52 protein-coding genes and 1 tRNA gene (2 of these 53 cut by a window edge) are annotated in these 57,671 nt (G+C 38.5%); 11 read left to right on the top strand and 42 right to left on the bottom strand.

The window, feature by feature from the left end:
- The 3 genes in view from infB to rimP are tightly spaced (at most 60 nt apart) and all read right to left on the bottom strand, a layout consistent with a single transcriptional unit that may run on beyond the window.
- Positions 1 to 333: the 5' end (the start) of a translation initiation factor IF-2 gene (infB, locus tag AC58DT_RS06245; protein WP_497216001.1), read on the bottom strand. The gene continues 2,397 nt to the left of window position 1, outside the view; 333 of the gene's 2,730 nt are visible here — the first part of the coding sequence; the start codon lies at positions 331 to 333; the stop codon falls past the left edge of the window.
- A gap of 60 nt (positions 334 to 393) precedes the next feature.
- On the bottom strand, positions 394 to 1,626 hold the full coding sequence (gene nusA / locus AC58DT_RS06250; RefSeq protein ID WP_497216002.1) for a transcription termination factor NusA: 1,233 nt from the start codon (positions 1,624 to 1,626) through the stop codon (positions 394 to 396).
- Between the two features lie 5 nt (positions 1,627 to 1,631).
- Entirely contained in the window at positions 1,632 to 2,096 is a 465-nt protein-coding gene (gene rimP / locus AC58DT_RS06255) for a ribosome assembly cofactor RimP (RefSeq protein WP_497216003.1), read from the bottom strand.
- A gap of 157 nt (positions 2,097 to 2,253) precedes the next feature.
- On the opposite strand from rimP, the gene AC58DT_RS06260 reads away from it, so the two are divergent.
- On the top strand, positions 2,254 to 3,075 hold the full coding sequence (locus tag AC58DT_RS06260; protein WP_497216004.1) for a universal stress protein: 822 nt from the start codon (positions 2,254 to 2,256) through the stop codon (positions 3,073 to 3,075).
- Positions 3,076 to 3,657, top strand: a complete 582-nt coding sequence (locus AC58DT_RS06265; RefSeq protein WP_497216005.1) for a hypothetical protein — start codon at positions 3,076 to 3,078, stop codon at positions 3,655 to 3,657.
- Between the two features lie 2 nt (positions 3,658 to 3,659).
- Here the strand turns inward: AC58DT_RS06265 and flxY are convergent, their stop codons facing one another.
- The 32 genes from flxY to flxA form a co-directional block, all read right to left on the bottom strand.
- The gene (gene flxY / locus AC58DT_RS06270; protein WP_497216007.1) at positions 3,660 to 4,949 is read right to left on the bottom strand and encodes a flexirubin biosynthesis putative acyl-CoA ligase FlxY; all 1,290 of its coding nucleotides are present in this window, start codon (positions 4,947 to 4,949) and stop codon (positions 3,660 to 3,662) included.
- On the bottom strand, positions 4,946 to 6,607 hold the full coding sequence (locus tag AC58DT_RS06275) for a C45 family autoproteolytic acyltransferase/hydrolase (RefSeq protein ID WP_497216008.1): 1,662 nt from the start codon (positions 6,605 to 6,607) through the stop codon (positions 4,946 to 4,948). Before AC58DT_RS06275 ends, flxY begins: the two co-directional genes overlap by 4 nt.
- 1 nt (position 6,608) lies before the next feature.
- Positions 6,609 to 7,496 carry a cupin-like domain-containing protein gene (locus AC58DT_RS06280; protein WP_497216010.1) on the bottom strand — a complete coding sequence of 296 codons (888 nt, stop codon included), beginning with the start codon at positions 7,494 to 7,496 and terminating at the stop codon, positions 6,609 to 6,611.
- Between the two features lie 12 nt (positions 7,497 to 7,508).
- Positions 7,509 to 9,047: a phytoene desaturase family protein gene (locus AC58DT_RS06285; protein WP_497216011.1), complete on the bottom strand. Its 1,539-nt coding sequence runs from the start codon at positions 9,045 to 9,047 to the stop codon at positions 7,509 to 7,511.
- Entirely contained in the window at positions 9,044 to 12,709 is a 3,666-nt protein-coding gene (locus AC58DT_RS06290) for an MMPL family transporter (RefSeq protein WP_497216012.1), read from the bottom strand. The genes AC58DT_RS06285 and AC58DT_RS06290 overlap by 4 nt, the downstream gene beginning before the upstream one ends.
- Before the next feature lie 25 nt (positions 12,710 to 12,734).
- Positions 12,735 to 13,928 (bottom strand): DUF2062 domain-containing protein, encoded by a 1,194-nt coding sequence (locus AC58DT_RS06295; protein ID WP_497216013.1) that lies wholly within the window; start codon positions 13,926 to 13,928, stop codon positions 12,735 to 12,737.
- Positions 13,929 to 14,066: 138 nt separating this feature from the next.
- The gene (locus tag AC58DT_RS06300; RefSeq protein ID WP_497216014.1) at positions 14,067 to 14,552 is read right to left on the bottom strand and encodes a hypothetical protein; all 486 of its coding nucleotides are present in this window, start codon (positions 14,550 to 14,552) and stop codon (positions 14,067 to 14,069) included.
- Positions 14,552 to 14,920 (bottom strand): ApeI family dehydratase, encoded by a 369-nt coding sequence (locus tag AC58DT_RS06305; protein WP_497216016.1) that lies wholly within the window; start codon positions 14,918 to 14,920, stop codon positions 14,552 to 14,554. Before AC58DT_RS06305 ends, AC58DT_RS06300 begins: the two co-directional genes overlap by 1 nt.
- A 1-nt stretch (position 14,921) precedes the next feature.
- Complete coding sequence (lolB2, locus tag AC58DT_RS06310) at positions 14,922 to 15,548, bottom strand: flexirubin biosynthesis protein LolB2 (RefSeq protein ID WP_497216017.1); 627 nt, start codon at positions 15,546 to 15,548, stop codon at positions 14,922 to 14,924.
- Complete coding sequence (lolA2, locus tag AC58DT_RS06315) at positions 15,526 to 16,155, bottom strand: flexirubin biosynthesis/transport protein LolA2 (protein ID WP_497216018.1); 630 nt, start codon at positions 16,153 to 16,155, stop codon at positions 15,526 to 15,528. Before lolA2 ends, lolB2 begins: the two co-directional genes overlap by 23 nt.
- Positions 16,148 to 16,924, bottom strand: coding sequence for a polysaccharide deacetylase family protein (locus tag AC58DT_RS06320; RefSeq protein ID WP_497216019.1), 777 nt, complete (start codon positions 16,922 to 16,924; stop codon positions 16,148 to 16,150). Before AC58DT_RS06320 ends, lolA2 begins: the two co-directional genes overlap by 8 nt.
- The gene (locus tag AC58DT_RS06325) at positions 16,918 to 17,982 is read right to left on the bottom strand and encodes a beta-ketoacyl synthase N-terminal-like domain-containing protein (RefSeq protein WP_497216020.1); all 1,065 of its coding nucleotides are present in this window, start codon (positions 17,980 to 17,982) and stop codon (positions 16,918 to 16,920) included. Before AC58DT_RS06325 ends, AC58DT_RS06320 begins: the two co-directional genes overlap by 7 nt.
- Positions 17,982 to 19,184 carry a beta-ketoacyl-[acyl-carrier-protein] synthase family protein gene (locus AC58DT_RS06330; RefSeq protein WP_497216022.1) on the bottom strand — a complete coding sequence of 401 codons (1,203 nt, stop codon included), beginning with the start codon at positions 19,182 to 19,184 and terminating at the stop codon, positions 17,982 to 17,984. The genes AC58DT_RS06325 and AC58DT_RS06330 overlap by 1 nt, the downstream gene beginning before the upstream one ends.
- 88 nt (positions 19,185 to 19,272) lie before the next feature.
- Entirely contained in the window at positions 19,273 to 19,530 is a 258-nt protein-coding gene (locus AC58DT_RS06335) for a phosphopantetheine-binding protein (protein WP_497216023.1), read from the bottom strand.
- Positions 19,527 to 20,159: a 3-oxoacyl-ACP synthase gene (locus AC58DT_RS06340; protein WP_497216024.1), complete on the bottom strand. Its 633-nt coding sequence runs from the start codon at positions 20,157 to 20,159 to the stop codon at positions 19,527 to 19,529. Before AC58DT_RS06340 ends, AC58DT_RS06335 begins: the two co-directional genes overlap by 4 nt.
- 4 nt (positions 20,160 to 20,163) lie before the next feature.
- Positions 20,164 to 21,231, bottom strand: coding sequence for a methyltransferase (locus AC58DT_RS06345; RefSeq protein WP_497216025.1), 1,068 nt, complete (start codon positions 21,229 to 21,231; stop codon positions 20,164 to 20,166).
- A gap of 10 nt (positions 21,232 to 21,241) precedes the next feature.
- Complete coding sequence (locus AC58DT_RS06350; protein ID WP_497216026.1) at positions 21,242 to 22,390, bottom strand: beta-ketoacyl-[acyl-carrier-protein] synthase family protein; 1,149 nt, start codon at positions 22,388 to 22,390, stop codon at positions 21,242 to 21,244.
- A gap of 3 nt (positions 22,391 to 22,393) precedes the next feature.
- A complete protein-coding gene (locus AC58DT_RS06355; protein WP_045078960.1) occupies positions 22,394 to 22,822 on the bottom strand; it encodes an acyl-CoA thioesterase in 429 nt (142 codons plus the stop codon).
- The gene (locus tag AC58DT_RS06360) at positions 22,812 to 24,080 is read right to left on the bottom strand and encodes an ABC transporter permease (protein ID WP_497216453.1); all 1,269 of its coding nucleotides are present in this window, start codon (positions 24,078 to 24,080) and stop codon (positions 22,812 to 22,814) included. The genes AC58DT_RS06355 and AC58DT_RS06360 overlap by 11 nt, the downstream gene beginning before the upstream one ends.
- Positions 24,073 to 24,816 (bottom strand): ABC transporter ATP-binding protein, encoded by a 744-nt coding sequence (locus AC58DT_RS06365; protein ID WP_497216027.1) that lies wholly within the window; start codon positions 24,814 to 24,816, stop codon positions 24,073 to 24,075. Before AC58DT_RS06365 ends, AC58DT_RS06360 begins: the two co-directional genes overlap by 8 nt.
- Positions 24,817 to 24,910: 94 nt before the next feature.
- On the bottom strand, positions 24,911 to 25,918 hold the full coding sequence (gene darH, locus AC58DT_RS06370; RefSeq protein ID WP_497216029.1) for a BtrH-related acyltransferase DarH: 1,008 nt from the start codon (positions 25,916 to 25,918) through the stop codon (positions 24,911 to 24,913).
- Positions 25,919 to 26,010: 92 nt separating this feature from the next.
- Positions 26,011 to 26,412, bottom strand: coding sequence for a flexirubin biosynthesis protein DarG (gene DarG, locus AC58DT_RS06375; RefSeq protein WP_497216030.1), 402 nt, complete (start codon positions 26,410 to 26,412; stop codon positions 26,011 to 26,013).
- 2 nt (positions 26,413 to 26,414) lie between these two features.
- Positions 26,415 to 26,864 carry a hotdog family protein gene (locus tag AC58DT_RS06380; RefSeq protein ID WP_497216032.1) on the bottom strand — a complete coding sequence of 150 codons (450 nt, stop codon included), beginning with the start codon at positions 26,862 to 26,864 and terminating at the stop codon, positions 26,415 to 26,417.
- Between the two features lie 11 nt (positions 26,865 to 26,875).
- A complete protein-coding gene (locus AC58DT_RS06385; protein ID WP_497216033.1) occupies positions 26,876 to 27,313 on the bottom strand; it encodes a hotdog family protein in 438 nt (145 codons plus the stop codon).
- A complete protein-coding gene (gene darB, locus AC58DT_RS06390; RefSeq protein WP_497216034.1) occupies positions 27,314 to 28,447 on the bottom strand; it encodes a dialkylresorcinol biosynthesis protein DarB in 1,134 nt (377 codons plus the stop codon).
- Positions 28,447 to 29,364, bottom strand: a complete 918-nt coding sequence (locus AC58DT_RS06395; protein ID WP_497216035.1) for a dialkylresorcinol condensing enzyme DarA — start codon at positions 29,362 to 29,364, stop codon at positions 28,447 to 28,449. Before AC58DT_RS06395 ends, darB begins: the two co-directional genes overlap by 1 nt.
- Before the next feature lie 3 nt (positions 29,365 to 29,367).
- Positions 29,368 to 30,249: a lysophospholipid acyltransferase family protein gene (locus AC58DT_RS06400; RefSeq protein WP_497216036.1), complete on the bottom strand. Its 882-nt coding sequence runs from the start codon at positions 30,247 to 30,249 to the stop codon at positions 29,368 to 29,370.
- Between the two features lie 18 nt (positions 30,250 to 30,267).
- Positions 30,268 to 30,510: an acyl carrier protein gene (locus AC58DT_RS06405; RefSeq protein WP_045079317.1), complete on the bottom strand. Its 243-nt coding sequence runs from the start codon at positions 30,508 to 30,510 to the stop codon at positions 30,268 to 30,270.
- Positions 30,511 to 30,512: 2 nt separating this feature from the next.
- Positions 30,513 to 31,733 (bottom strand): beta-ketoacyl-[acyl-carrier-protein] synthase family protein, encoded by a 1,221-nt coding sequence (locus AC58DT_RS06410; RefSeq protein WP_497216037.1) that lies wholly within the window; start codon positions 31,731 to 31,733, stop codon positions 30,513 to 30,515.
- 12 nt (positions 31,734 to 31,745) lie between these two features.
- Positions 31,746 to 32,498, bottom strand: a complete 753-nt coding sequence (gene flxB, locus AC58DT_RS06415) for a flexirubin biosynthesis SDR family reductase FlxB (protein ID WP_497216038.1) — start codon at positions 32,496 to 32,498, stop codon at positions 31,746 to 31,748.
- 59 nt (positions 32,499 to 32,557) lie between these two features.
- Positions 32,558 to 33,691, bottom strand: coding sequence for a WG repeat-containing protein (locus AC58DT_RS06420; RefSeq protein WP_497216039.1), 1,134 nt, complete (start codon positions 33,689 to 33,691; stop codon positions 32,558 to 32,560).
- Positions 33,692 to 33,750: 59 nt separating this feature from the next.
- The gene (gene flxA, locus AC58DT_RS06425) at positions 33,751 to 35,277 is read right to left on the bottom strand and encodes a flexirubin biosynthesis tyrosine ammonia-lyase FlxA (protein ID WP_497216041.1); all 1,527 of its coding nucleotides are present in this window, start codon (positions 35,275 to 35,277) and stop codon (positions 33,751 to 33,753) included.
- Positions 35,278 to 35,378: 101 nt separating this feature from the next.
- On the opposite strand from flxA, the gene AC58DT_RS06430 reads away from it, so the two are divergent.
- Positions 35,379 to 36,623, top strand: a complete 1,245-nt coding sequence (locus tag AC58DT_RS06430) for an NAD(P)/FAD-dependent oxidoreductase (RefSeq protein WP_497216042.1) — start codon at positions 35,379 to 35,381, stop codon at positions 36,621 to 36,623.
- On the opposite strand, the gene AC58DT_RS06435 is transcribed toward AC58DT_RS06430, so the two are convergent.
- The 3 genes from AC58DT_RS06435 to AC58DT_RS06445 form a co-directional block, all read right to left on the bottom strand.
- Complete coding sequence (locus AC58DT_RS06435) at positions 36,620 to 37,246, bottom strand: hypothetical protein (RefSeq protein WP_497216043.1); 627 nt, start codon at positions 37,244 to 37,246, stop codon at positions 36,620 to 36,622. The genes AC58DT_RS06430 and AC58DT_RS06435 overlap by 4 nt on opposite strands.
- Positions 37,247 to 37,349: 103 nt before the next feature.
- Positions 37,350 to 39,020, bottom strand: coding sequence for a hypothetical protein (locus AC58DT_RS06440; protein WP_497216044.1), 1,671 nt, complete (start codon positions 39,018 to 39,020; stop codon positions 37,350 to 37,352).
- A gap of 297 nt (positions 39,021 to 39,317) precedes the next feature.
- Positions 39,318 to 39,390 (bottom strand) — tRNA-Gln (locus AC58DT_RS06445).
- 193 nt (positions 39,391 to 39,583) lie between these two features.
- Here AC58DT_RS06445 and AC58DT_RS06450 point away from each other — a divergent pair.
- Together AC58DT_RS06450 and AC58DT_RS06455 are read left to right on the top strand one after the other, a co-directional pair.
- Positions 39,584 to 42,907, top strand: a complete 3,324-nt coding sequence (locus AC58DT_RS06450; RefSeq protein WP_497216045.1) for a protein O-mannosyl-transferase family — start codon at positions 39,584 to 39,586, stop codon at positions 42,905 to 42,907.
- Positions 42,908 to 42,934: 27 nt separating this feature from the next.
- A complete protein-coding gene (locus AC58DT_RS06455; protein ID WP_497216047.1) occupies positions 42,935 to 43,543 on the top strand; it encodes a polysaccharide deacetylase family protein in 609 nt (202 codons plus the stop codon).
- 290 nt (positions 43,544 to 43,833) lie between these two features.
- Here the strand turns inward: AC58DT_RS06455 and AC58DT_RS06460 are convergent, their stop codons facing one another.
- The 3 genes from AC58DT_RS06460 to AC58DT_RS06470 all read right to left on the bottom strand — a co-directional run bounded on the left by AC58DT_RS06460 (position 43,834) and on the right by AC58DT_RS06470 (position 47,126).
- Positions 43,834 to 45,318, bottom strand: coding sequence for a phage tail-like protein (locus AC58DT_RS06460; RefSeq protein WP_497216048.1), 1,485 nt, complete (start codon positions 45,316 to 45,318; stop codon positions 43,834 to 43,836).
- Positions 45,319 to 45,547: 229 nt separating this feature from the next.
- Positions 45,548 to 45,844: a thioredoxin family protein gene (locus AC58DT_RS06465; RefSeq protein ID WP_497216050.1), complete on the bottom strand. Its 297-nt coding sequence runs from the start codon at positions 45,842 to 45,844 to the stop codon at positions 45,548 to 45,550.
- Positions 45,845 to 45,899: 55 nt separating this feature from the next.
- On the bottom strand, positions 45,900 to 47,126 hold the full coding sequence (locus AC58DT_RS06470; protein ID WP_497216051.1) for a metallophosphoesterase: 1,227 nt from the start codon (positions 47,124 to 47,126) through the stop codon (positions 45,900 to 45,902).
- 101 nt (positions 47,127 to 47,227) lie between these two features.
- Between AC58DT_RS06470 and AC58DT_RS06475 the strand changes: the two genes are divergently transcribed.
- The 6 genes from AC58DT_RS06475 (at position 47,228) to AC58DT_RS06500 (ending at position 55,762) form a co-directional block, all read left to right on the top strand.
- Positions 47,228 to 50,161, top strand: coding sequence for a GH92 family glycosyl hydrolase (locus AC58DT_RS06475; RefSeq protein WP_497216053.1), 2,934 nt, complete (start codon positions 47,228 to 47,230; stop codon positions 50,159 to 50,161).
- Between the two features lie 112 nt (positions 50,162 to 50,273).
- A complete protein-coding gene (locus AC58DT_RS06480; RefSeq protein ID WP_497216054.1) occupies positions 50,274 to 51,272 on the top strand; it encodes a glycosylasparaginase in 999 nt (332 codons plus the stop codon).
- Between the two features lie 18 nt (positions 51,273 to 51,290).
- The gene (locus AC58DT_RS06485; protein ID WP_497216055.1) at positions 51,291 to 52,604 is read left to right on the top strand and encodes a sugar MFS transporter; all 1,314 of its coding nucleotides are present in this window, start codon (positions 51,291 to 51,293) and stop codon (positions 52,602 to 52,604) included.
- 63 nt (positions 52,605 to 52,667) lie between these two features.
- Complete coding sequence (locus AC58DT_RS06490; protein ID WP_497216056.1) at positions 52,668 to 54,620, top strand: tetratricopeptide repeat-containing sensor histidine kinase; 1,953 nt, start codon at positions 52,668 to 52,670, stop codon at positions 54,618 to 54,620.
- A gap of 29 nt (positions 54,621 to 54,649) precedes the next feature.
- Positions 54,650 to 55,327, top strand: coding sequence for a LytR/AlgR family response regulator transcription factor (locus AC58DT_RS06495; RefSeq protein ID WP_497216057.1), 678 nt, complete (start codon positions 54,650 to 54,652; stop codon positions 55,325 to 55,327).
- A gap of 117 nt (positions 55,328 to 55,444) precedes the next feature.
- Positions 55,445 to 55,762 carry a hypothetical protein gene (locus tag AC58DT_RS06500; RefSeq protein WP_497216058.1) on the top strand — a complete coding sequence of 106 codons (318 nt, stop codon included), beginning with the start codon at positions 55,445 to 55,447 and terminating at the stop codon, positions 55,760 to 55,762.
- Between the two features lie 254 nt (positions 55,763 to 56,016).
- Here AC58DT_RS06500 and cphA read toward each other — a convergent pair whose 3' ends face one another.
- Positions 56,017 to 57,671, bottom strand: partial view of a cyanophycin synthetase gene (gene cphA / locus AC58DT_RS06505; RefSeq protein WP_497216059.1) — the 3' portion only. It continues 982 nt past the right edge of the window; only the last 1,655 of its 2,637 coding nucleotides appear in the window; its start codon lies beyond the right edge, outside the window; it ends in the stop codon at positions 56,017 to 56,019.

Consider the following 57,671-nt stretch of genomic DNA (forward strand, 5'->3'; position numbering starts at 1 on the left):
TACCTGTTTTGGACCATCAAGTTTTGCTTCCGCTTTTATTACGCGCGAAGATTCTTCTTTCTTCTGTTTCTCCTCCATTTCGCGCTCACGCTCTAAACGAAGCTCTTCTTTTTCCTTGCGTTTTTCTTCGCCTACTTCCTTAGAGGCTACTTTCTTGCTCTTGTCGGTTTCAAACTCTTCAAAAAGGACTTCGTATTCTTCACCCGTTATTTTGGTATTGGGACTTGCGTCCACATCGAACCCCTTGGAACTCAAAAATTCCACGGCACGATCCAACGAGATGTTGAACTCACGTAATACCTGACTTAGTCTTTTCGTTTTTACTTCAGCCATAAATGCTTTTTCCTGATTTGTCTTTTTAAAAAATTTGTATAAAAGTAGTTAAAGTTTCAACTACTCTTCAAATTCTTCTTTTAATATATTTATAACGTCGCGGATTGTTTCCTCCTCCAGATCGGTGCGTTTTACCAGATCATTGATGTCGTGCTCCAATACGCTTTTGGCGGTATCTAAACCTATTTTGTGGAATTCCTCGATGATCCAGCCTTCTATTTCATCGGAGAATTCGCTCAACTCTACGTCTTCTTCTGCCCCTTCGCGAAGTACATCTATTTCATACCCTGTTAACTGACCGGCAAGACGAATGTTGTGTCCGCCGCGGCCTATAGCCTTACTTACTTCTTCTGGGCGAAGAATAACTTCAGCACGTTTTTTCTCTTCGTCAATCTTGATGGAAGTTACTTTTGCGGGGCTCAAAGCACGCGTTATGTAAAGGTTCAGGTTGTTTGTGTAATTGATAACGTCTATATTTTCATTGCCTAACTCACGAACGATGCCGTGAATTCGGGAACCTTTCATACCCACACAAGCACCTACGGGATCAATACGGTCATCGTAAGAATCTACGGCTACTTTTGCTTTTTCGCCAGGGATACGCACTACCTTTTTTACGGTAATTAATCCATCAAAAACCTCTGGGATTTCCTGTTCGAAGAGTTTTTCAAGGAAAACCGGATTGGCGCGGCTCATAATAATGGTCGGCTTGTTTCCTTTCAAATCAACGCTTTCAATAATTCCACGCACGTTGTCTCCTTTTCTGAAAAAATCTGAAGGAATTTGTTTTTCCTTCGGAAGAATTATTTCATTGCCCTCATCATCCAAGAGAATAACGGCACGGTGACGGATGTGGTGAACTTCGGCAGTGTAAATTTCTCCTTCAAGATCCTTAAACTGCTTGTAAATGATAGTATTGTCGTGCTCGTGGATTTTTGAAATAAGGTTTTGGCGCAATGCCAAGATGGAACGGCGACCAAGGTCAATAAGTTTTACTTCTTCCGAAACATCCTCGCCGATCTCAAAATCGGGCTCAATTTTTCGGGCAGCGCTCAATGAAATTTCCTCGTTCGGGTCTTCCACTTCCCCATCGGCCACTACTATGCGGTTTCTCCATATTTCAAGATCGCCCTTGTCTGGGTTTACAATAATATCAAAGTTATCATCGCTCCCGTACTTTTTTTTCAGGGCATTTCTGAAAACTTCTTCAAGTATCGCCATAAGCGTTACCCTGTCTATTTGTTTATCGTCCTTAAATTCCGAAAAAGATTCGATTAGTGCTAAGTTTTCCATATCAATTAAAATGTTATCATCACTTTTGCTTCCATAATATCTTTGTAGGGCAAGGTTGCCTCTTTTTGAACGGTAACTTTTCCCTTTCCAATAGGCTTGGGCTCGCGCGCAGACCATTTTAGGGTAAAGCTGTCTTCTGTTACGGCGGTTAATTCGCCTTCAATTTTTTCTCCGTCTTTGGTTTTAATCTTTAAATTTCTGCCTATATTTTTTTTGTACTGTCTAGGCAATGTCAATGGTTCTGAAACACCTGCGGACATTACTTCCAAAGAAAAATCATACTCCTCGCGGTCCAGATTGTGCTCTATGGCACGGCTAACCGCTATGCAATCTTCTACCGTAACGCCTTTATCGCCGTCCAGGATGACCCGTATTTGGTTGTCTTCAGAAATATTTAGGTCGATCAAAAACAGTGATTTGTTTTCTTCCAGCGCATTTTCCAGCAGTTCTGCTACTTTTTCACGCATCATTTTAAGCTATAAAAAGAGGGGACTTTAGTCCCCTCAGATAGTTTCGTATCAAATTCGGTGCAAATATACTACATTTTTTAATATTATAAAAACCAAGCGCAAACGATTTATTTTTGTACTTTAATGCTTCCAAAAACACACAAAACCGATCAATTTTATGAAACGTATCCTCGTCCCAACCGACTTTTCCGAGCAAGCTGAAAATGCTTTGAAAGTAGCTCTGAAATTCGCCGAAAGGCATAAAAGTGAAATATTCGTTCTCCATTCTATGGAAATGCCGTTGCATTTGGCCACTTCAAGTGATTCAGGGACGCTTCCGGAATCGCTGTATTTTATAAAATTGGCTGAAAAACGTTTTAGTGAAATGCGCGCAAAACCGTATCTGAAAGGAACAACGGTAAATGAAGCCATTGGCCACAACGAAATTTATGAGGATATTGAAGAAGCTTGCAAAAAAAACAAAATAGATTTAATTGTTATGGGCTCCAGTGGAGCCAGCGGCTTTAAGGAGATGTTTGTAGGAAGCAATACTGAAAAAGTAGTCAGAACTTCCAAAATACCGGTGCTGGTAATTAAAAACAATCATGAACAATTCAACGTTACGGATTTTGTATTCGCTACAGATTTTTCAGAAGAAGGCCGTGGGGCATTGGACAAGGCACAAAAATTTGCAAAAAAACTTGGGGCAAAAATGCATTTACTTTTTGTAAACACACCCGCAGATTTTAAAACTTCTGTGCAAGCGCAAAACATAATGGAAAACTTTGTAAGAGGTATGGGCGTTGAAAACTACACATTAAATATATATAATGATACTTCTGTAGAAAAAGGCATTCTCAACTTTGCAAAGCACATTAATGCACAACTTATAGGGATGGGCACCCACGGCCGTAAAGGAATATCACATTTCTTTAATGGCAGCATTAGTGAAGATATGGTAAACCACGCCAATATGCCAGTGATTACTTTCAAAATTTAAATGAAGTATTTGTTTCTCGCAACAGTGTTTCTTTTACTGAGCTGTAAGAAGCTTGGGGATGGAAATCAGCCTGCGACAGAGATTATCATTGATGAAAACCCAGTTGTTATAAATGAAGAACCGCCGCCGCCCGAAGGTGCCATTAGAGCTGATTTTATTGGAAATAAAGACTCTATTTATGCTTTTGTAAAAGAAATGGATACTTCAACCGAAAAAACTTTGATTGGTTTTGAAAATGAACTGCTGCCCGAACTAACTATACCCGAAAGCATCGGCGCTCACTTGCATCTTATAAAACTTAAGAATTTTCAAAACGACGTTTTATTGGTAAACGCAAAATTGAAGGATACAAATTTTAACGAATACTATGTTTTCGTCTGGAAAGACTCCCTTTGGAAACAACCCGTGAAACGCTTTAACATTCACAAAAGCAATATGACCGATACATTGGTCCCAATAAGGAACAATCCAGAAGACAGCACACTACTATTGCGTTACTATTCAGTTTTTGTTATGGATCGGAAAAGTGAGAAAAAATTCACTTGGAAGCTAATGAGTGAAAGTGTCCCGATTGAGGAATAATTTTATGCCCTTCTATCGATTAAATCGATAGGTTTTCTACTTAGGGGCGGAAAACGCAGTGATTCTATTTCTTCAGAAGAAGCAAATTCAATCTTTGGCGCAACACGAAGTTTTGCGCGGAAATGGTCCTTTATTTCCAATAATAAATCCTCAGAAATTTTTTCCGAAGCTATTTTAATCAAAATTTCATCGGTGCCAAGTTCGTTGTGGAAAATTTCAATCACATAGCTTTCTATTCCCGAAAAATCGTTCAGAATATTATACATCGCAGGCGGATACAAGGTTGTACCTTTATATTTAATCATCTGCTTTTTTCGGCCTACAACCGGCCCTAAACGCAGGGTATTTCTGCCACATTTGCAAGGTTCATTATAAGCTTGAACCATATCGCCCGTTTTAAAACGTAGCAAAGGCATGGCCTCTACACCCAAAGTTGTTATGGTCAACTCGCCCACTTCCCCTTCGGAAACCGGCAAATTATTGTCATCCAAAATTTCAGCGATTATGAGTTCTGGATGGTGGTGGCCACCGTTGTGAATTTCACATTCGTTGAAGGCCGTGCTCATTTCGGTGGAGGCATAGGTTGAAAAGAGTTCGATGTCCCAATCCTTTTTTATTTTTTTTGCCAAAATGTTCAGTGAAAAATCCTGTTCGCGGATGGGTTCGCCTATGCAGATTGCAGCTTTTACGCCCGTATTTTTTAAATCTATTTCGTGCTGTTGCGCATATTCAATTAACTTCAAAAGAAAAGACGGAACCGTAATTAAATAGGTTGGCTTAAACTTTAAAATAGAATCCCACTGCAATTCCGGAATGCCCGAACCCACGCGGATAATACCCGAGCCCAATTTACGAGCGCCCAAAAAATACGCCAACCCGGCCATAAAACGGCGGTCCATTGTCGTCATTAACTGTAAAGTATCTTGTTTCCCAATGCCACAACACGCAAAGGAAATCGCTTCATTATATGCCAAACGTTCCAAATCATTATCGGTTAGCGCAAAAGTTACTGGATCGCCCAATGTACCCGAAGTGGTTACATAATCGATGATTTCAGATTTTGGGACACAGATAAAATCGTCATTAAATTGTTGAAGGTGGTCTTTTGTTGTAACTGGAATTTTTTGAATATCTTCCAACGTTTTTATTTCTGAAATCCGAATGTTGCTCTCTTTGAAAAAGCGTTTATAGAAAGGAGAATTTTCATCCAAATATTGAAGAGTCTTTTTCAATTTTTCTTCTTGAAATGTTTTAATTTCTGCTGTTGAAGCTTTCTCTATCTCTGGAATCATTCTCCTAATTTTTTTAAATAATGTTCTATCTTTTCTTTATCCGGAACGGTTGTAATTTCTTTCGTCAAAGCCTTTTCAAAAGCAATTTTCGCGGCGGCATCATAATTTTTTTCAAAGTAATACTTTCCCGTTAAATAATAAGCTTTCCAATACTCAGGATTTTTTTGTTGCAATGCGGCAAGTTTTTCTGCTGAAATAGTTTCCTTATTTTCAATTGCCGCTTCCACTTCCCGCTCCAAAACTCGGTATTCTTCGTAATCTTTATATTCTTTTGAATGCACAAAAGGATCTTCGGAAATGTTTCCTTTTGAATTTGAAATGGTTTTAGTTGCCGGATTTCCTTGTCTATTTGCAAAAACTTCATCTAAATCGTATTCCACAAATTCGCCCAATTGATATGGATTTGAAGAAACCCAAACCTTTCGGCTTTCGGGTTTAAAAACAATGCCGTGGTGCGCCAAAAGTTGGTTTAATGCTTTTTCATTGCCAAAACCAATTTCTTTGTCGTCCAATCCTTTTTTATTCCGAAGAATGGCAACTGCATCATTAACATTCAGTTTTTTGTCTTCTGAAATCAATTCTTCCATTCTTTCAAAACGGTACATCGAGTGGCTTTCTTCAATCCATTTCAAATTTCGTTCGTCGTTTTTATAAGCCTCACTTTGGAAGTGGTTGCTGCAAATAAGTTCATCGGTATTTTCAACTTCATAAACGCCGAAATTATCCGGCGCCACTTCAATAATCGCCGCTTTCTTATCTTTTGCGCTGCCCACAAAAATAGCTTCGGAAACAAAAACTTCACGCTTTTTTGCAATGGCAACGGCCTCTTCAATAGTTGAAGCGTATTGTAAAATCTCACGGGTTACGATTGAAATCGGCGTTTTTGCAACTAGAGGAATCTCAGATTTTCCTGCATTTATTGTGACTGTCAATCCTTGGTCGTTCATTCCCGAAACCACGCCCATCATTCCGCCCCAAGTGACCGACATAAATTTATGCCCTTCGGAAGGATTTACAAAAGCAATTATTTTTTCCTTCGCAAAATCGTCGCCTGCGTAAAAGTCGAAATTTCTCCCGATTAGCAATTCGCCATCTTCAGTTTTATCGCCCCAAACGGCGAAAGAAGAACAGCCTACAAGCATCAAATCCTGCATTGCGTGGCCAATATCGTGTGCGCCATGTAAATAAAGTAATCTTAAATACGGCTCGCCAATCTCACTAAAATTTGAGGATGAAAACTGCGAAAGCCCATAAATTTCGGCCTTGTATTCTTCGGGAATGTGTAGATATATTTTTCGGTTGTACCACGCCAAAAATTTCCGAAGCAAATATTGCTGTGTTTTTGAAGGCACCAAATCTTCCACTTTATTGAAAAAAATAGCTTCCTGTTTCTGCATTAATTCTTGGGTAAGACTTCCAGTGATTTTGCCAATTTGTAACGGGTTGCCTTCCACATAAAGTTCCCATTGGCCTTGTTTGTTTTTCAAAAGAAAATTGTCTCCCGCAACAAAAGTGGAATCGTTTATTTTTACTTTTTCGGAAATTTTAGCATCGTAACCACTAACATCTGGCCTATTGTGGATGGATTTGGAAACTCCACATGAATTCAGAAAAATCAATAAAAACGCAAGAGCGAATAATTTTTCCAAATATTTCATCTTAACTGGCTTGTTTTTTCAGCTTCGCTGCGCGATTATTGGTTTTTGAAAGTGTTTGATTTTCTTTATAATCAATCCATTTCTGCCCAAAGGATTTCCGCATAATGTTTTCAAAATGTCGCATTATGAAAACGTTGTAAAGCATATTTCCCAAACGCACCAAATGTCTTGGAAATGCCCGAAGCGTCATCGAAAAACCACCGTCCAAATATTTTATGTAATGCCAATAACCGCTTGGCATATAAAGTGCATCGCCGTGTTTCATTGTAGCGTGAAGACCTTCCAAATATTGCAATGCAGGATATTTTTCAAAGTCTGGATTGTCCAAATCTATAGTTTCCAAATTGTGAACGGCAAATGGAATTTTATACAGGTACTTTGTTTGCTCGGGTGAAAAAAGTGTCACGCTTTTGGTGCCATGAAAGTGAAAATGTACCAAATCTGCCAAGTCCATATCGTAATGCGGCAGTACTTTGGAGCCTTCACCACCAAAGAATAGCACAGGAAGACGCTTGAAGAATTTTAGTCCAATATCTGGATATTCAAAATCTTTCAGCAGTTCTGGAAGCTTCACTTTTAGATCGTAAAAGAAAATACGCAGGTCAGTTGGTTGTGTTTTTATCAGTTCAATATAATCCGCCATTTTCATTTCTGTTGCTGGCTCGGCGGAATTCTGCTTGCCTTTGGTGGGCTCGTTGTTGTAAAGGGGCACGATTTGTTCCCCAGCATGTTGATGGATGTAATCCAAGTTCCATTTTTGGAAAGCTGCCCAATCTTCCGTCAACCCCTCAATTAGAACAGGTTTTTGTGGTTTGTAATAATTCTTAATGAAATCCTCTCTTGAAATATTTCGGACTCTTTCAATCGGTGTTGTTTTGATATGTCCCATCCCCGAAAAATATTAAGTAATTTCTTCCTTTTTTGTGGCTTTTAAAATTTTATTCAGCAAATATTCGCCCCCCAATATTTCTGAACATGTTACCACGCCACTAATGGTAACGCCCAAAATGCCGTGCATATTTAAACTTTGCCCTGTAAAATACAGATTTTTGATTTTGGTTCTAGGCGAAACGAATGACTTTAACGGATTGTTGGCATCTTTCACATAACCATACATGGAGCCTTTATTACACCCAATGTAATCTCGGTATGACAGCGGCGTGGAGGAATAAACGGCCTCTATACAATCGCGAAGATTGGGGAACTTTTTCTCCAGTTCCTTAATGATTATTTCAGACTTGTATGCCTTGAATTCTTCATACGTCTGGCCACGGTCATTTTTTTGTGCTGCGGTGTTGAATGTGTCAATCCACGGTTCCATTTCCTCAAAACGCATATAGGTCATCACCGTAATGTTATCGCCATATTCGGCCATATCCTTTTTTATTCCCATAGAAATCATATAGGCTTCCGGCCAAGATTCTTCAGTATAATTGTGAACGTCCCAAATAGCGCGATAATCTTTAAAATGGTAGTAATTATGGTTTAAATATTTAAAACAATTTGGCTTTAAAACCAAGTAAAGACTGAAAGCAGCAATGGTACTCTCTATATTTTCAATACGGCTAGTATATGATTTTCTGAAATTTTCCTGCCCAATCATTTCCAGCGTCAACTTTGGGTCAACATTTGAAATAAATATATCTCCGTAAATGGTTTTTCCGTTTGCCGTCTGTACTGCAGTAACCACTCCATCTTCAGTTTCAAATTTTGTTACTTCGTGCCGCTTATAAGCTTTTCCCCCTTTTTCGCGAAAACGCGCAAGTAAAGCTTTCGTTATTTGGCTTCCGCCGTTAATACAGCGATAGGAACTTTCAATGTATGAATTCACCGAGAGCGCGTGCATATAAAAGGGTGTGCGCTCACCTTCACCGGCATACAGCAAATTGCTGCCGCCCAAAACCGCACGGAGCTTCTCATTTTCAGTTATAGAATTTATAAATTCCTTCGCTTTCACTTCAAATAGCGAAGTATTTTCATAATATGGCTTTCCAAGTTTGAGACCGTAAAGCGGAAAAAAGCTACAGGTATCCTGCATTTTTTGGCAATACGCGTCTATTGCCTTCTCTTCATCGGGAAATTCTTCGAGTAGTGTTTTTTTGAAATTTTCATACCCTTGTGCGTGGCGATATTCCTTGGGGTCGTTATCAAAAGTGATTCTGTCAAAGCCGTCCTCGTCCATTTTTTTGAGGGTGATATCGTCCAAAATATCCAAATACTTAAAATATCTGTACAGATTTTGTCCTTCGGAAAGACCACCAATGTAGTGCACACCAGTGTCAAAGATGGTTTTGTCGCGCACAAAGGTCTGTAGGTTGCCGCCAAACTGTTGGTTTTTTTCGAGCACACAAACGCTGTATCCTTCCCTCGCAAGAATAATCGCCGAAACCAGCCCGCCCAGGCCACTGCCGATGATAACTACATCATATTTTTCCGTCATTTCGCTGTGTTTCCCGATGGTTTAAAGATACTAATATTCGCAGTTCCGTACACGTTTTGGTAGCCTAATGTACTAATATTTTCGGTTTGTGAAGAAACACATTTTTTTAACAAAATGATGGTTTTAATTGAAAGATTTGGCATTTGTGAAATGACCTCCTGAGCCATTTCTTCTGAAGAAATAATTAAAGTTTCAATGTTTGAAAGTAACGTTTCCGAAACAGCATCGGTAAAATGAAGCTTTCCATATTTTTGGGTGATGTAGCTGTTTTGAAGTATGGTCCGCGTTTCGGAATCTTCAATAAAACTGAAAATCTTTCGGTCCGGCCCATCGAGCGCCAACAGAAAATCGAGCTGCCCGGAATCTTCCGAAATATGGGCAATGGTTCCGCTTTTATCCAAACGACGCATCACTTCAAAATATATTTCAGCATTTTCCCTTAAATCCCTTTTCACTGTTCGGTAAAGTGCATCGCCTTTATAGCGGTATTCCTCCAAAACGATTCCGTGGAAATAGCTCGGGCCTTCCATCTTTTCGCGAAGTTTTAAAAATTCACTTTTAAAATACGCGCCTATTTTTTTTGCTTGCTGTGTATGGTTTTCTCCAAATGAAGTGTCTTCGGCTTTTATTCGCGGCAAAAATTCAACCGTAATGCTTCCATCTTTTATAATAAAACTTCCCTTGGGATTCACCTCGCTGTTGCCGTGAATCAAAACGGGGAGTATGTCTAAGTCAAATTCATTCGCCAAATAAAAAGCCCCTTTGTGAAAACGCTTGATTTTGTTGCTCAAGCTGCGGGTTCCCTCGGGAAAAGCCATCAGTGAATAGCCTTGTTTTATTTTCTTTTTAAGTGGTTCCAAACTGTTTTCGATGCCGCTGGAAACCGGGTAAAAATCTGCACGTTGTACAGCCTTTCCAAAAACGGGCGAATTGTAAACCCAATCGTTCACCAAAAAACAGATTTTTGGATGCAACATGCCTACCGCCAAAATATCGAGAAATGATGTGTGATTTGCAATAATTACGGCAGGTTTCGAGAAATCTTCGCCAGGTTCGTTGATTACTTTTTTCTTTACAAACGGATTGGTGTAAAGCACGGATTTCATAAATTTTGAAATCACTTTGTGAAACCAGCCCATTTTAATTTTTTTGCTGATGGGAAGCAGTGGCATCAAGGTGATGCTGTAAATGGAAAGGCAAATTCCGCCCAGCCCGAAATAGCCAAAGGAAAAGAGGGAATGCACGAACATTCGTGGCATGATTGGTCGTTTTTTGGAGCTGCCGATTAAAAGTTTAAAAAGCAATGGCTGCACCGTAAATGCGGTAACCATTGCTGAAAAAATTCCAATGATTGAAACTATGGAGATGGAATAAAGCGCTGGATGTTTCGCAAAAATCAGAACCCCAACCCCCAAAATAGTGGTCAACACCGAAAGCATAATGGAGGTTTTGTGCGTGGCCATTACTTTTTCACCGGTACGCAATTCCTTTAGCAGGCCTTTGCTCATAAAAATGCTGTAATCGATTCCCAAACCAAAAATGAAAGTGGAAATAATGATGTTGAAAATGTTGAATTGAATATGGAAAAGCCCCATAATCCCGAGGGTCAAAAACCATGTGAGAAAAATAGGAACGGCGGTAACCAGCGTGAGCGAAAAACTTCGGAAGAAAAGAAAAAGTATGAAAAGCACGGCGAGCAAACAATAGCCAATCAGGCTGTTGAAATCGTTTTTCAGATTGCCCAAAAAGGTCTCGTTCATTTCCTGGCGGTCAATGACGATGGTATTCGGGATTTTCTTAAATGCACTTTTTATTTCGGAAGCATTCTCGTCTTCCAGTTTTATAAGCGTTGTAATTGTAGTGAAATCGGCCTCTGTCGTGATGTAATCTTCCAAAAGTACGGAAGGAATTTGCTGGTAATCCTCGGGTTTCAAAGTTTCAAAATCTTCATCCAAAAAAGTATAGAACCTATTAAAAGTCGTGGGTTTGAAGCCACGCTCTTCCCCGCTTTCAATTAAATTGGCCTCCAAGCTATTTTTCCGACTTTCACTCCAAAATTGTTGCCATTGCGCTATTTTCTTCCGTTGGTTACGTTGCGAATGTACCAAAGCGCCAATGGAACTGAAACTGCTAATCTTGCCTTCTTCTTTCAGCAATTCCAAGGTTTCGTGAATGGAATCATTCAACTGTAGCGTACCTTCAACCGATTTTCCGTAGGTTGCCAAATAAACCGATTTTGAGGAAATATCGGTCAGCTCATCCAAATGCTGCATTGCTGCTTTTATTTCCGCAGGTTCGTAATTCAGTTTGGAAATATCTTTGTTGAATTCTACTTTGTGATACGTAAAAAGGCTAACAATCAATACCAATCCCAAACCAATCAGCAACCATTTGTTTTTATGAAAAGGATAATCCGCAACTTTGTCCAAAACGTTGATTTGCTGCTTTCGCGAAAGCGGATTTTTGTAAACCAACGGAATAAAGAAAAGTGCAAAAACGGAGGCTCCCAAAACACTTACCGCAGCAAAAATGCCCAAATCCTGCAAGGCTTGCGAATCCAAAAACAGTAAACACAAAAACGCCAAAGCAGTCGTCAAACTGCTCATTAAAATTGGTTCGGTTACGTCATTATAAAGACTCTCCAGCGTTTCGTTATTGCGGATGTGCGTTAAAATATGTAAAGAATAATCCAGTGTCACGCCCAGCAAAACCGAGCCAATACCGAGGGAAATTGCTGAAATTTCCCCCCGAATCAAATACAATAATGCTACGGCCATTAAACCTCCGAAAATCGTCGGTACAAAAAGAATTATAGGGACGTAAAGTCTTCGATAGAAAATTATAAAAATCAAAATGAGCAGCGTCAACGCAATGCCTACCGTAAACTGAATATCGCTTTTTATTTGCTGTGCATTTGCAACGGCAATCAACGCAGCTCCGAAATATTCACTTTTCACCTTCCCAGAATATTTCTGGTTCAATGTATTTTGAAGTGAATAAAGTTGCTCCGCAAACTTTGAATTTTCCGCAGTTTCACTACTTCCAAATTTTGGAGTGATAAAAAGCAGGATGTTTTTTTCATCCTTGCTTACCAAAAACCCATCTTTTAAAACGAAGTCGTCAGTAACGCCGAGCTGCCGCAATTTCTTTAAAGCAATGAATGAAAGCCCCAAAGGATCTTTTAAAATAATATCTTTTGAAACAATGCCGGAAGGCGAAATGAGTGTTCGGTAATTGGCTTCCGTAATTGCTGAAATACTGTGTTTTTGAAGTTTCGCGGCAATCGTTTTATAATCTTGTTTATCTAAAAACAAGGGTAGGTTTTCATAAACAAAATCCATGGTGCGCAGCAAATCGTCATCCTTTACTTTGCCGCGAATGTTTTTAATGTACGGTGCCGAATGGGCTTCCAGACTATCTAAAATTTCCGAAGCGTATTCCGTTAAATCTTCAATTTCGGCAGCATCGCTACGATGGATGTTTACTATAATTTTATCAGTAAAATTGACTGTTTTCAGTACTTTTTGAAAGTCTTGATTTTCACTATTTATAGGAATCAATTTTGAAATATCCTCCTCAAAACGAATTTTGGAAACCAAAAATACCAACCCGAAAAGCACCAAAAGAAGCAGCAAGGCACTGCCGATCTTGTTCTTTTGCAAAAATTGATACACTTTGAAAAACCACTTACCCATTATCGAAAATCTTTTTCCGTTCAAACAATGTGAGGAATAGGTAGCTTGCAAATCCGCAAGCTATTGCTGCGGTGACCGAAAGCACCAAACTACCGACAATATAGGATTTTAAATATTTTACCAACTCAATACTTGGATCAATTTCACTCACTGTAAGCACAAAATTTTCACCCAAAACCCAACTGCCCAACTTAAGACTGAAATAAAGTATGAAAGGAATAAACGGTGGCAAGCTCACATTTGAAAAGGCAAAGGCGATTACTTTGTTCAAATTAAAAAGCAGCGCCAAAAAAATAACAACCACAGTGTGAAAACCCCAAAGCGGGGAAAGCCCTATTAAAACTCCAAGTGCGATGGAAAATGCTTTCTTTTCGGCCGAATCATCACTGCCCAAAAGATCTTCCATTATAAACCGCGTGAATCCTTTTTTTTTTAATTTTCTAAAAAGATTCCGAGGCTTTATATATAGAAAGGTAACAAGTACAAACCACGTATTCAATATGCTGATGCGGGTGAAATCCTTAAAGGGCCGGAAGTGTGAAATCCGATCTTCCAACTCGTAGTGTATTTTTATCGGAATGTTTTTCACTTCAATCCCGCTCCACGCAGCTTTTACGATCGCTTCAATTTCAAATTCAAATTTTCTGGTATAAAATTTCAGTTTTTTCATCGCAAAAAGCGGGTACAATCTAAAGCCGGATTGTGTGTCTTGCAGGCGTGTTCCCGTTTCCACCCAAAACCAAAAATTGGAGAATTTGTTGCCAAAACTGCTTTTTTTCGGAACGCCGTGTTGGGTCATATTCCGTGCGCCAATGAACAGTACTTCTTTGTTTTCTTCGTTTTCCAGAGCTTCGATAAACGCAGGAATATCTTCAGGAAAATGTTGTCCGTCACTGTCAATAGTGATTGCGTAGCAATACCCCAAACTATCGGCGTGCTTAAACCCTTGGCGCAGCGCATTACCCTTTCCTTTGTTTTTTAAAAGGTTTATTTGCTGAATTTGGGGGAACTGTAATAATATTTCAGAAGTGGAATCTGTAGAACCATCATTCACCACAATTATATCTTTGGTATAAATCAAAACACCTTCAATGACCTGCTGCAAGGTTTTGTAATTATTGTAGGTGGGAATAATTACGCAACATTTCAGGGTTTTGAATTTTTCTGAAAGTAATTTTTGATCCATTTGGGAATTTTAATCTCAGCGAACCCTGCGACTTTGCGGTAAATTTGCACCGCAGAGTCACAGAGGACGCAAAGCAAATATAAGTTTTAGGATTAAAATAGAATTAAAGAATCCCTTTTGTTTAAGAAAAGGAAAAAATCAAAATCCAGCTTTTTCAGTTTCTGAAAAATTTTCAGATTTTAAAACAAAATCCTTAACCAATTCTTTCAACTCCGTGGAAGAAATAGTTTTGTAATTCTTTAAAATAAATTCTTTGTCTTCATCAATGTTTTTATGATACCCCAAAAATCGTGGCGAGTTTTCCTGCACACTCATTCGGATGTAACGGATTTCAATATTGGAACCATCAGCCTTGACGGCACTTTCAATCAAAGAAATTCCCTCTTTAAAAAATTCCTTTTTATCACTTCTTGCTTTAGCAAATTTTGCTTTCAATGTGGAAACAGCCCCTTTGTAAGCAAGTAAAACTGGCTTGTTTGAGGGATTTACTTTTGCAAGTTCGCCATCAAGTTGAGTAGTGATTTCAACATTTTGCACGGCTTTTGGATATTCTGAACGAATTTTTTTCAAATCCTGTGCATTTGAAATAAATGAAACAAAAAATATAATAAATAGATATTTCATTAGTCAATAACTTTAAAAGTAGCATTGAGTTTTAAGGCCACTGTATCGTCATATAACGTAGTATTTTTCACTTTCACCTCCCCGTTTTCCTGAGCAATATCAATGGCGAGTTGTAAATCAGGATTTTTCTCAGGATTGATAATTGCCATAAATTTGATGTTTGACGAAACTGTCAAAAACAAATTTTTTCCGGTTGCTTCCTCAGTCAATTCCTTTATGATCTGAATCATACAAACACCCGGCATCACTGGGTTTCCGGGAAAATGGCCTTTAAAAATAGCGTGGTCCTTGTTTAAATGGACTTTTGCCAAAATTCCTTCTGAAGTGTTTTCTGTGGCGGTAACTTTATATAATCCTTCGATGAGCATATTATTCTTTTTTAAATTTTTCCAAATCTATAGTTAGCTTGATATTGCTGTGCTTAATGGCGATTGTATCCGCAATTTTTCCGTCGGAAGTAGTAAAATTAATCTTCACTATCTCCTTTGTTTTTGAGGTGTTTACAATTTTTTGAAGTATTTCCGATTCTTCTCCAATAAAATAAAAATTGAATCTATCCTCCCGCTGCGCTTTATAAATTCGTTGATTCTCAGATTCATAAACTGCCAAAACCTTTGCCTTTTCATTCACAAGCAGCTTAAAATCATCTTTTAAAATGTTGACAATAAATTTTTTGTCCAAATCCTTTACAATAAAGTGTTTCGTAAAAGTATCGCCTTCAAACTGAAAATCAAACAGTTTGCTGCCAAATTCGGTTGTAAACACCACTCGATGGCTTTCGGGCCCTGTTTTTTTTATGATTAAAATTCCACCAAAATTTTTCTTGTAAACTTCAATTTTCGCCTTATAAACATAATCAATTTCAGGATTTGAAAAATATGGGTTTTCAACTACAGTTTTATTGAAGTGTACTTGCCGTAAACCTTCCGTAGTCTTTAATGAACACGAAACCAAAAGGAGACTTGCCAAAAAACTAATTGCTAAAAACCGAATCATTTATAGGACTATTTAATGTACGGTTACTGAATACGATGCGTGTAAAATCTTGCGACGGCTCTATCATTTTCACTTCATAAACTTGCGCATCATCTTTATTGAAAAGCAGTTCAAAGGAAGCGATGTAACCCGCAATTTTTTTATCCTTTGGAACAAAAACCGCTTTATTATATTTTGGAGATTTGATGAAAGTAACCGTAAAATCGGCATCGCTGAACATATTACCTTTTACGCTGTTTACAATCAATTGGTTCAGTTTTTTAAAGAGTTTACTGTTTCCAATATCCACTTTACTCTTGGTTCCTCCATCGTTGATTAGCAGTTGGTCTTCCTTAAAAATCACGCTGTATTGATACGGATTTGTGTATTCCCACTTCACTAGACCGGGTGCTTTAAAAACCATTTTTCCTGATGTTTTAACGTCATCCGATAAAAAATCGAGGTGTTTATATTGCACAAAATCGGTCTTGATGGTTTTAGTAGTTTTTGCCGAAACGATCACTTTTTCTTTGAAAGCTACAATCTCCGAAGCATTCATCGCGGTTTCCTGCGCCTGAATTGATCCGCCAATAACAATAAAAACTAATAGTAAAAGATAATTATGCATAAGCTTCAATTTCGAGCAAACGATCCACCGGAACCGACTGCAGTTTCTGCGGTTGCAAAGTTAACAATAACTGTTCCAATACGGCAACGGTTTTTGCACTGCTGTCGTGAAGCAAGATTATATCACCCTTTTTTAAATTTGAAGTAATACGCTTCACAATTCTTTTTTCAGAAAGGCTTGTCGTGTCAAAGCTGCGCTTACTCCAGCCGATAGACAGATGTCCCGTAGTTTTCAGAGCTTTTTTAATGTTCGGATTGGTTACGCCAAAAGGGGGGCGAAACAGTTTTAATTCCTTTCCGGTAATTTCCTTTAATATTGAATTGGTTCGTTTCAATTCAGCAGCGACATTTTCCGAAGAAAAAAACCCAAAGTTTTTGGAATGTGAATACGAATGATTGCCGATGGCGTGGCCTTCACTCAAAATTTGCCGAACCAAATCTGGTTGCTTTTCGGCATTTTTTCCTATTAAAAAGAAAGTTGCTTTCGCATTATTTTCTTTCAGAAGTGATAAAACTTTTGGCGTGTATATTGGGTTCGGACCATCGTCAAAAGTGATTGAAATATGATTTTCTGAAGTTTTGAAATTGTGATTTAGCGATTGCAAATGATAGTTCCATTTAATCTGAAAAGACCCGATAGCTGTAATTAAAATCCAAATAAGTACAAATAAAATATAGAGCCAAGCCGGAACATCACCAAAAAAACCTGCAAGTAGTAATCCAAAAAAGACTACCAAAGCAAGTGCGTTTATGGTATAAAACCTCAACATTTTTTCAGCAAAACAAGACTGTGGTTTTGACCGCGGTATTGGTTGTAGCACAAAACCGTTTTAATATCAGAAGGATTGATTTTGTTGATTTTTACGATTTCGGGAATAGTCTGGGTTTTCAAGATTTTTGAAGCCAACCAAACCCCAAACGCAGAAACAGTGTTGTTTTCGCCCACCAAATGCTTGTAAAAAACCTGTTGGGTTTTGCTTAAAATCCCTTCGGAAAGTTGATTGTAAAAACCGTCAAAATCAACATCGCCGTTGTTTCCAAAAACTACGACATCTATTTCGGCAGCTTTCAAATTATTTTCTTTCAAAAAAGTTTCAATTGTTTCTGAAACCTTTTCTTTTTGAAGTGTATTAAAAGTTTCCACGGCAACCAATTCTGCATAGCAGCTTTCCTTTCTTTCGTTTGAAACTACGAAAAAGTTGGTTCCTTCACTAAAAACGGCACCTTCGGTTTTTGAATTTAGAACCTTAGAAATGGCAACCGCTTCAGGTTTTATATGATTTATTAAGCGATGCACTTTTGTGGTATGTTCGCCCAATTCTTCAACGCCACCAACTAAAACATGTTCGGCTTCATCGCTCTCAAGTTGCATTTTAGCATCGAGCAACGCAGATTCAAAAGATATCGCGGAATGCACATACGTAAAATTATAAGCTTTGCATTCCATTCCCAAAGCAATCTGTCCAGCAACCGTATTATGTGTACTTTGAATAAAAGAGGTTGGCGTTAAATATTGTTCGTTATTATCAATTATAGCACTCACAAATTTCTCGGAATCAATCATACAGCCCATTCCGGTGCCAGTGATTATGGCATCCACGGTTTCAATTCCCGCTTCTTCCATCGCGATTTTTGAAGCAACCACGCCCATTTTTATGCCTTTTGCCATTCTTCGGGCGGCAGCGGGCGGAATATATTGTTTATAATCTGGGTCTTGGGCAAAAATTACTGTGTCATTATAATCGGTGATTTCATCCAAAAAAATAGTATTGTCAAAGGTTTTTTGAGGTGAAATGGAAGCGATGCTATTTATGTAAACTTTCTTCATTACGCTTCTTTTGAAAATATTACTGCCGAACAATTCCCTCCAAAACCAAACGAATTTGAAAGTACCGTTTTCAATTCCTTTTTCTTTAATTCCGTTTGAGGAATTATTGAAAATTCCTTCATCGGGGTTTTAAAATTCAAGTTGGGAAAAATCACATTATTTTGAAGTGCCAAAACTGAATAAACAGCTTCAATTGCTCCAGCGGCTGCCAAAGTGTGACCCGTATATGCTTTTGTTGAACTGAATTCTGGCAGTTCTTCGCCAAAAATCCTAAGTATCGCGCGCCCTTCCGAAAGGTCGTTATTACCTGTGGCAGTCCCGTGAGCGTTGATATAATCTATTTCCGAAGGTTTTAATTCTGCAACTTTCAGTGCTTTTTCCATCGCTAAAGTCGCGCCATCGCCATTGTCCGAAGAGGCAGTTTGGTGAAAGGCATCGTTAGCATTTCCGTAGCCTTTTACGTAAGCTAGCACTTTTCTGTTTTCGGCTTTTACTATTTCATCACTTTCCAAAACTAGGAAAGCGGCGGCTTCACCTAAATTCAAACCTTTTCGATTTTCGTCGAAAGGAGTGTTGAAGGTATCGCTTAAAATCATCAAGGTTTTAAAACCGTTGATTGTAAATTTTGAAAGGCAGTCTGCGCCGCCTACTAAAACTCTGTCAAGCTTTCCTGATTTTATCAAACGGGCACCGAGCATAATTGCATTTGCAGCCGAAGAACAAGCGGTACTGATTGTTGTAACCAAGCTTTCTTCAATTTCCAATTGCTCTGCAATTTTTTGTGTGGAATCGCCCGCGTGGTGGCTTTCAATATATTTTTGAAACTTTTTTTCGGTAAGATATTCGTAATAACATTTTTCGGTCATATCCATTCCGCCCACGCTGGTTCCGGAAACGATGCCTGTTTTGAATTTTTTGATGTCAGTGATTCCTGCGCTGGCAATGGCTTCTTTTGCGGCAATTGCGCCGAGCATTGCGGTACGCGAATAATTATTATCTGGTGGAAGATCGAGTTGGGCAATCAATTCGCTATTGGTAAATTTTACTTCGCCCACCATAATTTCATCGCGCTGAATGGTTTCAACATTATCAACGCGGGTGATGCCTTTTCTTTCGTTTATGAGCGCATCATAGTTTTCTGCTACATTGTTGCCAATTGCAGAAATAATACCCATTCCGGTTATGGCTATGCCTTTGCTCATTTAAAAATAAGAGGTTTTTATAAGTTAAGTAGGCTTCGACTGCACTTCGACTGCGCTCAGTGTGACACATTCAGCCTGACATCCAAAATTACTTCGTGCGGTGCTCTTGAATATAATCTGCCATTACCTGTACAGATTCAAAAATCTTTTTTCCTTCTTTTGGGTCGCTCAAGCGGATGCCGTAATCTTTGTCCAACATCACGATAAGTTCCAGCGCATCAATGGAATCCAATCCCAATCCGTCGCCAAAAAGGGCGTCATCATCTGCAATGTCAGCCACTGAAACGTCTTCAAGGTTCAGTTGTTCAATGATTTTTGCTTTCAATTCTTCTTTTAATTCGCTCATAATTTGTTGTATAATCTATTTATTTCTTCGGTGTTATGTTCTATTTCGCCTTCGCTTCCAACTAAATAGAGAAAAGCCTCGTAGTTGTTTTCATCAAAATCTACCCAACCACAAAGTACTTTTTCTGCTTTTTTGTTTCGCAATAAACTGTTGGCGTACAGTTGTAAATGTTCCGCATTAAAGCGGTCAAAGATAAAAAAACTATTTTCAGAATACAGCCTGTGTTTGATACTTATCTCGCCCAAACAAATATTTGGCAATGTGTAAACAAAAACCGCCGGACTGGGGAAATATTCAGCATCATTTTCAATTGCTGCTTGGTGTTTTCTATCAGTATCCAAACTGGAAGCATTATTTGAAAAAACTAGGGCGATATTGTTTTCTTTTTCATTTAAATATTCACTTTTCAACAAAACATCTGCCGCCAAAAAAGCAAGTTTGCTGAGATTATCCATTTTGAAAAACTTGGAATAATCGGTTTTCAAAAACTTGTATGCATTCTTAATAAATGTTGAAAAATCTTCTGTCCCGAGAGCTATCGGAACATCCTTAAAAATTGCCTTTCCATTTACCGAAACGGTCTGGTTTTTTATATGGCAATAATTTTTTATGAAGAACTTTTCAGACAAAACATTATTTCTTTTCGCAGACCAACATTGTGTGATATTCACCTAACTGTATGTCTTCCTTAAGTTTTAAACCTGCTTTATCAATCAATCTTAAAAAAACACTGGCCGGATACATTTTACTATTTCCGTTTGCAAGCACTGTAAAATATAGTGAAGTTGCTTCCAAAATGAATTGCGAAGCGCGAAAGGCCTGTCTATCGGTAAAGGTTTCAACAATTATCAATTCGGCATCGTCATCCATAGATTCTGCGCAGGTGCTTAAAATCTTTACTATTTCATCTTCGGAAAAACAATCCAAAAACTGGCACATCCAGATGAGATCAGCACCATTAGGAATTTGAGGATTTTCGGAAAGCCAATCGATAGCGTGTCCAGAAATTCTTTCCTTAAAACCATTTTGCTCAGCGTTTGCCATTGCCATATTCAACTGTCCAGGCAGATCAACAATTTTCACGTTAACATCTTCATTGTACTTACAACATTTAATGGAAAACTTGCCTGTATTTCCACCAACGTCAAATAGCGTTTTTGGTTTTCTTTCAAATATCTTTTCCAAAGCCTCCCCAAAAATATCATCGGAATAATGATGATCAAAATCAAACCATGATTGCTGTTCAACAGGGTTTAGTTGGGAAAGGCCCTCATAAATTGTCTTCCATTGACCAAGTTCTTTCAACCCTTCGGGTTTGCCATTCTTGATGGAATCGTTTAAATGGAACAGCCCTTTGTAGCAAACATCGTTTGCGAAATTGAGATTTACTCCCGCAGTTGTATTGTAGTTTAAAAAATAGCCCACTTTTGTAAGCTCGTATTGGTTTGTTTCAGTTTTGCTTACAATGTTTGAGGTTTCGGCAATTTCCAACAGTACCCCTACGCCATAGGGAGTGATGGAAAGGTCTTGGGAAATTTCTTCAACCGTGGGGCCGCCCTTTTCGCGCTGGTCAAAAATATAATCGAGTATTCCAAGTTTACGAAGTGACACCGAAGCCTGGAAAACAAAAGGTGCAAAGGCTATTCGGTGGGCTTCTTCCAAAGCTTCAACGGCATTCATTTTTTTAGTTGAATTTGACATTTTTGATTGGTTAATTGTTTACTTTTCTTAAAATCACCGCTGTGTTGCAACCTCCGAAACCAGAGGCGGTTTTCAAAAATACTTGCAATTTTTTCGATGTATTCTCTTTAATAATATTTATATTTTTTGAGACCCCAAGGTCGGAAAATCCTTTGGAAGAAAAAAGAATATTTTTCTCCATAAAATGCATTCCCACAATAGTTTCCAAAAGTCCCGAAGCACCTAGCGTATGGCCAAAATAGCCTTTCAAACTATTCAGTGGAACATTTTCCATTCCCAATCTGTTGAAGGCTATTGCTTCCATCTCGTCGTTAAAAGGCGTGGCGGTGCCGTGTGCGGAAATATAATCCACTTCATTAGCATTTATATTTGCTTCTTTCAATGCAGATTTTACACTTCTGAAAAGCCCTTCGCCCGTTCGCGACGGACCTGAAATATGGTTGGCGTCGTTGCAGGTTGCATCACCCAAAATTTCAACGGCTTCTTTTGAAAGATTTTTTTCTTCCGAAGTAACCAAAACGCTGGCCGAAACTTCACCGAGATTGATTCCCGTTCGGTTTTTATCATAAGGTTTGCAGGGCTCTGCCGATAAAGCTTGAAAAGAGTGAAAGCCCGAAAGGATAAATTTCGTAACCAAATCGCCACTGCTTATAAAGACATGGTCATATTTTTTTTCCGAAATGAAACGTTTTGCAACAGAAATAGCCAAAACGCCCGATACACAGGCATTTGAAAGTACAATCGTTTCATTTTTGAAACCGAAAAAGTTTTGGATTGTTTTTCCCAATTCGCTTAAATATGCGCGACTTTTCGGAAAACTGCTTTCTTTTTCAAGCACATCAATATTTCCTTTTGTGGTCGAAATGATAAGTCCAACTTTTTCATTTAAAGGAATATTAGCGGCATCAATGACCTTTTTCAATGAAAGAATCATCATCTGTTCCAGTTTCGTAAACTTTGAAATATCGCCAATTTCAGTGAATTTTTCTTTTACCTTTTCAGAAGAAGTCATTGAAGCGCAAAACGGTTCGGGCAAAAGGGAAGTATCATCAAATTTTTCAAGCCCGGAATTCCCTTTCGAAATATTTTCAACTACGGCTTCACTGTCAAAACCGAGATTGCTCAAAATATTGTTATGTGAAACGAAAGTTTTAGCCATTTTTTATAGTCCCATTTTCTTTTTCCAGTTAGCAAAAAACTCAGGTTTTGTAAGCGAAAGCTCGCCCTGCTCGTTCAAAAAAACCTGAATGGTTTCGCCCAAACAGACCAATCTTCCCTTTGGGTCGAAGATGCGATACTGAAAAATCATTTTGGCAGCTGGCGAATCTATAAACGTGGTTTTTATGGTTGCCACATCACCATAACGCAAAGGCAGCTTGTGTTCGCAAGATGATTTCACGATTGGGGAAGTATAGCCGTTCGCCTTTTGTTCCAAATACGAAATGCCGTGCTCACGCCCAAAAGCCTCGCGACCGTCTTCAAAATACTGGATATAATTGCCGTGCCATACAATTCCCAAGGGGTCTGTTTCGGTGAAACGCACCCGGATTTCTGATGTAAAACTTATTTCTTTTTTGTTGTCAGACGGCATTTTTTCTTCGGTTATAGATTATTGCTATTACTATTGTGGTGAGGAAGAACAACAATAATAACGAAATTTCGGGAAGGATTTTAACAAAACCCACATTTCTTAAAAATACGTCGTAAAACGCTTCCAAGCCCCAGTTCATCGGGGAAATTTTGGAAACAAACTGCATAAATTTCGGCATTACGAAAACGGGTACCCAAACGCCACCCAGCGCCGCCAAAATAACCACCGAAGTTGCGCCAAACGGCGCTGCCTGTTCCTGTGTTTTTGCTACGGTGCCAATCAGCAACCCCAATCCTATCGCGGCAAGCCCAGAAAAAAACGCAACTAAATATAGCATCGGCAACTTTCCGGAAACATCCACTCCCGGGAGGCCGATGGCGGGAAAAAGAAAAATACCCACGAGCAGCATAAGTGTAAATTGAACGAGACAGACCGCGAGATAAACGATTGTTTTTCCGCCCAGAACGGTAGCATAACTCACCGGAGTGGTGCGCAAACGGACAAAAGTGCCTTGGTTTTTTTCTTTTAAAAGGTTGATGGAAAGAGGAACAATAATGAAGAAAATAGCAAACAGCGTCCACGCCGGAACGTTGTGCTGTGCTGAGTTCGGAATAATTTCCTCATTGTTTTTTGTTGGAAGGATTTCCTTAAAGGCGATAAAGTTTTCGGTTTCGAAAATCGGTTCGGCATCGTCTTCGCCCAATTCCGTTTGAAACGCTTTGTAAATACTTTGCGTTTCAATTTTCGAAATCATTTTATCGATGCCGTTTTTCACGGAAGATTTAAAACTTACCTGCGTTGCGGGGTCAAAATACAAACGCACTTCCTTTTGCGGAATCGTTTCTTTTGCAACCGCCAAAGTATCTTCTTCCAACCCGAATTTGGACAGAATTCCTTCCACATTCTGATCCACTTTCTTTTGAAGCGATGCCGAAAGATTTTCGGGAATCACGATGGCGAGTTGATATTTTCCGGAGAATACGGCCTCCTTTGCTTCTTCTTCGGAAGATTTCTGAAGAATTTCAAACGAATTGGATTCGGAGAGATTTTCGATAATGTTTTTTGAAACTTCACCTTTGTCGTTGTCCACCAAAAGCACGGGAATTTTTATATCACTGATGGTTTTGAAGGTGCTGTCCTGCACTAAAGTAATCACAATTAAAAGCAATAAAGGCATTATAAAAAGAATCGCTATTCCACCCAAATCGCGAACTAGCAAAAGCATTTCCTTATATGTGGAAGCCCAAAGTTTATGCATGGTCACGAAGAGCTTTGCCGGTTTTTGCCAAAAATACTTCTTCAAGATTTTTGGCTTCGGGTTGGTTTTTTATCAATTCCGAGGGAACTCCTTTTACAATAATTTCACCGCGGTCAATAATGGCTACGTGGGTGCAGAAAAATTCGGCTTCGTTTAAATGGTGGGAGGTGTAAACAATGGTTGTTCCTTGTTTGTTCAGCAGTTTTAAATGGTCAATAATCACGTTTTTGGATTGCACGTCCACGCCTACGGTTGGTTCGTCAAGAAATAGAACTTTTGGTTGGTGAAGTATTCCAGCAATCAAATTTACGCGTCGCTTCATTCCACCGGAAAACGTATCGGTTTTTTTATTTGCGAATTTTGAAAGCCCCATTATTTCCAGATGTTCGTTAATGGAGTTTTTTAAAATTTCGCCTTTAATTCCGTACATACTTCCGAAGTATTCTAAATTCTCAAAAGCGGTAAGAGTCGGGTAAAGTGCGTATTCCTGCGGAACGATGCCAATCAACTGTTTCAATTGGTTTTTGTGTTCCTTAAAATTCAATCCATTTATTGTGAAAGTACCCGAAGTGGGTTTCAGCAAAGACGTGAGCATGGAAATAAGGGTGGTTTTTCCCGCGCCGTTTGGTCCGAGCAGGCCATAGATTTCGCCTTCTTCAACTTTCAAATCAAGGTTTTTTACCGAAAAATATTCGGCGCCTTTGTATTTTTTTGAAAGTTTGTTTATTTCAATCATTGTCCCCCTAAATCCCCCAAAGGGGGACTTTTATCTTTTTTTACTTTTACTATCTTTCTCCTATTAACAATTAACTCAATAATCATTAACTTCTTCACACCGCCTTTTTCAACTTCTTAAAAAACACCTTTTCCAAGTCGGCAAGATGGTCCAATTGATCTGCAACTTTATTATAACTGTCGGTTTGGGCGCTTCGGTTTTTGTAGATTCGAGATGCTTCCAAAGCAAAATCACGCCATAGATCGCCTATTTCGGTCATTTCTTTTGAAAGTTCGATTAACTTTTCATTGCCTAAAAGCTTACCGGCTTCCTGCAGAAATGCTGCGTAAATATAACGGAAGCCGCCCCCGCCAGTTCCTATTTCTTCCTGCATCCGCACTACTTGTCCTAAATAATGGTTTGCGGTTTTAACACCATTTTTCTTCGGCCATTTTCTAATTAAACCAGCAATTTTATGAATTCCTTTTACGCCAACGTACGAAACTGGCGCAAGCATTGCTTTGCAAGTATCTTTAATACCTTTTACGATTGCTTTTTCCAATTCCAGCTTTTCGGGAAAAGAAATCGGGTAATACATATGCCCCTTTGGCGCAAAAGCACCTTTGGCAAAACGCACTTTTTCAAGCTCCTTCTCTGAAAGGGAAGTAACATCTTCCATCACCGGATCACTGATTAAATACCTATCGTCTTGTTTTCCGTAAACCACCATATTGTGGGCATTGAAATGGAAGCGGTATTCATCTGGAAAATACAACAAATTGTAAACGCCAACTTGCAAACCAACGGGATTATTCTTTGCAAGATTTTCATCCAAACGCGCTTTTGCATCTTTTGGATTGCTGAATTTTTCGCGCTTCATTTTAACGCCCGTACGTTTTGCAAATTTTTTAAAAATATGTCCAGGCAGTGCGCGATAAGTGATTACTGGCGCGTGGTTCACTTTCAGCAGTGGAATATAGCAAAACAATAAACCGCTGCCAATACCAAAAACCATTGGTTCGCTAACACTGAAACCGTTGTGTTTCATCAAATTTGAAACAATGCCGTTTTCGCAGTGTGCAGATTGGTGGTGGGTGAAGTTAATGATGGTTTCAGGTTTCAAGTTTCTGGTTTTTCTATTGATACTGTGGATACTTTTGATTCTATGGATTCTATGGATTCTATGGAAATTTATAAACTTTTAAACTCATAAACTTATCGACCCATCGACTTCAATTCTTCAATTGAAATCTCGAAGACCTCAGCATATTTGTTCAAAGTTTTATCACTCAATTTTTTAAAAACCGAAGGTTTAAAATGTCTTTTCACTTTCCATTGCCAAAAACCAACGTAGCTCGCCAAAATGCCAACGTCCATTTTGTGGAGTTCCATATAATATTCTATTGGGCTGGTTTCGCCTTTTAATACACGGCTTTTTGCATCCTCAATACGTTCGTTAATTTCTTCGATAGCGTTTTTTAGCGCTACGGTTTTTGGTTCCCAGCCTGTGCTGTTTTCGGTGGTGTATTCGCCATTTTCATCAACGGCATAGCAGAGTTCGCGGAAATTTGCGGATTCCAGATTGCTTTTGTCTTGTGGCACTTCTTTTTTCTTCATAATCAGACTTCATGGATTAAAAAATTCATAGTAGAAGATACAATTAATTTTTCAGCGACGAATGTTTCAGCCTCAAGGCTGCACATGGTCATTTCGCCAGTGTCAAACCTTGAGATAAGTTTTGCTTTGGTGATAATTGTTTCTCCAACTTTCGGAAGTTCAAAAATCTCCACTTTTTTGATCGCACTTATATAACCAACTAACTTGTTTCCGGTTCCTTCCACATCGTCTTTTTCAAAAAAAGTTTGCCCAACAATACCTGAAGCAGCTTGAGCGGCATTTTCAATTAATCCAGTTTCAGAAAGTTTTGCATCTTTCAAAAAAACACAATCTTCTGAAATATGAAATTGTGTGGAAACTGAATTTTCGTCAATTTCCAATACTGAAGTAACCATCAGCATTGGATCGCGATGCGGCAGAAAGTTGGAAATATCGAGACTTGAAATATCCATTGCTTGCATAATTAATTGGCCAATACGGTTTTCATTTCGCTGGAAGCTATAACTTTTCCATCGCACTCGGTTTCAGCAGTCACCAAGGTAACACCCATAATATCGTGCAAAATAATTACTGTAGTTTTCAATTCTTTACCGAGGGAAGGAAGTTCAAAAATCTCTGCTTTTTTTATGGCGCCAATATAACCAGTTGGCGCATCTTCCTTTTTCAGAAAAAATTGATAACCTGTATAAAGCGCAACCGTTTGGGCCATATGCTCAATCAATCCAGGTGCAGTAAATTTATTGTTTTGAGTGAAAATATTTTCTTCGGAAATAGTTAATCCCGCAACCACTTTTTTTTCTTCGAAATGAAGCAATTTGTCCACCATAACGAAAGGAAATTTCTGTGGAATCAATTTTCCGATGAAATCTTTGTCCGTTATTTTTTCGGTGAATTGATTCATTTAAACAACCGTTAAATAAGCATAGGAATAAGCAAATCTCGCACTTTCCGGCACTTGAAGGAAGATTTTATCTCCTTTTTTAAGCTTTCCGGAATGTACCAATTCTTCCAGCATAAGATAAATAGAACCTGCGCCAACATTCCCAACCTTTTGAAGGTTCAAAAACCATTTGTCCCAAGGCAAATGCAGTCCTTGGCGTTCAATTTCGTTATAAAGGTTTTCCTTAAAATAATAGGAGGAAATATGAGGAAGGTAATAGTCTATATCGTCTTCGGTTATATTGTGTTTTGCCATGGCATCTTTCATGCTTTCTACCCCTTTTTGAAGAATATTTTCACCAAGCAATTTTACGTCCTGTTTCATTGCAAATAGCGACATTTTTCCCCAAACATCTGCGGGATATTCACTCCAAGGTTTTAAGCTGCCGTCTTCCAGTTTGTCTCCCCCAGCATACATACAAGTATCAAGTTCAAAAGCGTAACTGTAGCCTTCCATCCATTCAATTTTCAATGGCGTTTCCCCATTTGGCTCGCTTTCTAAAAGAAATGCGCCCGCACCATCAGAAAGCATCCATCGTAAAAATTCTTTGTTGAAAGCAAGAATTGGGTGTTCTTCAATTTCCTGTAAATGTGCAACTTCATCCTCAAAAATATCAGCTTTCATCCACGAAGAAGTACGTTCAGAACCCGTACAAACAGCATTTTTTACTTGTTCGGATTTTATGGCCATATAACCATACTTCAAAGCATTCATTCCACTGCAGCATGCGCCGGAAGGGGAATTAATTTCAAGGTTTCCGTTCTTTAAAAAACCGTGCACCATGGCGGCGTGGCTCGGCAAAATCTGGTCTGGGCTGGAGGTGCCGCAGGACAGCAATTCAATATCGTTTTTGTTGAAAGTTTCATCACACAAAGCCTCAACCGCTTCCGCAGCAAGCTGTGCGTTGTTATGGGTTACGTTTCCATCTTTGTCGATGGCGTAATAACGTGTTTTTATTTGGTTGTTCCGAAGGATGATGCGGCGCGCTTTTGAGGTCTTTCCATTGATAACCCCAAGCTTTTCCTCCATGGTCTCGTTGTCCACGGGCTCGTTAGGCAAAAACTTCGCAATCCTTGTAATGTAAACGTTCTTCATTAATCTTGCTTTAATGCAACTGATGAATAATAGGCTTTATCCCGCTGTATTTTATGGTACATTGGGATATAAGTGAGCAAAAATACAACAAATACTATTGGTGCTATGAGCCATATTGCAAATAACAAATAATATTTAAAATAAACGAGCCATTTCTTTCTTTCTTCGCCTTCTTTTTTGATTAAATGATTAGCCCATTTTGTAAAAACAACATTTCCGCGAATATCCGTAGCGATGAGAGAAGGATCTACTTTTACGGCACCAATATCCAAAAGATTTTGTTGCAATTTTGAATATTCGTTTTGCAATAGTGCATTTTTTATGGGAAGACCAAAACGCGAAGCCGCTTCAATATCATTATCAGAAACACCTGGTTTTGGGAAAATGCCCAACATTTTCGTTTTCTTTCCACCCATCAACCAATGAACGATTGTGATTACGCTTATATGATTCATGTTTCTATCCACCAAAGCGATATTCCCAACCAATTTCGAATTGTTCGCAACTAATAATTTCTTCACTTTTTCCTGCGCCATTATCCACATATTTCGGCTTGCGGAAACCGTGACAACAGGTGTATTTGCCAACAAAGTTTTTGCCTCTTCGGATTTTAAAAATGAATTGATGGGGATGGAAGGTGTTAAATACCAAGTTGTATATCCTAAAATCACCAAGTCGTATTTTTTCTGAAGAATTTCAGCCGGAATCGCTTCCAGCGGCGTGGGAATTTGAAGAAAAGTTTCCGGAAAAGCTCCGTAAAATTCCTCCTGTTTCCATGGAAAAGGGAATTTTTTCTTCGGAAGTATTTCGCAATAGGATATGTTTACTTTTTCATCTGAAATTGTTGAAGCAACATTTTTCAGAATATCGAAAAGCTGTCCGGTTTGGGAATAATAAATTATTAATACTTCTTTCATTTCTTAATCATCCGTTTCCCAAAAATCAAAATAATTGAACCATTGCAACGGATATTTTTTCAGCATCCACTCGACGCTTTCTGTGTATTTTTTTAATAAACCTTCGGCATCGCGATTTTTCACTTCCGCTTGACGGGCATATAAATGATAATGTTTGTTGGTTTCCTTCATTACATAAACGAACAAAACTGGAACGTTTAGTCTACTTGCCAATAAAAATGGACCGGCGGGAAAGTTTGCCTCTTTTCCCATCAATGATTCGGTCAATAATTTTTGGCCTTTCATATATCTATCGCCTGTAAAACAAACCAATTCGCCATTGCTTAGCGCATTGTTTATTTCAAAAATATGCGACATATCGTCCTTTACCAAAATAAACTTTACATTGGAACGCATGGTTACTTTTTCCATATATTCCTTGATGTTTTTATGTTCGGCATCGGTAGTAACAAGGCTTATTTGTGAACGGGTGTCGATTTCTTCAAAAAAGAATTCAGCTATTTCAAAATTGCCAACGTGGGCACTGATCATAATGCCGCCTTGTTTTTTGTCGAGCAGATCGATTATATTCTCGACGCCATCACATTCATGGGTGAATCTATTTTTTAGGCCTGAGGAGATTGCGGCCTTGTCTATAATGGTCTTGCCGAATACATAATAACTTTTGTAAATGCTGAAAAAACTCTTAATTCGCGCGTATTTAAGCCTTTTACGAAAATAGTAATATATGGATCGTGTACTTTTTCCGGCGAAGAATACGTAATAAAGAGCAACAAAGTAAAGCAGGCCGTATGCAGCGCGAACACCTAATTTTCTGATAAAAAATATAAAGATTTTATACCCTAAAACGGTTCCTTTGCTTTTGCCTTCCCACTCGCCCGCCATAAATAATTATTGCAAATTTCAGCTGATTTTTGTTTCAATCAGATCGTAAAAATCTTGTAGTGTAATAACGTTAAGGAAATCCTCACCTGTCAATTTTACGCCAAAGTTGGCTTCAATGGCAACTACCAAATCTACAAAATCCAAGCTGTCCAATTCCAAAGTTTCCTTTAGGTTGGCCCTTGGTTCAATGTCTTCGGTTTCTACCTCAAACTCATCTACCAAAAAGTAGTTTATCTTCTCAACTATAACTTCTTTATTCATTTTTAATGTTTGCATTTTTTAATTATCAATGCGGAATTGGTTCCCCCAAACCCGAAAGAATTGGACAAAAACACATCAATTTTTCTATTTAACGTTTTGTTAACAAGGTTTAATTTTGAAGCAGCTTCGTCTGGTGTTTCAAGATTTATATTTGGCGCTATGAAAGAATGTTCCATCATTAACATGGAATAAATTACCTCGCTTGCTCCAGCCATCCAACATTCGTGGCCTGTCATGGATTTTGTGGAACTCACACAGGGTCCATTTTCCCCAAAAACATCCGTAATTGCAAGTGCTTCATTTGCATCACCAACGGGTGTTGAAGTTGCATGGGCATTTACATAATCAATTTCTGAAGCTTTAATATTTGCTTGCTCCAAAGCCATTTTCATAGCTCGTGCGGGACCGTCAACATTTGGGGTTGAAATATGATCGCCATTTGAGGAAAATCCATAGCCAATAATTTCACCTAAAATTGGCGCTCCGCGTTTTACGGCACTCTCATAGCTTTCAATAATTAAAGTAGCCGCACCACCACTGGGCACTAATCCGTCTCTATCCTTATCAAAAGGACGACAGGCCTTCGTTGGGTCCAATTGCGTTGAAAAAACCCCAAGACCATCAAAACTGCCCATTGCGAGTTCATTTATTTCTTGCGCTCCTCCAGAAATAATACAATCCTGCAAACCATTTTTTATAAGAAAATAGGCCATTCCAATGGAATGTGAGCCACTGGCACAGGCGGCGCTTATTGTGAAATTAATTCCTCGCAACTTAAAAATTGTTGAAAGATTCATTGTCACCGAAGAGTTCATCGCTTTAAAAATAGCGCCCGAACCCACTAGGGTTGTATCCTTCTTTTCACGGATTTTATCTACAGATTCAATGACCGATTTTGCGGTGCTATCATTTCCGTAGAGTATTCCCACTTCATTTTCGTCGAGAAATTGTTGGTCTATTTTAGCGTTTTTCAAAGCTTCCATAGTTGCGGCATAGGCGTAAGCGCCTTCTTCGCCTAGACTGACACGCTCCCTTCTGGAAAGTTGTTCTTTCAAATTGGGTTCTTCCACCCAGCCGGTTAAACAGGAACGATATCCAAAATCCTTTCGTTTTCCGTCACAAATAATTCCAGATTTTCCTTCATAAAGCGACTGCTTTACTTCCTGCAGGTTTTTGCCGATGCAGGAATAAATGCCCATTCCGGTTATAACTACTCTTCTCACTTCTCCTTCGTTTTATGAATAAATTCCGCCATTAATGTTAATCACTTCCCCCGTAATATAGGAAGATTTAGAAGAAGCCAAAAAGCTAACTACATGCGCTACTTCCTCAGCTTCGCCAAAGCGATTGGCGGGAATCATTTTTTTCAGTTCCTTTTCGTCAAGTTCGGCAGTCATATCGCTTTTTATAAATCCCGGAGCCACTGCGTTTACTGTAATGTTTCGTTTTGCAACTTCCTGTGCCAAAGCTTTTGTGGCTCCAATAACAGCTCCTTTTGCAGCGGAATAATTTACTTGTCCCGGCGTTCCCTTTAACCCGGAGACTGAAACCATATTGATAATGCGCCCATATTTATTGACCAATAATTTTTGGATCAAAGCATTGGTTACATTATAAAAACCGTTCAAACTGGTATTGATTACGCTGTGCCAATCGTCAGGTTTCATCCACATAAACATACCGTCTTTGGTAATTCCGGCATTGTTAATTATGATTTCAATGATAGCATCTTTATTGGCTTCGTGCCATACGTCAAATGCCTTATTAACGGATTCGGGATTGGTAACATCGAACTGGATTATTTCACCCTTGCCACCGAGTGCCTCAACCTCTTTCAAGGTTTGTTGGGCGGCTTCTTTGTTGCCGTTATAATTTATAAGAAGGTTATACTCCAAATCTTTCGCCAATTGAATACATACTGCACGGCCGATACCTCGGGAACCTCCTGTTACTAATGCGTATTTCTGTTTCGTTTTTTTCTCTTCCATAAAAATTTTCTCGCAAAGTCGAAAAGATGCGAAGTTTTCTTTTCTCTTTATTCTTTATTCTATTTTGAAGTATCCACAAAAGCTTCGGCATTCTGGTGCCATTTTCCTACAACTTGGCCTTTTTCATTTATAAAGCCCCATTGTTTATCTTTCTTTACACGAGCCATACCGTCAATAAACCCTTTATCAGAACCGCTTTGCAGGAATCCAAACATTCCTATTGAAATATCGTATTCCATTGGGATTACTAATTTTCCGGTTTTATCAACAAAACCCCATAGTTTTTTTTCTTTTACAGGAGCTAGGCCATTATCAGAAAATATTTCGGCATCTCTGAATTTTATATCGATAACTTTTTCACCTTTTTCATTAATAAAGCCCCATTCCTTCCCTAGATTTACAGGAGCAAGACCAGCATTAAATGCACGTACTTTATCATAAGCAGGCTGTATTACCCATTCGCCCTTTCCATTTATGAACCCCATTTTTTTGTTACTTCGGGCATAGGTTAATGGAGAATCATTTGTGAAATCCCAGATTTTATCCACTCCGCTGATTGGCGTAAATGTTCCATTAATCAAAACACCGAAACTTTCACCTTTTCTTGCCCAAATTCCGTTTTTACTGAAATCACCAATCTCGTTATAATCTGCGGGAACAAACTCTTCTCCCTTTTTGCTGAGCAAGCCCCAAGTTTCACCATTTTTAAATTTTGCGTAGCCATTGTTGAAACCTTTTATTTCATCATATTTTGGTTCTAAAATGGTTTTTCCATTAGTGTCCATCAAACCTATTTTTTCGCCGCTGCGGATAACTGCTACCCCACCGTCAAAATCATAAATCTTGTCAGTGGCAGGGGTATTTAAGGTTTCATTTTTAGCGTTAATGTATTTCCATTGATCGTTCTCCAATACCACCGCATACCCAGAATTGAAAGCCTTTACGCGATCATATTGTGGTTGGATAACCCATTCGCCAGAAGTATTGATAAAGCCCCATTTTTTATCTTTCATAGCGGCCGCGAGCTTTCCGGAAAAACTATCTGCTTTTTCAAATTGCGGCTGGATAACATATTCACCACTTTTGTTTATGTAGCCAAAAAGATCATTGTCGCGAACTAAAGCTAGTTCCTGAGCAGAAACTGCGGTTGTCCCCAAAATTAGAATAAGTGCAAAGGAAAAAATTGTTTTCATAATTATCTTGGTTTTAAGTTAGTGAGGAGAGACGAACAATTTACAAAATTATTCTGTTCTTATTTTACAGAATCCATCAAAAATTCTTTTACGCTGTTCACATATGGATACATTGCTACGTCTTCCTTAAAAACAGGGACAATTCCCCGGATTTCATTATACATTTTTTTGGTTTCGGAAGAAACGCTATCCTGAACTTTTAGATATTCAATAGCTTGAACAATGGTTATGAGTTCAATTGCTACTACTTCAAAGGCATTCTCAATCACTTTTTTGGTGATAAGTGCAGCATTTGTACCCATACTCACTATATCCTGATTGTCGTTATTGTTCGGGATACTGTGCACATACATTGGGTTGCTTAGCATTTGGCTTTCGGCTGTTGTGGATGTAGCAGTAAACTGTACGCCCTGCATTCCGAAATTCAATCCAAGTTTGCCCAAATTTACAAATGGAGGCAGTATGTCGTTCAATTTTGAATTCAATAAATAGTTCAATTGACGTTCAGCAAGCATTGTCATTTTTGCAACCACTATTTTCAACTTGTCCATTTCCAAGGAAACATAATCGCCATGAAAATTTCCACCGTGATACACGTGCCGTTTTTCAACATCCACGATTGGGTTGTCGTTTGCTGAATTTACTTCTTCAATCAATATTTTTTCAACGGAATTGAGCGTGTCCAACACAGGGCCCAAAATTTGGGGCACACAACGCAGAGAGTAATACTCCTGCACTTTTTCAACAAACACCTCTTCGTTTTTTGAACCGTTGTACAAATGGTGCTCGCGCTTTCGGGTGAGATTGCTGTCTTTTAAATGGGTGCGCATCATTTCTGCAATTTCACGTTGACCCACATGCATCTTGGTTTCATTCAGTTCTAAGGAAAGGTGGTCATCATATGCTTTTACAATTTCATTAATAGCGGAAGATGCTTTAATCATCCACTGCATAATTTGTTTTGTGTAAAGCACGTTTACCACACCTATCCCTGTCATTACTGACGTTCCATTCATCAGAGCCAATCCTTCACGGAGTTCTACTTTTATGGGTTCAAGATTTTCGATTTTGAAAATTTCTTCAGTCTTTCTGCGTTCGCCTTTGTAGAAAACTTCGCCTTCCCCAATCAATACCAAAGCCAAATGTGCAAGCTGCACCAAATCGCCGCTGGCGCCAACACCGCCGTGTTCATATATAAGTGGAATAATGTCCTTGTTTAATAGTTCGCCCATCAACTTAATAACTGAAGGGTGAACACCACTGTTCCCTAAGCTGAGAGTATTCAATCGGGCAAGCATTGCAGCGCGAACGTATTCTGCTGGAATAGCATTCCCGGTACCCGAGGCATGGCTACGAATAAGATTGTACTGTAACTGGATGCGCTCATCGTCCTTTATTTTATATTGAGCCATCGGGCCGAAACCTGTGTTGACACCGTAAATAATTTTATTTTCAGAAAATTCTTTTAGAAAGTCAAAACTATTTTGAACTCTTTCTATTATATCTTTGTGAAGTTGGACACGCTCGTTTTTAAAAATGGTTTTATCAAAATCGGCTATTTCCAGTTTTCCTTGTAATGTTGGCATTTATAGTTGAATCAATTGATTTATTAACGTTTTGGTCTAAAATAATTTGGTAACTTTAGAATGCAAATTTAGAATTTTTTAACAATCTATATCTTAATAATATGAATGATATTGCTGTTGATGTGTTAATTATTGGCGCAGGGCCTTCAGGCTGCGTTGCTGCTTCCTACTTAAAAAACAACGGGGTAAGCTGCAAAGTTGTTGAAAAAAGCACGTTTCCCCGTTTCGTTATTGGCGAAAGTCTTTTGCCGCGCTGTATGGACCATTTTGAGGAAACAGGACTTTTGGATTGCTTGATGGAACGAAAGTACGAAATAAAGGCAGGCGCCCGTTTTTTAAAGAATGATGTAGTGTGTAATTTTGACTTCAGTAAAAAGCATACGCCCGGTTGGGATTATACCTGGCAGGTGCCCCGAGCCGATTTTGACCACACCCTTGTAAAGGAAGTTGTGAAAAAAGGAGTAGACGTATCATTCGGGCATGAAGTAACCAATGTAAAGTTTGACGCCACCGGCCATTCTACCACCACTGTAAAAGATGAAAACGGAAAAGAATATAATATAACCGCGAAATTTATTATTGACAGCAGTGGCTATGGAAGGGTTTTACCGCGGTTGTTGGATTTGGAAAAACCTTCTTCCCTTTCTCCAAACTCCGCTATCTATACACACGTAAAAGACACCAAACGCCCTGAGGGGATTGAAGGCACGCTCATTACTTTTGATGTGGTAAGGGATGATGTATGGCTGTGGTTTATACCCTTTGCAAACGGAAACACCAGTATTGGCTTTGTAGGGCCAACTGAATTCATTGAATCTTATGAAGGCACAAACAAGGGAAAACTGCGCGAAATGCTTAAAATTTCTGACTACTATTATGACAGGCTGAAAGACGAGGATTTTCTTTTTGAACCGCATATCATAAAAAACTATTCAAAAGCCGTAAAACAACTTTACGGAAAAGGTTATGCCCTTACAGGAAATAGTGCCGAATTTTTAGACCCAGTTTTTTCATCGGGCGTTACTTTTGCAACTGAATCTGGACTGAAAGCAGCTAAATTAATCACGAAGGAATTGAACGGCATAACCGTTAATTGGGAAGAAGATTACACAGGCTATATTATGAAGGGGGTTGACGTTTTTAGAACGTATGTTAATGAGTGGTACACTGGCAATCTTCAAAAAATATTTTTCCATCGTCCCGAAAACCCCATAATAAAAGAACAGATTTGCGCTGTACTTGCTGGTTATGTCTGGGATGACACCAATCCATTTGTAAAAAATCACAACCGTCTAGTAAAAACGGTGGCGAAGGTTATTGATATGGAGAATGAAATGGCAAACTAGTTATATTTAATGCCTCTGCGCAATTGCTTTGCGAAAAATTTAGCAAGATTCCAATAGCCATAAGCTATACGTTCGCCTTGGTGAAAATCAAAACCCTCAAGGGTTGCTTTATCTCCAGCATAGGTACATTCTACATCTACAATGCTGGCAGAAAATAAAATGTTTTCAATATTCCCGGTTTCATAAATTAAAATGGTTACTTCCAAATTTCCACTTTTTCTTATAAATCCATTATTATATCCCGGGTAGATTTCAGTTGTATGAATTTTCATAGTAAAAGGTAAATCCGGTCGATCTTTTATCACCTTCACTTCTTCTTTTTTAAAATATTCATTAAAGGCTTTTATGTATCGAGGTTCAAATCTGAATACTCTGTCGCCAAACCATTCTTCCCTAAAAACACGTGCATTGCCCGGCTTTAGCTGTTCTTTTTCAAGCATTGTCTTTTGAAGATATGCTTCTTCACTTTCAAAATCTGTTACAGTCAAATCTGAATAGTCAAAGACCAGATTGTATTCAGAAATATTCTCTAGTTTTTTAAAATCGCCGGAAATTACTGTAATATCCTGGGCCGAGACGATTAACGAGAAATTTATAAAGAATAAGAAATATGTAAATTTCATTTTTAGCTTTTTTCCTGCAAACCTAACTAAACTTATACTATAAAAATAAACAGCCATTTAATAATAAATGGCTGTTCTATATAAGCTTTTCAAAATAATACTGTTATTTAATATCTACTTTAATAAGCACATCCTCTTTGCTTTTTTTATAAACTTCCAAAACAAATTGGTTTTCATCGGTCTTTACAATTCTGTTATTGCTGAATTGATAAACTTCTAGATCTTCGGCAACATTTCTAGTGTCCAATATGGAACCTTTAGACATTTCACCCGTGTTATCGTTTATTTTATAAGAAGTTAGATACCCACCGTGCCCATCACTGTGTAAGGCCGGAATTTGGTCCAATTCCAGGTCTATGTTCTTTACATTGTCCAAGAATACTATATAATGGTTTCCATTGGTATTAAAATAAGAGTAAGACATGCCTCCCTGATACACTTTGCTGGTATCATAGACTTCGCCCATTTTAGGTTTACCGTACTGTCTTTTTGGAATTTTTTTCATCCATGCTAAGTTTCCGGAAGCATCTATTTTTGATACTAATATGTCGTTATTGTGATAGGTTACATAACTTCCTCTACGGGTATAGTGCACTACTAAGAATGTTTGTTCACCAATCAATAACAGACTACCATCGTCACTAATCACAAGATTTCGCAATTTCATGTGCTCAAATTCTGCTTTTCCGTCTTCATCTTTTCGTTCGTTTCTTTTCTTGGTGCGGTTTTTAACATATTGATTTAGCACTTCCAAAGGAATTTCATAGAATTTTTCATCCACCAAATTTCCTTCTTTGGTAATCTTAAAAGTGTATAGCCCATCTGCATTGTGCAATTCATTGTTAAGGCCATTGGTATAGAAGCCAGAGCAAATCATATAACCCTCAAAAGACTCAAATAGAGAGGTTCCGTTTATAAACTTATCGCCCAGATTTATTTTAGTTTTTTCAATATCGGGAGAATCTTTTGAAAGCCTGAAGAGTTCCATATGGTAGTTTGCCTCTTCGTCCTTTCTTCTTTTCTTGTCTTTATTACTGTCGTCATGGAAAACTTTAGCCATCAAATAAGCATTTCCATCAGAATCAACGGCAAAATCCTCAACATCCATTCTTCGTTCAGTATAAGGCATAGTGTACTCATTTGCCCAAAGTTTGTTCAGCGACTTATCGAAAACTTCAGCTCCAATAATATCATAGCTTTCCTTATCATTTTTCTCCTCTGGTTTTCTTCTATATTGAACAAGAATTTTAGACTCATCCAGGGATTTTAAAAAGTCAAATTTATCCGTAACTCCAAATCCAAAGGCAAAAGGTGCCGACATTCCGGCTGTAGATGCAAACGTACCGGCGAGTCTTCCGTCAATATCAATCAACTTTACCGCATCGCCTTCAAAAGTGCCTGTTTCAAAGTTTATTTCTCTATAAAACAATTGTTCGTGTTGGGTTTTTTTTCCTGTCCAGGATGAATAGAAAAGGTAGTATTTATCCTGTAATTGCTCCATTCCCTCAACTTGATAATTATCTGGGAAATCCTCATATTCTGTGGCCGAAATTTGTTTGAGGGTAGCAACATCAAATTTTTGCAGGACAATACTATTTTTCCAAGGTTTTACACTCAAAATTTGATTGCCATCAGAGAAGTAATATTTTTTTGGAGCATCATAAACTTGATAGGGCTCACTAACAGTGTAACTGTAATCTGCTGAAAGTTCTTTTTGGGAATAACCAAAAAAAGACACAGCCAGTAATAATAAAAAGAGTAGGTTGTTTTTCATTGTCGATGTTTTTTTAGGTGGTAATGGCCGTAAACTTAACAAAATATTATCTTTTATAGACTGTGGGACAGTGACCAAGAGGCAACATTTTTAACCAACACCGAAAGCTTATTCTTACTCTTTTGAAATTCAGCAGTTTCAATTACATTTTTAAAATTTTTTTTTTACTAAAGTTTTATAAATGCAAAAATGCCAAGGTTATTCAACATTGTGGGCGAAACTATGAGGACAAAAAAATTCAGATTAAATTTGGGTAAAAATAAAAAAGTCCCAATCTAAGAAAGATTGAGACTTTTGTTGGCCCACTAGGGCTCGAACCTAGACTCTTCTGGACCAAAACCAGACGTGTTGCCAGTTACACCATGGGCCAATTCCACAATGAGGTGGCAAATTTAATACAAAGTTTGTGTTGTGCAAACATTTTATTGCAAAAAAATGCGTTCCCTTTTTTCAAAGCCGTTATACGTTAAAAATATCACATCATATTATACGTTACCTCAATTACATACTTGGGGCTATGTATATTATTAGTAAATTCGTCCCATAATTTTTTTTAAGTGCTTATGGGTTCTTTCAGCTTTACAAAATGGAACAAGATCACAGGTTGGCTTGTCTTTGCTATTTCATTGACTACGTATTGGTTAACCGTTGAGCCTACAGCCAGTTTTTGGGATGCAGGTGAATATATTACAACTGCTAGTAATTTAGAGGTTGGACACCCCCCGGGAGCTCCGCTCTACCAATTGCTCGGTGCCTTTTTCTCAATTTTTGCTGCTGAGGCTTCACAAATAGCGCTTACCATAAACCTAATGTCCGTTTTTGCCAGTGCATTTACCATACTATTTATGTTTTGGTCGCTAACTATCTTGCTTACCAATTTGGTTTCTAAACATCAAGAAATCGAAAAAACTGGCTCAATAGCCATTCTTGGTAGTGCAGCTGTGGGATCATTAGCCTTTGCGTTCACGGATAGTTTTTGGTTTAATGCCGTAGAAGCTGAAGTATATGCAAGTGCGGCTTTCTTAATGTCGGTATTGTTTTATACCGCCTTGCGCTGGGAGCGGGAAATGCTTGATCCGCGTGGTAACCGTTGGGTTATTTTAATTGCTTTTATTATCGGACTTTCCTTTGGAGTTCATTTTATGGCATTGCTTACCATTCCGGCCATCGGATTTTTGTACTTTTTCAAGCATTATAAAACCGTTACGGTAAAAAACTTCATCATTGCAAATATTGTAACCGTAGCCATACTCTTATTCATCTTCAAGCTTTTATTGCCAATGACGATGAAATTTTTCAGTGCTTCGGAACTATTCTTTGTCAATAGCATTGGGCTTCCGTTTAACTCCGGAACCATTTTCGCCGCGGTTCTTTTTATAGTACTATTCATTTACGGACTTCGTTTGACTCGAAAAAAAGGATTTGTACAGCTAAACACCCTTTTATTATGCGTACTTTTTATATTTATTGGATTTTCAAGTTGGTTGATGTTGCCCATTCGCGCCAATGCGGGAACGGTAATTAACGAGAACAACCCCAACAACGCACGTGAGCTATTGGCCTATTACAATCGCGAACAGTACCCAGAAACCCATCTTTTTTATGGGCCTCTTTTCACTGAAACCTACGTTGGACTTGATGAAGACAACCCTTATAAAGACGAAAAACCAAAATACGAAAAGGATGAAGCTACCGGAAAATACATCATCGTAAACAATTACAAAAATGCCGGTCAAAATACCGAGGATTCACAAAAGGCCTTTATGCCCCGTATGTGGAGTACAGAACACAATGCCAACTACATGGAATTTACGGGAGGATTGGATTTTTCGATAAAAAGTGAATATTTAAGCGAACCTAGACTAGTAGAAGAAGTCAATAAGTTTAAACAGGCTTACAACCAAGGTCTGGTTGACAAAAGCGATTATGACAAGTTCTTGAAAAATTTTGGACAATATATAGATATTCAAAAACCGTCCTTTTTTCAGAACATGAAATTTATGTTCGAGTTTCAGTTTGGCTATATGTACTGGCGTTATTTTATGTGGAATTTCACCGGTAGACAGGACGATGTGCAGGGCCAATATACAGACCTTCATGGCAATTGGATAAGTGGAATTAAATTTATTGACGAATTGCGCTTGGGCAATCAAGACAGCCTTACCAGTGACATGAAAGATAACAAAGCACGAAACACCTACTTTTTCCTTCCGCTCATTTTAGGAATTATTGGCTTGGTTTTTCATTTTAAAAATGACCAAAAGAGCTTTTGGGTATTGCTTGTGTTCTTTCTCTTCACAGGACTGGCACTTAAAGTTTATCTGAACGAAAGACCTTTTGAGCCACGGGAGCGTGATTATGCGCTTGTAGGAAGCTTCTATGTTTTTGCCATTTGGATAGGTTATGGCGTCTATGCCCTTTTTGACCTAGCAAAGGATTATTTAAAACCGAAAATAGCATTGCCTGTAGTACTTGCCATTACTACTTTGGCCGCACCAGTTTTGCTCGCCACCCAAAATTGGGACGACCACGACCGAAGTAACCGATATACCGCGCAGAGTATGGCCAAAATGTATTTGGACTCCTGCGATAAAAACGCGATTCTCTTTACCATTGGCGACAATGACACCTTTGCGCTTTGGTACGCACAAAACATTGAAGGCTATAGGCAAGATGTACGTATCGTTAACACTAGCCTGTTCCAGACAGATTGGTATATTGATGATATGAAGAAAAAGGCCTTTACCAGTGACCCTATCCCTTCACAACTATCGCATAACAAATACCGTTGGGGAACACGCGATTTTTTAATATATCAACAAACTACTCAGGACACTATTGACATTAAAACGTGGATGAATTTTGTGGCCAATGACAGCCCAGCAACCCAAATGGAACTTCCTAGTGGACAGCAAGTAAACACTTTTCCTTCAAAAATTATTCGAATACCTGTAGATAAAGAAGCTGTATTACGAAATGGTATAGTTGATGAAAAGGATGCCGATAAGATTGTTCCATATATAGACATTAATCTTAAGGGCGATATTATTTATAAAAACAGAATGATGATGCTGGACATTATCGCCAACAATAATTGGGAACGGCCTATTTATTTCAGTGGCGGAAGCTTTGGTGATGATGATTATTTGTGGATGAAAGATTATCTGCAGTTGGACGGAGTGGTTTATAAATTAGTTCCCATTAAAACCCCTTTAAACAAAAGAAGTCCTTTTGATATGGGCAGAATTGATACTGATAAAATGTATGATATTGTTATGTCTTGGGATTGGGGCAATAGCGGCAGCCCGGACATTTATCACGATACCGAGACCAGAAGAAATGGCATAACTTATAGAAGCAATCTTGCTCGGCTTGCAGAAGCACTTATTAACGAAGATAAGAACGAAAAAGCCGAAAAGGTGCTGGATCTTGCAATGGAGAAGATGCCAATAAATTATTTTGAATATTATTCCCTTTTGGAACCATTTGTTATTGGTTACTACGAGCTTGACAAACCCGAAAAGGCTCGCAAGGTCTATGAAGATGTTACCAAAAAATATCAAGAAAATTTAACTTATTACAATAGTTTGAAATTTAATAAACAACGTGCCATCGCAGAAGATATAATTAGCGATATGGAGCGTTACCGCGGCCTAGTACAGCTGGTGGTTGTGTATGATGAAGAACAATATGGCAGAGCTGAAGCAAAAGAGTTTAACGACTATTTAAAGCTCTTCCGCCACTTCTATTCTCCAGATGAGGCCATGGATTTAGACAAAGATGTTGAAAAAGATTCCACCATTGAAATTCCACTGGATTCTCCGCTACTGGAAGAAATGGAACTGGAGCCAACCAATCAGGTTAACGAGGATGTGCCCGTAAATTAAAACATTTTGGAGTTCAATTTGGTAAAAATGCCCAGATTCATACAGCGGTTATACCCTGAGCGAATCTGGGCTTTTTCACGAAAAAAAAATGCTATATTTCTCACTTTTGATGATGGCCCCATTCCCGAAGTTACTCCGTGGGTGTTAGACGAATTGAAAAAAAATAATGCCAAAGCAACCTTTTTCTGTATAGGCGAAAATGCAAAAAAATATCCAGCGCTTTTTGAAAGAATTATTGCGGAAGGTCATGCGGTTGGCAACCATACTCACAACCATTTGAACGGTTGGAAAACCAATACCTCAACTTATATTGCAAATACGCTTTTAGCTGATAAGGTAATCAACTCAAAATTATTTAGACCACCCTACGGAAAAATCACTTCAAAACAAGCCAAAGCTCTTCAAGCAAAAGGTTATAAAATTGTGATGTGGGATATCATCAGCTATGATTATGACGCCAACACTTCCCCAGAAAAATGCCTTCAAAATGTGTTGAAAAATATAAAGCCCGGAAGCGTAGTTGTGTTTCACGATAGCCTAAAGGCAGAAAAAAACCTTCGGTTTGTTTTGCCGAAGGTTTTGGAATATTTGAAGGAAAAGAATTTATCTCCCGCGGCGTTTGATTCTTGTTCTTAAAGTATTTTCTGTAGGCGGACAGAATAGAGGATACCATACTCTTTTCATACTCTATTCATACTCTATTCATACTCTATTTAGGGGGCATCTATGGCTTATGGGAGATTCGTCACTGGTTGATATGAGGAAATTTTTGAAAAAAAATGTCTTCAATCTGTTTTAAAAAATATATGTTCCAGAAACATTGTAATTATTCACGATAGTTTAAAATCTGAAAAAAACCTTCGGCTGGTTTAGCCGAAGGTTTTGGAGATTCCTGGGTTAGAATAAAGGTTAGTTTTGTAAAACAATTAATTCATAATGAGATTATAAGAAGTCACCAAGAATTGCTCATTCCCAGCAGTTGTTTTCTGAACATATATTTCAATATAATCTCCAGGAATAACATTTACGGTTCCTATTACAGATGCTGTTTGTCTTTGGTTTGTAGATAGCACATCAAAAATGGCCTCTGTTCCTTCCACAATTGTTCCATTTTTATATATCGAAAAACTGTAACGAGAACCTCCGGTAGCTGTGAATGAAAAGTTTGCAAAAATGTTTACTGCCCTACTTTTATTACCTTGGTACTGTATGCTATTATTTTCATTAGGAGACGCTCTAACTTTACTGCGAAAAAGCCTTACAGACTTTGTGTTCACGGGAAGCTTAAATGCATTAGTATTGGTAACATTAATAACACTGGAAGTGTCAAAATATAAATTTGCTGTAGCCAGATCATCACTTTCTTTCGGAATACCTGGACAGTTAACAGTCCAAGAATTTGTAAAGTTATAGTCTGTGTAAGAACCAGTAGTATATTTTTTAATATATCCAGAGGGAGCCGTAGTTGTCCCAGAAAAAACTGTCCCTTGTAAAACTCCACTACCAACAGTTGGGTTTGAGCTCACATCAATTGCAATATCCGAACCATTGACGGTACTAAAACCACTCACCTTTTCAATAAGGTCAAAACTCCCAGTAAATTTTTCGAAAGTTCCTTCATTGCTATCTAGCCAAGCTTGATTGTTTAAAAGTAAGTTTCCGATTTCACTATAAGATATTCCATCTTTATTAAATACGAATTGTATAATGTTTCCGAAATATAGACCAAATCCAGAAATACTTCCAACATTAGTTGTCATTCCAGCAACAACTGTATTTTGAACAAGCAAGGATGTTTGAGATGATTTACCGGGACCCGTAATCTCGAAAGCTTTTGCTCCTTTTAAAGTGACATTTCTAATGCTTCCGCCCGTATTTCCCTGAAAAACGATCCCTCCTGGAAATGAGAGGATATCTTCATTTGCATCTAATCCCGAAACATAAGCATTATTTAAATCTATGGGTTTAGCTAAAGTTATGAGACCATTAATTTCGTAATATGTGTTCGTAGAAAGTTTATAGTTATTTCCACCGCCCGCTATCAATTCAGGCGCTAAATCGGCAACTGACTTAACTAACTTATAATTATCCCTTTGATTGGCAGCCGCATTTATTTTTATCCAAGTTCCCGGCGCAGGAAGTGCCGTTGCATCAAAGTAATAAAACGATTTTAAGTCAGTATCGTAAACCATTAGACTATTAGCAGCAGTAGCACTTAGTGCACTACGTTGTGCCGTTGTCATACGCGGCAATAACAAACCTTGGGTTGTGGAAGAAATATCAAGCGCAGAAGAGGCATTGGGGTTCGTTGTGCCAATGCCTACCTGTGCTTGGTTGGACATTGAGGAAAATATTAGAAAAAGGAAAACTATTCCTCCAATTAAGGAAGAAGGATTGTAGGATTTTTTCATAGCATTCTGGGGATAAAGTAAAATTTTTCGGACAAATTAAAAGACTTAATCCGAATTTACAATCACTTTAACGATAAAATTTTAAAATTTTAACATTTATTGTAGGAAATTCAATAAACTAAAGGAAAGAGGGGAGAAAGAAGAGAATACTTACAAAAATACACTCTTTTCCATAATTTTTTATGAAATAAAGTAATGTACTGATAAATAAATGAGGGGTTTAGAGCGTCTAAACATATTCGTTCACAAGCCCAATAAGTGTATTGGCATCCTGTTCCCCGCTTTGTCGCCATTTCATTTCGCCATTTTTGTAGATCATTAGGGTGGGAAGGCCTTTAACTCTAAGAGCTTCGGCAAGTTCCTTATTTTTGTCAACGTCTATTTTGATAACACGTGCTTTATCGCCAAGTGCCGCGGCAACGTCTCTCAATACTGGGTGCATTTCTTTGCAGGCTTCGTCCCATTCCGCATAAAAGTCCAACAGAACTGGAACCCTTGTTTCAATTAATTCTCCAAATTTTGACATTTGCCTTAATGTGTTAGTTGAACAATTGTATTACAAATATAACATTTCCCGATTATTATACGGTATTCTGTTTCTTTTTAAGTTGGATTACCGTAATCTCTGGCCAAATGCCCACCCTGCCCGGATAGCCCAAAAAACCAAAACCACGATTCACATTTATATACCTTCCAAATTCCTCATAAATTCCCGCCCAATTTTTATACCTGTACTTTATCGGGCTCCATTTTATGATTCCGGGTATCTCAATCCCAAACTGCATTCCGTGGGTGTGCCCGCTCAATGTTAAATGAAAATGTCTCGGATCACGTTTTATCTTTGATTGCCAGTGCGATGGGTCGTGACTCATCAAGATTTTAAAGTCATTGTCGGAAATGCCTTCAAGGGCTTTGTCCAAATCTCCAGCTTGTTTAAAACCATTTTCGCCCCAATTTTCAACGCCTACCAAAGCTATTTTTTGACCATCCCTTTCAAAATATCGGTTTTCATTCAGCAGCAAATTCCAGCCCATTTCTTTTTGAATGGATTTTAATTTCTGAAGGTTTTCAGCTTTTTCGGAAGCACTTTTCCAGGAAACATAATCACCATAATCATGATTTCCCAAAACAGAAAAAACACCTTGCGGTGCTTTTAAAGTTGAAAACAGTTGTTTCCAATCGTTCATTTCATCGGCAATATTATTTACCAAATCGCCGGTAAAAAGAATCGCGTCGCTTTGTTGCTTATTAATAAGTTCCACTGCATATTCAATTTTGTTTCGATTGTCAAAACTGCCGCTATGGATATCGCTTATTTGTGTAAGTGTAAAACCGTCAAATGCATCTGGCAGATCATCAAATTCCAAAGCATATTTCAACACCTTGTAATTGTACTTTCCCTGAATCATTCCGTAAAGCAGCGAGGCAAAGGGAATTGCCGCAATCCCCAAAGCAATGGTACTTACAAACTTTCTGCGGGAAGCCATAAATTGCGCCTCATCACTTCCGGCCACTTTCATAAATATTCCAACAAAAAATCGGGCTATGTCTTCTCCAAACATAAACACGATTATTATCAATTTTGGAACAAAGACAGCCAGAAAAATTCCGAAGAAATACATTTTTGGAGGCTCCATCATTTTTGCAGACCCCAAAAAAGAAAGTTCATAAATCAGTCCAGCCAAAACCGCCAGTGAGATAAAAACATAAAACCCGTGCAGCCACGGACTTTTTGCAATTGTTTTTACAGCCTGAAAGGCATAGATATCAACCAGAATGTAGATGACGATAAAAATGAACCAACGCATAGGGTACAGAGAATTTTTAAAGATAGTACGTTTCAAAAAACTGAGGTGTAACTTCACTTTATTTTAACGGTTTTAGTATCTTTTCAAAATATTTTTTTGAAATGCGAAACACCCTATCCCTACTCATTTTTTTATGCTCTGCTTTCTGTTTTTCACAGCAAATTTCTTCTGAAAAACTGACTTCTTTTGTAAATCCATTTATCGGCACGGGTGGGCACGGCCACACCTATCCCGGCGCCACCATGCCTTTCGGGATGATGCAGTTAAGCCCCGACACGCGCTTGGAAGGCTGGGACGGCTGCAGCGGCTATCATTACAGTGATGAATATATTTACGGCTTTTCGCACACACACCTTAGCGGAACGGGCGTCAGCGATTATGGCGATGTGCTTTTAATGCCTACCAATGCTGCGAATTTTAATAATGGCGCCAGTGGAAATTCTGGCTATCGCGCACACTTTTCACACGAAAATGAAACCGCTTCCCCCGGCTATTACAAAGTGTTTTTGGACGATACAAATATTGAAGTAGAACTCACGGTTTCCAAACGCAGCGGTATTCATCACTATACTTTTCCGAAGGGTTCAAAACAGATTTTAATCCTCGATATCGAGCATCGCGATATGGTTTTAAGCTCTGAAATAAAGGCTCTTTCAAAAACCGAAATTTCTGGGCACCGCCATTCCGAGGCTTGGGCAAAGGACCAGCGACTTTTTTTCAACATTGAATTTTCCCGGCCTTATAAGAATGTAGAATATTATTCCCGCTTCGTGGGCAATTGGGACAATCCCACAAAAGTTGCTTTTGAGTTCGAAGCTTCCAAAGGAAATGAACTCTTTGTAAAAGTTGGTATTTCAGCCGTTGACGAAGCCGGTGCCAAGAAAAATCTGGAAGCTGAAATTGGTAACAAAACATTTCAGCAAATAAAAGAAGAAGCCGAAGCTGCTTGGGAAAAACAGCTGGGCAAAATCGAAATCGAAACCCAAAACGAAAATCAAAGAACCATTTTTTACACAGCGCTTTATCATACGATGATTGCACCAAATCTGTATCAAGACGTTGACGGCCGTTACCGCGGAATGGATTTGGAAATTCACCAAAGCAACGATTTTGAAAACTACACCGTTTTTTCACTTTGGGACACCTATCGCGCCGCGCATCCGCTGTACACAATTATTGAAAAAGAACGTACCAACCACTTTATAAACTCACTTTTGGCAAAACACGACGAAGGCGGAATCCTCCCCATTTGGCCTTTGGCGGCCAATTACACGGGCTGTATGATTGGCTATCATTCCGTGCCCGTAATTGCCGATGCTTATTTAAAAGGAATTCGCGGGTTTGATGCCGAAAAAGCTTTTGAAGCTATGAAACACAGCACGTTGCAGGATAAATTGGGTTTGAAAAGCTATAAGGAATTCGGTTTTATTCCTGTGGAAGAAGAGAGTGAATCGGTTTCTAAAACGCTCGAATATGCCTACGATGATTGGACGATTGCCCAAATGGCAAAAGCGATGGGAAATATGGAAGATTACCAAATTTATTCGGAAAGAGCGCAATATTACAAAAACGTTTTTGACCCCGAAACCAAGTTTATGCGCGGCCGCTTCCGCAATACGTGGTTTGCACCATTTGACCCGTATGAGGTGAACTTTAATTACACTGAAGCCAATTCGTGGCAATATAGTTTTTATGCCCCGCAGGACATTTCAGGACTTATAAATTTAATGGGCGGAAAAGACGACTTTGAAAACCAACTCGACAAACTTTTCACCGCAAAAAATGAAACTTCGGGTCGCGAACAAGCTGATATTACAGGCTTGATTGGGCAATACGCACACGGAAACGAGCCAAGCCACCATATGGCCTATCTCTATAATTTCGTAAATAAGCCTGCAAAAACGCAGGAAAAAGTACATCAAATTTTAAATGAATTGTACCAAAACGCCCCTGATGGAATTTCCGGAAATGAAGACTGTGGACAGATGAGCGCATGGTACATTTTCAGTGCGATGGGCTTTTATCCCGTAACGCCAGCGAACAATCAATATATTATTGGGACGCCTTTGTTTGAAAAGGCAATTATCAATTTGGAGGACGGAAAAAAGTTTGAGATTTCTGCTGAAAACCTTTCCGATGAAAACAAATATATTTCCTCAGCAAAACTGAACGGAAAATCCTTAAACAGAAGTTTTATCTTTCATTCCGAAATTATGGATGGCGGAAAACTGGTTTTTAAAATGACTGACAAACCTTCTAAATGGGCCACAAAGGATGATGAGATTCCAATAACTGAAATTACCGAAAACTTAATCGTCCTCCCTCCATTTATTGTAAAAGGAGAAGTGGCCTTTAAAAATGAAACGCAGATTTCGCTGGGCGTTTCATCACCAAAAACAGATATTTATTATTCAATGAACGATTCAGAATTTAAAAAATACACACAACCCTTTACCATTTCCGAAGAAACTGTTTTAAAAATTTATGCGGAGAAACTTCCGTTGAAGCCTTCTGCTAGAAATCTTGGCAAACGGAGCACTTTACTTAAAACCCATTTTTACAAAATAGACACCAACCTCAGCATAACTTTGGAAACCCAATACGCCAACCAATACAACGGCGGCGGAAAGAATGCATTAATTGACGGCATTCACGGAGCAAATGATTTTAGAACTGGTACGTGGCAAGGCTACCACGATACAGATTTAAAAGCCACTGTGGATTTAGGTTCTGAAAAAGAAGTAAAAACTGTTGCGGTAAGTTTTTTACGGGACCAACGCAGTTGGATTTTTTACCCCACCGAGGTTGTCTGCTTAGTTTCAGAAAACGGAAAAGATTTTACAGAATTGCCAATTCAAAAAATAGATGCCACACACCCTTCCGAAGAAGTTGAAATAAAAACAATTTCATTTGAAATAGAAAAAAATGTTCAATTCGTAAAAATCATTGCAAAAAACTTCGGCGATTTACCAAAAGGGCATTTGGGTTACGGCGGAAAGGCTTGGCTTTTTGTGGATGAGATTGAAATTAAATGAAACAGGACTAAAGGGAAACACCTATCATGACCACTTAAATTTTAAAAATAAAGTCCTCAACCTGAAACCTGAAACCTGAAACCTGAAACCTGAAACCTGAAACCAAAATTATATGAAACGCAGAAAATTTATACAAAACGCCTCACTTTCCACTTTGGGAATTGCCGTAGGCTCATCGGTTTTCGCTTCGGAAATAAAAACTTCAGTTTTGGAAGAAAATAAAACTCCAAATGAAGCTTCCGGTTTTCCAATGGTAATTGCCACTTGGAACGTAAAAGACAGCACTGCTGAAGCCTGGCGTGTATTGCAGGAAGGAAAATCTGCCCTCGACGCCGTGGAAAAAGGCTGTATGGTTGAAGAAGCCAATGCCGAAGGCCAATCAGTGGGCATTGGTGGCTTGCCAGATCGGGACGGCAATGTTACGCTGGATGCCTGTATTATGAATAAGGACGGTGATTATGGCGCCGTGGTTTACCTTCAGCATATTATGCACCCAATTTCAGTTGCACGTAAAGTGATGGAAGATACGCCGCACGTTATTTTGGCCGGAAAGGGCGCGGAAAAATTTGCGATTTCCGAAGGATTTGAAAAAACAAATCTGCTAACTGAAGCTTCTAAAAAAGCTTGGGAGGAATGGAAAAAAACCTCGCAATATAAACCCATTATAAATATTGAAAACCACGATACCATCGGCATGCTCGCCATTGACAAAAACGGCGATATTTCGGGCGGTTGTACCACTAGCGGTTTGGCTTACAAAATGGCCGGACGCGTGGGAGATTCGCCAATAATTGGTTCGGGCCTTTTTATCGACAATGAAATTGGCGGCGCAACCGCAACGGGTTTGGGCGAGGAAGTTTTGAAAACCGTAGGCAGTTTTTTAATAGTAGAATTAATGCGCCAAGGCAAAACACCGCAACAGGCTTGCGAGGAAGCGATAGGAAGAATTATTAAAAAGAGTCCGAACTATAAGGATTTTCAAGTGGGTTATATTGCCGTGAACAAAAAGGGTGAAACGGGCTATTATTCCATTCACGATGGGTTTTGGGTAACAAAATATCAAAACGATAAAAACGAAAATTTTTCCTCGGATTTTTATGATAAAAAGTAATTATATAGAGAACCAATCATGACCCCAAAAAAAACCTTCCGCTCCGCGTTTATTACCGTTACCGTACTTTTTTTCCTTTGGGGGTTTATCACCGTTTTGGTTGATAGCCTCATTCCAAGATTAAAAGACGTTTTTGAACTCAGTTATTTTCAGGCGGGACTGGTGCAATTTGCTTTCTTTTTGGCTTATTTAGTAATTTCAGTTCCCGCGGGAGCATTGCTTTCGCGAATTGGGTATAAAAAAGGGATAATAGTGGGCTTGGTCACTATGGCTGTGGGTTGCTTGCTCTTTTATCCAGCCGCTTCCGAAAGGGTATTTTGGATATTTTTGATTGCATATTTTACACTCGCAGGCGGAATAACCGTGCTGCAAGTGGCAGCCAATCCTTATGTTTCGGTCTTGGGAAGTGAAGGCGGCGCTTCCAGCCGATTGAATCTTTCACAAGCCTTCAATTCATTGGGAACGGCAATCGCACCCTTGATCGGCGCGTCATTTTTGTTGAGTGATACAATTAAATCCTCAGAAGAAATTTCGGTTTTGACAGATGTTGACAGAAGTTCCTATTACATTTCCGAAGCTTCCGCAGTACAAACGCCCTTCCTTTTCATTGCTGTATTTATAGGGCTTTTGGCTTTAATGTTCGCTTTTATAAAACTTCCGAAGATTTTGGAAAAAAGCCCCGTGGGCGGTTACGGAAAACTGCTGAAAAACAAAATCGTTATTCTCGGGGCGCTCGGCATTTTTCTATACGTAGGTGCCGAAGTTGCCATTGGCAGCTATTTGGTGAATTATTTTATGAGCATGAATATTTCAGAAATAATCCTTCAAAATGAAACGATGAAATACCTTGCCGAAAATCTTTTAAATACCGATTTAGGAAAAATTGACAATAAAGCCATTGTGGGTGCTTTTGTGGTTTTCTATTGGAGCGGCGCGATGGTGGGAAGATTTGTGGGCGCTTACCTTACCCGAATAATGAAACCCACAAAAGTCCTTTCTATTTTTGCGGGACTGGCTGTTCTCATGTTGCTTATCTCCATGCACACCTATGGCTTGGTATCCATGTGGTCTATTTTGGCGGTTGGGCTGTTCAATTCAATAATGTTCCCGACCATTTTTGCTTTAACGATTGACGGGTTGGGTGATTTAAAACCACAAGCCTCGGGATTGCTTTGTATGGCAATTGTTGGCGGAGCTGTAATTCCGCCTGCATACGGATTTTTAACAGATAACATTGGGTTTAAGTTTGCGCTATTTTTAATAATTGCTTGTTATGGGTATATTTTATTTTTTGGTTTTTTGAAAGGCAAAAAGAAAGCTATAATTTTATAATTTACAAGTTGTTATCTTTTATGGGATTAAAAATGTATTTTAGAAAAAGTTTAGCAAACAAATTTGAAAACCTCACTTTCAGTTTTAGCATTTATAATTGGTTTTGCCTGCATTTCCCAAAATGAGCGGCAAGTTAATTCTGCGGTTATTGATTCCATTTTAAAAGCTACTGCAAAAATTCCTACGGCAGATGAAAAAGTAACTTATTTGAGCAGGGCGACAAGCAAATTGCGTTACGGAGGGGGTAGTTTAGCCTTGATTAAAAAATCTGAGGAAATTTCAAAAAAAGCAAACGTCCCTAAGTTGCTTGCTACTACATACTATTACTACTCTAACTATTACTATTACAATACAAACTTAGACTCTTCGCTCTTTTACATTAAAAAGTCAAAAGACTTTATAAGTGATGAGGAATTACCATTTTTAAGATCTTCCATTTTAAATACTGAAGGAGGTGTTTACGTACTAAAAGGAGATATGCCCAAAGCACTTTCACTTACCTTAAAATCACAGGAATTTCTTGATAAAGTGGATACTACAAGTTTGGTAGGTGACGAAAAAATAATCTACAAAAAAGAACGCCTGGCCCTAGACAATAGCATTGCTAATTTTTATAACCAAATGGAGGAATATGAAAAAGCAACCTATTATTACGACAAGGGTTACAGAGCAGCATTGCGCGACAGCTCTTTTATTGCCGCAGGCGTTTTTATGACAAACAAAGGAGATCTGTACTTAAATACCGAAAAATATGAAAAGGCCTTAGAGGCTTTTCTTGAAGGTAAGAAATTAAAGGAAAAAGGCAAATCACCGCCATTATTGCTTGTAAATTCAGATTTGAATATTGGTATAGCCTATACAAATCTAAATAATTTTGAGGAAGGCTTACCATACCTAAACACCGCAATTTCATTTTACGAAAGTAGCAACATAAGCGGAAAGCTTGCTGAATCCCTAGCCTATAGAGGCGATCATTTTTTGAAGCAGGAAAAATACAATCTGGCGATTGCAGACTGCGAAAAAGCAAAAGAAATTACTTCTTCAACAGAAAATCTCCAGGTTTTTTCAAAAGCGTGTGAATGTTTGTATAGCGCATATAAGGCAACAGACAATTATAAAGAAGCTATTGCAAATTATGAGTTGTATGTGGATGCAAGGGAAACTATTTTTAACGAAAAAAACATAAAGAAGCAGACCCAACAGGAAATGGAGTTTGAGTTCAATAAAACCTCAGCGCTAAAGAACGCAGAGATTATTGCTCGCGAAAAAGAGAGCAGGTTGTATTCTATCCTTTCAATTATCGGCTTTTTGTTTGCTGCATTTTTAGGGTTTTTCTTTTATAAAAACAGAAAGAAGAATTTGTCCCTTGCCAAACAGAAGAAACTACTGGAAGCAACCATAGATGAAAAAAATGTGCTTTTAAAAGAAACACACCATCGTGTTAAAAACAGCTTTCAAATAGTTTCGTCATTGCTCTATCTGCAATCTGAAAACATGGTGGATAAAGAAGCGCAGATTGCCCTTCGCGAAGCACAGAACAGGGTTCGATCCATGGTTTTGATACATCAAAGGCTTTACAACAAAGACCAATTAGTGGGCATTGACAGCAAGGAATATTTGGAGGCCCTGACTAAAGACATTTTTGAAACACACCAATTCAAAAAAGAAAAATTACCGTATGTGCTAAATATTGAACCCATAGTGCTTAGTATTGAAACCATAACTCCCATCGGGCTTATTCTGAACGAATTGATAATAAACGTGCTAAAACATGCTTTTGAGGATATTACTTCGGAAAGTTTGCTTTCCATTAATTTTAAAAAGAAAGATGACACCCTGGTTTTAAAAGTTATCGATAACGGAAAAGGGTGTAATGGCGAAATAAAGGAAACTTCCTTTGGAATAAAACTGATGAACACGCTTGCGAAAAAATTAAGGGCCACCTTGAATTACAAGTCTTCAGAAAATAACGGAACCGAAGTGGTTTTAAACATCAAAAAGTTTGAAATACTTTAGTATCTTTAAGAAAAAACCTTGTGGGCCAATTGAATATCTACATAGTAGAAGACGATCCATTAATTTCCTTTACCATAGAAACCGCTTTAAAAAAGCACGGTTATGGAATTTGTGGCAATGCTGACAATTTTGAGGAAGCTTTGAGTGAAATAATTCAAAAGAGTCCAGATCTAGTACTGGTTGACATTCAGCTGGACGGCGAAAAAGATGGTGTTAATCTCGCAGAAAAATTGGACAGACTAGAAATTCCCTACCTATACCTAACTTCACAAACTGATCCACATACCATTAAAAGAGTTAAGGAAACACGGCCGCTGGGCTATATCGTTAAACCATTTACCGAAAATGGTCTAAGGAGCAATATTGAAATTGCTTGGAACAATTATAAAAACGACGAAGAATATCTTTCCTTTTCAACTAACAATGAACTTTATAAAATCAGACAGTCACAAATACTTTATTTAAAGGCATTTGACAATTATTGTTATGTAATAACTTCAGAAAGGGAATATTTGGTTCCAAAAACCCTAAAGTTTCTTGCCTCCCAATTAAATTCAGAAAAATTTACAAAAACACATCGGTCCTATTTGGTTAATCTTCTTAAAATTGAATCTTTAAAGACAGATTCTCTGCTAATAAACAATGTAGAAATTCCGGTTAGTAATTCGCAAAAAAACCAGCTTAGGCAATTGCTGCAACAATCATAATAATACTTCACTAAAAAAAACAGCCCATTCACTAAAAAATCTTAAGGATTGTCTTAATAACAATCTAAATTCGAACTGTTTTAGATCCCCATAACATTTCAAATTAAAATTTTTAAGATGAATAATGCAATACTTTACATTACCATTGGGGCGCTGTTTGATACATTTGGCGATTTGTTGATGATAAACTGGGTAATCAACAACAGTAAAATCTATTTTGCCGGAGGAATGCTTTTTTACGTAGTGGGCCTGAGCTTTTTGGCCTACAGTTTTACATTTAAAAACATAGTAATTGCTTCGGTATTGTTTTTAATATTCAACGTAGTGCTGCTTTCCCTGGTTAATTGGTTTGTTTACAGTGAAGCACTTTCGCATAAAGAAATAGCGGGCCTGTGCCTAGGGCTTATGGCTGTTGTATTATTTGAATATAATTGAAAATGATAAATAAATTAAACTATATAAACAACATTATAAACTATTCACAATTGAGTTTTTCAGTTGTTAAAAAAAAGAAAGCCGCTGTGAGGTGCGGCTTTCTTTTAAAAAAACTTTTTTGATAATACTGAATTAAGGATATGGTAATAGTTAGCTATTAGTTTTGTTTCGGAATCAATCCTGATCAAATTGATTTCATTTTTCAGTGTTAAAAAAGTAAAGTCGCTTTTGAGGAGGAGCGGCTTTTGCTTTTTTTATTGGGCAAAGATCATCTCGCCCTTGCTTTCCTGTTCCTTAAATTTCATAACCAGCTCCAAGGCATCGGGTATTACATCGCTACAACAAATAATTAGCGAACCTTTTTTCGCATTTTTTACAGCGTGGGTAATGGCCTCTTTTTCGGAAGGGATAATCGTGGTCTTCTTGTTGGGATCCTTCATTTTTATTCCCGCGTCAAGCATTTTTATTAAATCTTCTTCGCTTTTACCGCGTAAATTTTTGTCCTGTCTTATTATAATTTCATCAAACATTTCGGCGGCAATGCTTCCCAATTCATTGGTGTCTTCTTCCCTTCTGTCGCCTACTCCAGCAATTATCCCAATTTTTTCAGTCGCTTCTAAGTTATCGGTGAAGTTTTGTAGTGCACGCATTCCTGCCGGGTTGTGCGCATAGTCCAAAAGAATACTGAAATTTTCAAACTTAAAAAGATTCAATCTTCCAGGTGTTTGCGAAGCTGAAGGAATAAAGGTTTCCAAGGCTATTTTCATATCTTCAATTCCAATACCACGAACGTTTGCAGCAATCACCGCCGGAAGAACATTCTGGATCATAAATGTAGCTTTCCCTCCGTAGGTCAAGGGAATATTTTCAGCTTTCATAATGCGCATTTTCCAGGTGCCGCGACAAAGGGTAACATAGCCGTTTTCATAAACTGCAGTGATTCCGCCAAGTTTTTGGAGCGCCTTTATCCGCGGATTTTCTTCATCCATAGAGAATAGTGCGAGGTTGCAATTGATGCTTCTTCGCATTTCGTAAACCAAATCGTCATCGGCGTTTAGAATTGCATAGCCATCTGGCAAAACAGTTTCGGGAATTACGCCTTTCACCTTTGCCAATTGCTCTACTGTGTGTATTCCTTTCAGTCCTAAATGATCTGCGGCAACGTTGGTAACAATCCCCACATCACATTTTTTGAAACCAAGACCTGCGCGCAACAGTCCGCCGCGGGCACATTCCAAAACTGCAAAATTTACGGTTGGATCCTTCAAAACAAATTCGGCACTGGCGGGCCCGGTGCAATCACCTTTCATCAATAATCTATTTTGGATATAAACGCCATCGCTGGTAGTGTACCCTACCCTGTATCCCTTCATTTTTGCCATATGGGCAATCAATCTCGTAGTGGTTGTTTTTCCATTGGTACCCGTAGTTGCAATTATAGGAATCCTTCCGGTGTTGCTCTGCTGGGGAAAGAGTTTGTCAACAACAGGAGCCGCTACATTTCTCGGCAAACCTGTGGTTGGTGCTAAGTGCATTCTAAAGCCTGGACCTGCATTCACTTCCAGTACTGCACCTCCGGTTTCTTCCAACGGCTTGCTGATGTCTGTTGTCATTATATCGATTCCGCAGATGTCGAGGTCTATTATTTTTGAAATGCGTTCAGCCATAGAAACGTTTGAGGGGTGCACAATATCCGTAACATCTTCCGCAGTACCGCCCGTACTCAAGTTTGCGGTATCCTTAAGAATAACTATCTCGCCTTGATTTGGAACCGAATCTTCGGTGTAACCTTTAGCGGCAATAATGGTTTTGGTTAAATCATTGATGGTAATTTTAGTAAGCACATTTTCGTGACCATAACCTCTGCGAGGGTCTTTGTTTACCTCATCAACTAACTCTTTAATAGTAG

The sequence above is a fragment of the Aequorivita sp. CRS11 genome, assembly GCF_059693805.1.

Bases quoted from the DNA above. Each gene is read 5' to 3' on its own strand.
- nusA (WP_497216002.1), bottom strand. From the start codon at position 1,626: ATGGAAAACTTAGCACTAATCGAATCTTTTTCGGAATTTAAGGACGAT.
- rimP (WP_497216003.1), bottom strand. From the start codon at position 2,096: ATGATGCGTGAAAAAGTAGCAGAACTGCTGGAAAATGCGCTGGAAGAA.
- AC58DT_RS06260 (WP_497216004.1), top strand. From the start codon at position 2,254: ATGAAACGTATCCTCGTCCCAACCGACTTTTCCGAGCAAGCTGAAAAT.
- AC58DT_RS06265 (WP_497216005.1), top strand. From the start codon at position 3,076: ATGAAGTATTTGTTTCTCGCAACAGTGTTTCTTTTACTGAGCTGTAAG.
- flxY (WP_497216007.1), bottom strand. From the start codon at position 4,949: ATGATTCCAGAGATAGAGAAAGCTTCAACAGCAGAAATTAAAACATTT.
- AC58DT_RS06275 (WP_497216008.1), bottom strand. From the start codon at position 6,607: ATGAAATATTTGGAAAAATTATTCGCTCTTGCGTTTTTATTGATTTTT.
- AC58DT_RS06280 (WP_497216010.1), bottom strand. From the start codon at position 7,496: ATGGGACATATCAAAACAACACCGATTGAAAGAGTCCGAAATATTTCA.
- AC58DT_RS06285 (WP_497216011.1), bottom strand. From the start codon at position 9,047: ATGACGGAAAAATATGATGTAGTTATCATCGGCAGTGGCCTGGGCGGG.
- AC58DT_RS06295 (WP_497216013.1), bottom strand. From the start codon at position 13,928: ATGGATCAAAAATTACTTTCAGAAAAATTCAAAACCCTGAAATGTTGC.
- AC58DT_RS06300 (WP_497216014.1), bottom strand. From the start codon at position 14,552: ATGAAATATCTATTTATTATATTTTTTGTTTCATTTATTTCAAATGCA.
- AC58DT_RS06305 (WP_497216016.1), bottom strand. From the start codon at position 14,920: ATGCTCATCGAAGGATTATATAAAGTTACCGCCACAGAAAACACTTCA.
- lolB2 (WP_497216017.1), bottom strand. From the start codon at position 15,548: ATGATTCGGTTTTTAGCAATTAGTTTTTTGGCAAGTCTCCTTTTGGTT.
- lolA2 (WP_497216018.1), bottom strand. From the start codon at position 16,155: ATGCATAATTATCTTTTACTATTAGTTTTTATTGTTATTGGCGGATCA.
- AC58DT_RS06320 (WP_497216019.1), bottom strand. From the start codon at position 16,924: ATGTTGAGGTTTTATACCATAAACGCACTTGCTTTGGTAGTCTTTTTT.
- AC58DT_RS06325 (WP_497216020.1), bottom strand. From the start codon at position 17,982: ATGAAGAAAGTTTACATAAATAGCATCGCTTCCATTTCACCTCAAAAA.
- AC58DT_RS06330 (WP_497216022.1), bottom strand. From the start codon at position 19,184: ATGAGCAAAGGCATAGCCATAACCGGAATGGGTATTATTTCTGCAATT.
- AC58DT_RS06335 (WP_497216023.1), bottom strand. From the start codon at position 19,530: ATGAGCGAATTAAAAGAAGAATTGAAAGCAAAAATCATTGAACAACTG.
- AC58DT_RS06345 (WP_497216025.1), bottom strand. From the start codon at position 21,231: ATGTCAAATTCAACTAAAAAAATGAATGCCGTTGAAGCTTTGGAAGAA.
- AC58DT_RS06350 (WP_497216026.1), bottom strand. From the start codon at position 22,390: ATGGCTAAAACTTTCGTTTCACATAACAATATTTTGAGCAATCTCGGT.
- AC58DT_RS06355 (WP_045078960.1), bottom strand. From the start codon at position 22,822: ATGCCGTCTGACAACAAAAAAGAAATAAGTTTTACATCAGAAATCCGG.
- AC58DT_RS06360 (WP_497216453.1), bottom strand. From the start codon at position 24,080: ATGCATAAACTTTGGGCTTCCACATATAAGGAAATGCTTTTGCTAGTT.
- AC58DT_RS06365 (WP_497216027.1), bottom strand. From the start codon at position 24,816: ATGATTGAAATAAACAAACTTTCAAAAAAATACAAAGGCGCCGAATAT.
- DarG (WP_497216030.1), bottom strand. From the start codon at position 26,412: ATGAAGAAAAAAGAAGTGCCACAAGACAAAAGCAATCTGGAATCCGCA.
- AC58DT_RS06380 (WP_497216032.1), bottom strand. From the start codon at position 26,864: ATGGATATTTCAAGTCTCGATATTTCCAACTTTCTGCCGCATCGCGAT.
- AC58DT_RS06385 (WP_497216033.1), bottom strand. From the start codon at position 27,313: ATGAATCAATTCACCGAAAAAATAACGGACAAAGATTTCATCGGAAAA.
- darB (WP_497216034.1), bottom strand. From the start codon at position 28,447: ATGAAGAACGTTTACATTACAAGGATTGCGAAGTTTTTGCCTAACGAG.
- AC58DT_RS06395 (WP_497216035.1), bottom strand. From the start codon at position 29,364: ATGAAAGAAGTATTAATAATTTATTATTCCCAAACCGGACAGCTTTTC.
- AC58DT_RS06400 (WP_497216036.1), bottom strand. From the start codon at position 30,249: ATGGCGGGCGAGTGGGAAGGCAAAAGCAAAGGAACCGTTTTAGGGTAT.
- AC58DT_RS06405 (WP_045079317.1), bottom strand. From the start codon at position 30,510: ATGAATAAAGAAGTTATAGTTGAGAAGATAAACTACTTTTTGGTAGAT.
- flxB (WP_497216038.1), bottom strand. From the start codon at position 32,498: ATGGAAGAGAAAAAAACGAAACAGAAATACGCATTAGTAACAGGAGGT.
- AC58DT_RS06420 (WP_497216039.1), bottom strand. From the start codon at position 33,691: ATGAAAACAATTTTTTCCTTTGCACTTATTCTAATTTTGGGGACAACC.
- flxA (WP_497216041.1), bottom strand. From the start codon at position 35,277: ATGCCAACATTACAAGGAAAACTGGAAATAGCCGATTTTGATAAAACC.
- AC58DT_RS06430 (WP_497216042.1), top strand. From the start codon at position 35,379: ATGAATGATATTGCTGTTGATGTGTTAATTATTGGCGCAGGGCCTTCA.
- AC58DT_RS06435 (WP_497216043.1), bottom strand. From the start codon at position 37,246: ATGAAATTTACATATTTCTTATTCTTTATAAATTTCTCGTTAATCGTC.
- AC58DT_RS06440 (WP_497216044.1), bottom strand. From the start codon at position 39,020: ATGAAAAACAACCTACTCTTTTTATTATTACTGGCTGTGTCTTTTTTT.
- AC58DT_RS06450 (WP_497216045.1), top strand. From the start codon at position 39,584: ATGGGTTCTTTCAGCTTTACAAAATGGAACAAGATCACAGGTTGGCTT.
- AC58DT_RS06455 (WP_497216047.1), top strand. From the start codon at position 42,935: ATGCCCAGATTCATACAGCGGTTATACCCTGAGCGAATCTGGGCTTTT.
- AC58DT_RS06460 (WP_497216048.1), bottom strand. From the start codon at position 45,318: ATGAAAAAATCCTACAATCCTTCTTCCTTAATTGGAGGAATAGTTTTC.
- AC58DT_RS06465 (WP_497216050.1), bottom strand. From the start codon at position 45,844: ATGTCAAAATTTGGAGAATTAATTGAAACAAGGGTTCCAGTTCTGTTG.
- AC58DT_RS06470 (WP_497216051.1), bottom strand. From the start codon at position 47,126: ATGCGTTGGTTCATTTTTATCGTCATCTACATTCTGGTTGATATCTAT.
- AC58DT_RS06475 (WP_497216053.1), top strand. From the start codon at position 47,228: ATGCGAAACACCCTATCCCTACTCATTTTTTTATGCTCTGCTTTCTGT.
- AC58DT_RS06480 (WP_497216054.1), top strand. From the start codon at position 50,274: ATGAAACGCAGAAAATTTATACAAAACGCCTCACTTTCCACTTTGGGA.
- AC58DT_RS06485 (WP_497216055.1), top strand. From the start codon at position 51,291: ATGACCCCAAAAAAAACCTTCCGCTCCGCGTTTATTACCGTTACCGTA.
- AC58DT_RS06500 (WP_497216058.1), top strand. From the start codon at position 55,445: ATGAATAATGCAATACTTTACATTACCATTGGGGCGCTGTTTGATACA.